47 protein-coding genes and 1 tRNA gene are annotated in these 45,738 nt (G+C 69.1%); 21 read left to right on the top strand and 27 right to left on the bottom strand.

What is annotated here, in order from left to right:
• On the bottom strand, positions 1-500 hold a 500-nt coding region (locus Q0D57_RS07505; RefSeq protein ID WP_291040628.1), incomplete at its 3' end, for a M20/M25/M40 family metallo-hydrolase.
• A 106-nt stretch (positions 501-606) separates the two neighbouring features.
• On the opposite strand from Q0D57_RS07505, the gene Q0D57_RS07510 reads away from it, so the two are divergent.
• The 4 genes from Q0D57_RS07510 to Q0D57_RS07525 all read left to right on the top strand — a co-directional run bounded on the left by Q0D57_RS07510 (position 607) and on the right by Q0D57_RS07525 (position 2,652).
• Positions 607-691 (top strand) — tRNA-Leu (locus Q0D57_RS07510).
• A gap of 101 nt (positions 692-792) precedes the next feature.
• Entirely contained in the window at positions 793-1,293 is a 501-nt protein-coding gene (locus tag Q0D57_RS07515) for a DUF1269 domain-containing protein (protein ID WP_291040638.1), read from the top strand.
• Positions 1,294-1,326: 33 nt separating this feature from the next.
• Positions 1,327-1,929: a sulfite oxidase-like oxidoreductase gene (locus tag Q0D57_RS07520; RefSeq protein ID WP_291040640.1), complete on the top strand. Its 603-nt coding sequence runs from the start codon at positions 1,327-1,329 to the stop codon at positions 1,927-1,929.
• The gene (locus tag Q0D57_RS07525) at positions 1,930-2,652 is read left to right on the top strand and encodes an FAD-binding oxidoreductase (protein WP_291040642.1); all 723 of its coding nucleotides are present in this window, start codon (positions 1,930-1,932) and stop codon (positions 2,650-2,652) included.
• 6 nt (positions 2,653-2,658) lie between these two features.
• Here Q0D57_RS07525 and Q0D57_RS07530 read toward each other — a convergent pair whose 3' ends face one another.
• Positions 2,659-4,113, bottom strand: coding sequence for an oligopeptide:H+ symporter (locus Q0D57_RS07530; RefSeq protein WP_291040644.1), 1,455 nt, complete (start codon positions 4,111-4,113; stop codon positions 2,659-2,661).
• 61 nt (positions 4,114-4,174) lie between these two features.
• A complete protein-coding gene (locus tag Q0D57_RS07535) occupies positions 4,175-5,992 on the bottom strand; it encodes a DEAD/DEAH box helicase (protein ID WP_291040648.1) in 1,818 nt (605 codons plus the stop codon).
• 71 nt (positions 5,993-6,063) lie between these two features.
• Between Q0D57_RS07535 and Q0D57_RS07540 the strand changes: the two genes are divergently transcribed.
• On the top strand, positions 6,064-6,852 hold the full coding sequence (locus tag Q0D57_RS07540; protein WP_291040651.1) for an SGNH/GDSL hydrolase family protein: 789 nt from the start codon (positions 6,064-6,066) through the stop codon (positions 6,850-6,852).
• Positions 6,853-6,912: 60 nt separating this feature from the next.
• On the opposite strand, the gene Q0D57_RS07545 is transcribed toward Q0D57_RS07540, so the two are convergent.
• From Q0D57_RS07545 to Q0D57_RS07555, 3 genes are all read right to left on the bottom strand, one after another.
• Positions 6,913-8,163, bottom strand: coding sequence for a D-alanyl-D-alanine carboxypeptidase (locus tag Q0D57_RS07545; RefSeq protein WP_291040655.1), 1,251 nt, complete (start codon positions 8,161-8,163; stop codon positions 6,913-6,915).
• 22 nt (positions 8,164-8,185) lie between these two features.
• A complete protein-coding gene (locus Q0D57_RS07550) occupies positions 8,186-9,745 on the bottom strand; it encodes an APC family permease (RefSeq protein ID WP_291040663.1) in 1,560 nt (519 codons plus the stop codon).
• 68 nt (positions 9,746-9,813) lie between these two features.
• A complete protein-coding gene (locus Q0D57_RS07555) occupies positions 9,814-10,626 on the bottom strand; it encodes an RNA methyltransferase (RefSeq protein WP_291040666.1) in 813 nt (270 codons plus the stop codon).
• Positions 10,627-10,754: 128 nt separating this feature from the next.
• Between Q0D57_RS07555 and Q0D57_RS07560 the strand changes: the two genes are divergently transcribed.
• Complete coding sequence (locus tag Q0D57_RS07560) at positions 10,755-11,633, top strand: NAD-dependent protein deacetylase (protein WP_291040669.1); 879 nt, start codon at positions 10,755-10,757, stop codon at positions 11,631-11,633.
• A gap of 41 nt (positions 11,634-11,674) precedes the next feature.
• Positions 11,675-12,316, top strand: a complete 642-nt coding sequence (locus Q0D57_RS07565; RefSeq protein ID WP_291040672.1) for a histidine phosphatase family protein — start codon at positions 11,675-11,677, stop codon at positions 12,314-12,316.
• Here the strand turns inward: Q0D57_RS07565 and Q0D57_RS07570 are convergent.
• Positions 12,243-13,370, bottom strand: coding sequence for a glycosyltransferase family 1 protein (locus Q0D57_RS07570; RefSeq protein WP_291040675.1), 1,128 nt, complete (start codon positions 13,368-13,370; stop codon positions 12,243-12,245). The two genes, Q0D57_RS07565 and Q0D57_RS07570, sit on opposite strands and share 74 nt — an antisense overlap.
• Entirely contained in the window at positions 13,367-14,308 is a 942-nt protein-coding gene (locus Q0D57_RS07575; protein WP_291040678.1) for an alpha/beta hydrolase, read from the bottom strand. Before Q0D57_RS07575 ends, Q0D57_RS07570 begins: the two co-directional genes overlap by 4 nt.
• Positions 14,309-14,405: 97 nt before the next feature.
• Between Q0D57_RS07575 and treS the strand changes: the two genes are divergently transcribed.
• The gene (gene treS, locus Q0D57_RS07580) at positions 14,406-16,130 is read left to right on the top strand and encodes a maltose alpha-D-glucosyltransferase (RefSeq protein WP_291040681.1); all 1,725 of its coding nucleotides are present in this window, start codon (positions 14,406-14,408) and stop codon (positions 16,128-16,130) included.
• A 231-nt stretch (positions 16,131-16,361) separates the two neighbouring features.
• On the top strand, positions 16,362-17,102 hold the full coding sequence (locus Q0D57_RS07585) for an exonuclease domain-containing protein (RefSeq protein WP_291040811.1): 741 nt from the start codon (positions 16,362-16,364) through the stop codon (positions 17,100-17,102).
• A 199-nt stretch (positions 17,103-17,301) separates the two neighbouring features.
• On the opposite strand, the gene Q0D57_RS07590 is transcribed toward Q0D57_RS07585, so the two are convergent.
• From Q0D57_RS07590 to glgA, 3 genes are all read right to left on the bottom strand, one after another.
• Complete coding sequence (locus Q0D57_RS07590) at positions 17,302-17,559, bottom strand: type B 50S ribosomal protein L31 (RefSeq protein WP_259530409.1); 258 nt, start codon at positions 17,557-17,559, stop codon at positions 17,302-17,304.
• Between the two features lie 76 nt (positions 17,560-17,635).
• Positions 17,636-18,418 carry an ABC transporter ATP-binding protein gene (locus Q0D57_RS07595; protein WP_291040716.1) on the bottom strand — a complete coding sequence of 261 codons (783 nt, stop codon included), beginning with the start codon at positions 18,416-18,418 and terminating at the stop codon, positions 17,636-17,638.
• A 32-nt stretch (positions 18,419-18,450) separates the two neighbouring features.
• On the bottom strand, positions 18,451-19,632 hold the full coding sequence (gene glgA, locus Q0D57_RS07600; RefSeq protein ID WP_291040719.1) for a glycogen synthase: 1,182 nt from the start codon (positions 19,630-19,632) through the stop codon (positions 18,451-18,453).
• Between the two features lie 48 nt (positions 19,633-19,680).
• Here glgA and Q0D57_RS07605 point away from each other — a divergent pair, with 48 nt between their 5' ends.
• Both Q0D57_RS07605 and serB read left to right on the top strand, forming a co-directional pair.
• Entirely contained in the window at positions 19,681-20,925 is a 1,245-nt protein-coding gene (locus Q0D57_RS07605; RefSeq protein ID WP_291040722.1) for a glucose-1-phosphate adenylyltransferase, read from the top strand.
• Entirely contained in the window at positions 20,922-21,557 is a 636-nt protein-coding gene (gene serB, locus Q0D57_RS07610) for a phosphoserine phosphatase SerB (RefSeq protein ID WP_291040726.1), read from the top strand. Before Q0D57_RS07605 ends, serB begins: the two co-directional genes overlap by 4 nt.
• Before the next feature lie 22 nt (positions 21,558-21,579).
• Here serB and Q0D57_RS07615 read toward each other — a convergent pair whose 3' ends face one another.
• On the bottom strand, positions 21,580-22,296 hold the full coding sequence (locus Q0D57_RS07615) for a beta-ketoacyl-ACP reductase (RefSeq protein WP_291040728.1): 717 nt from the start codon (positions 22,294-22,296) through the stop codon (positions 21,580-21,582).
• An 85-nt stretch (positions 22,297-22,381) separates the two neighbouring features.
• Here Q0D57_RS07615 and Q0D57_RS07620 point away from each other — a divergent pair, with 85 nt between their 5' ends.
• From Q0D57_RS07620 to Q0D57_RS07630, 3 genes are read left to right on the top strand one after another with little or no spacing between them, the layout of a single operon-like run.
• Complete coding sequence (locus Q0D57_RS07620; protein WP_259530415.1) at positions 22,382-22,669, top strand: DUF3099 domain-containing protein; 288 nt, start codon at positions 22,382-22,384, stop codon at positions 22,667-22,669.
• Positions 22,666-22,872 carry a hypothetical protein gene (locus tag Q0D57_RS07625; RefSeq protein ID WP_291040814.1) on the top strand — a complete coding sequence of 69 codons (207 nt, stop codon included), beginning with the start codon at positions 22,666-22,668 and terminating at the stop codon, positions 22,870-22,872. Before Q0D57_RS07620 ends, Q0D57_RS07625 begins: the two co-directional genes overlap by 4 nt.
• Positions 22,869-23,708, top strand: coding sequence for an SURF1 family protein (locus tag Q0D57_RS07630; protein WP_291040732.1), 840 nt, complete (start codon positions 22,869-22,871; stop codon positions 23,706-23,708). Before Q0D57_RS07625 ends, Q0D57_RS07630 begins: the two co-directional genes overlap by 4 nt.
• Before the next feature lie 51 nt (positions 23,709-23,759).
• On the opposite strand, the gene Q0D57_RS07635 is transcribed toward Q0D57_RS07630, so the two are convergent.
• Entirely contained in the window at positions 23,760-25,358 is a 1,599-nt protein-coding gene (locus Q0D57_RS07635; RefSeq protein ID WP_259530418.1) for an ABC-F family ATP-binding cassette domain-containing protein, read from the bottom strand.
• A 154-nt stretch (positions 25,359-25,512) separates the two neighbouring features.
• On the opposite strand from Q0D57_RS07635, the gene Q0D57_RS07640 reads away from it, so the two are divergent.
• A complete protein-coding gene (locus tag Q0D57_RS07640; protein ID WP_291040737.1) occupies positions 25,513-26,103 on the top strand; it encodes a biotin transporter BioY in 591 nt (196 codons plus the stop codon).
• Positions 26,104-26,189: 86 nt separating this feature from the next.
• On the opposite strand, the gene Q0D57_RS07645 is transcribed toward Q0D57_RS07640, so the two are convergent.
• The 8 genes from Q0D57_RS07645 to Q0D57_RS07680 form a co-directional block, all read right to left on the bottom strand.
• Positions 26,190-26,657: a DUF559 domain-containing protein gene (locus Q0D57_RS07645; protein ID WP_291040750.1), complete on the bottom strand. Its 468-nt coding sequence runs from the start codon at positions 26,655-26,657 to the stop codon at positions 26,190-26,192.
• A 602-nt stretch (positions 26,658-27,259) separates the two neighbouring features.
• On the bottom strand, positions 27,260-27,589 hold the full coding sequence (locus tag Q0D57_RS07650; protein WP_259530421.1) for a metal-sulfur cluster assembly factor: 330 nt from the start codon (positions 27,587-27,589) through the stop codon (positions 27,260-27,262).
• Between the two features lie 4 nt (positions 27,590-27,593).
• Positions 27,594-28,358, bottom strand: a complete 765-nt coding sequence (gene sufC, locus Q0D57_RS07655) for a Fe-S cluster assembly ATPase SufC (RefSeq protein ID WP_291040757.1) — start codon at positions 28,356-28,358, stop codon at positions 27,594-27,596.
• Position 28,359: 1 nt separating this feature from the next.
• The gene (locus tag Q0D57_RS07660; protein ID WP_291040760.1) at positions 28,360-28,686 is read right to left on the bottom strand and encodes a non-heme iron oxygenase ferredoxin subunit; all 327 of its coding nucleotides are present in this window, start codon (positions 28,684-28,686) and stop codon (positions 28,360-28,362) included.
• A 2-nt stretch (positions 28,687-28,688) separates the two neighbouring features.
• Positions 28,689-29,846: a Fe-S cluster assembly protein SufD gene (gene sufD, locus Q0D57_RS07665; protein ID WP_291040763.1), complete on the bottom strand. Its 1,158-nt coding sequence runs from the start codon at positions 29,844-29,846 to the stop codon at positions 28,689-28,691.
• Between the two features lie 2 nt (positions 29,847-29,848).
• Complete coding sequence (gene sufB / locus Q0D57_RS07670; RefSeq protein WP_291040766.1) at positions 29,849-31,267, bottom strand: Fe-S cluster assembly protein SufB; 1,419 nt, start codon at positions 31,265-31,267, stop codon at positions 29,849-29,851.
• 130 nt (positions 31,268-31,397) lie between these two features.
• Entirely contained in the window at positions 31,398-32,363 is a 966-nt protein-coding gene (locus Q0D57_RS07675) for a COX15/CtaA family protein (protein ID WP_291040769.1), read from the bottom strand.
• Between the two features lie 10 nt (positions 32,364-32,373).
• Complete coding sequence (locus Q0D57_RS07680) at positions 32,374-33,303, bottom strand: heme o synthase (RefSeq protein WP_291040772.1); 930 nt, start codon at positions 33,301-33,303, stop codon at positions 32,374-32,376.
• A gap of 138 nt (positions 33,304-33,441) precedes the next feature.
• Here Q0D57_RS07680 and tkt point away from each other — a divergent pair, with 138 nt between their 5' ends.
• The 6 genes from tkt to pgl are packed head-to-tail and all read left to right on the top strand — an operon-like array spanning position 33,442 to position 41,590.
• A complete protein-coding gene (tkt, locus tag Q0D57_RS07685) occupies positions 33,442-35,535 on the top strand; it encodes a transketolase (protein ID WP_291040775.1) in 2,094 nt (697 codons plus the stop codon).
• Positions 35,536-35,571: 36 nt separating this feature from the next.
• Positions 35,572-36,678, top strand: coding sequence for a transaldolase (gene tal / locus Q0D57_RS07690; protein ID WP_291040785.1), 1,107 nt, complete (start codon positions 35,572-35,574; stop codon positions 36,676-36,678).
• Positions 36,675-38,279, top strand: coding sequence for a glucose-6-phosphate isomerase (locus Q0D57_RS07695; protein WP_291040788.1), 1,605 nt, complete (start codon positions 36,675-36,677; stop codon positions 38,277-38,279). Before tal ends, Q0D57_RS07695 begins: the two co-directional genes overlap by 4 nt.
• 49 nt (positions 38,280-38,328) lie before the next feature.
• Positions 38,329-39,870 carry a glucose-6-phosphate dehydrogenase gene (zwf, locus tag Q0D57_RS07700; RefSeq protein WP_259530431.1) on the top strand — a complete coding sequence of 514 codons (1,542 nt, stop codon included), beginning with the start codon at positions 38,329-38,331 and terminating at the stop codon, positions 39,868-39,870.
• Complete coding sequence (locus Q0D57_RS07705; RefSeq protein ID WP_291040791.1) at positions 39,867-40,823, top strand: glucose-6-phosphate dehydrogenase assembly protein OpcA; 957 nt, start codon at positions 39,867-39,869, stop codon at positions 40,821-40,823. The genes zwf and Q0D57_RS07705 overlap by 4 nt, the downstream gene beginning before the upstream one ends.
• The gene (gene pgl, locus Q0D57_RS07710; RefSeq protein WP_291040793.1) at positions 40,820-41,590 is read left to right on the top strand and encodes a 6-phosphogluconolactonase; all 771 of its coding nucleotides are present in this window, start codon (positions 40,820-40,822) and stop codon (positions 41,588-41,590) included. Before Q0D57_RS07705 ends, pgl begins: the two co-directional genes overlap by 4 nt.
• 81 nt (positions 41,591-41,671) lie before the next feature.
• Here the strand turns inward: pgl and Q0D57_RS07715 are convergent, their stop codons facing one another.
• From Q0D57_RS07715 to Q0D57_RS07740, 6 genes are all read right to left on the bottom strand, one after another.
• Entirely contained in the window at positions 41,672-42,034 is a 363-nt protein-coding gene (locus tag Q0D57_RS07715; protein ID WP_291040795.1) for an RNA polymerase-binding protein RbpA, read from the bottom strand.
• A gap of 20 nt (positions 42,035-42,054) precedes the next feature.
• Positions 42,055-42,306 (bottom strand): preprotein translocase subunit SecG, encoded by a 252-nt coding sequence (secG, locus tag Q0D57_RS07720; RefSeq protein ID WP_259530435.1) that lies wholly within the window; start codon positions 42,304-42,306, stop codon positions 42,055-42,057.
• 58 nt (positions 42,307-42,364) lie between these two features.
• Positions 42,365-43,153 carry a triose-phosphate isomerase gene (gene tpiA / locus Q0D57_RS07725; RefSeq protein WP_291040798.1) on the bottom strand — a complete coding sequence of 263 codons (789 nt, stop codon included), beginning with the start codon at positions 43,151-43,153 and terminating at the stop codon, positions 42,365-42,367.
• The gene (locus tag Q0D57_RS07730) at positions 43,144-44,373 is read right to left on the bottom strand and encodes a phosphoglycerate kinase (RefSeq protein ID WP_291040801.1); all 1,230 of its coding nucleotides are present in this window, start codon (positions 44,371-44,373) and stop codon (positions 43,144-43,146) included. Before Q0D57_RS07730 ends, tpiA begins: the two co-directional genes overlap by 10 nt.
• Before the next feature lie 24 nt (positions 44,374-44,397).
• The gene (gene gap, locus Q0D57_RS07735; RefSeq protein ID WP_291040804.1) at positions 44,398-45,405 is read right to left on the bottom strand and encodes a type I glyceraldehyde-3-phosphate dehydrogenase; all 1,008 of its coding nucleotides are present in this window, start codon (positions 45,403-45,405) and stop codon (positions 44,398-44,400) included.
• A 103-nt stretch (positions 45,406-45,508) separates the two neighbouring features.
• Positions 45,509-45,738: Fe-Mn family superoxide dismutase (locus Q0D57_RS07740; RefSeq protein WP_291040807.1), on the bottom strand; the 230-nt coding region annotated here is incomplete at its 5' end.

A 45,738-nucleotide genomic window follows, 5' to 3' on the forward strand; every position in this document is an offset into this window, starting at 1 on the left:
GGGTGCTCCCGCACGAGGTAGCCGGAGCCGAGCACTCCCCCGGCCTCCTCGTCGGCGAAGAACGCCACCACGAGGTCGCGCGCCGGCTGACGGCCGCTGCCCAGGATGCGGTCGAGAGCCGAGATGATCATCGCGTCCATGTTCTTCATGTCGACCGCGCCGCGGCCCCAGAGCATGCCGTCCTTCACGACGCCCTCGAACGGATCGACCGACCAGTCGGCCGCGATGGCCGGCACCACGTCGGTGTGGCCGTGCACGACGAGGGCGGGCTTCGACGGATCGCGCCCCGGGATGCGGGTGACGATGCTGGTGCGCCGCGGCTCCGAGTCGAACGACTGCACCGTGAGGCCGAGCCGTTCCAGGTGCGCCGCGAGGTACTCGGCGGCCTCGGTCTCGCCGTTCGACCGGCCCTCGCCGAAGTTCGAGGTGTCGAAGCGGATGAGGTCGCGGGCGATGCGTGCGGTGAGGTCGAGCTCGTCGTTCCCAGGCGTTGGCGTCATGCCGACCACGCTACCCGGCCGCCCGGCGCCGAAGTGGATTTGCGGCCTCCGGATCCGTGCTATCGTCTTCTCTTGGCTGGTCGAGCGATCGAACGGCAAGACACTCGTCCGGGTGGCGGAAATGGCAGACGCGCTAGCTTGAGGTGCTAGTGCCCGTATAGGGCGTGGGGGTTCAAGTCCCCCCTCGGACACACTGGTTGAGACAGTACGAAGGCCCGGTCGGAAGACCGGGTCTTCTGTCGTTAACAGACTTCCCCTACGCTCAAGGAAAACAGCGAAAGGATTCACTCCCATGGCAGATCTCATCGTCATCGCCTTCGACTCCGAGAAGGATGCGGAGGGCGCCTACGAGAAGGTCCAGGAGCTCAACGGCGACCTCATCGTGCAGCTCTCCGGCCTCGCCCTCGTCAAGGTCGACGAAGACGGCAAGACCCACGTCGAGAACCCCGGCGGGGTCGGCAACATCGGTCTGGGAGCGGCGGGTGGAGCCATGTTCGGCACCCTCATCGGCATCCTCTTCTTCGTGCCCTTCGTCGGTCTCGTCTTCGGCGGCCTGATGGGCGCGCTGTTCGCCGGCATCGACAAGACCGGCCTGAACAGCGAGTTCCGGTCGCAGGTCAAGGACCAGGTGAAGGCCGGCAAGTCGGCCGTCGTCATCTACACGACCAAGATCACGGAGGACAAGTTCGCCGCGGCGCTCGCGCCCTTCAACGGCACCGTCATCAAGACCTCGCTCTCGGAAGAGGACGAGAAGGCACTCATCCACGACCTGTCCGACCAGGCCAAGGCCTGACCCGGACCGACCGAGCCACCTGAGGAGAGCACCATGGGAGTCATCACACCGGGATTCTTCGGCCGAGCACGCGAGGCCGACCCGAAGCTGCCGCCGGGGCAGTACGAGACGAAGGACTTCCCGGTGCTCTCCGCCGGGCCCACCCCGAACATCCACCCCGGCGAGTGGTCGTTCTCGATCACGAACGAGTCGGGCGACGTGAAGCGCTGGTCGTGGGCGGAGTTCCGCGCCCTTCCCGTGGAGACCGTCGACACCGACATCCACTGCGTCACCCGCTGGTCGAAGTTCGACACCACCTGGCGCGGCGTCTCGCTCGACACCCTCTTCGAAGACGTCGAGACGGATGCCGGCTACACCATGGCCCACTCCTACGGGGGCTACACCACCAACGTGCCGCTCGAGGACCTCCTCGACGGCAAGGCCTGGGTGGCGTTCGAGTTCGGCGGCGAGCCGCTCGACCCGGAGCACGGCGGCCCGGCACGCCTCCTCGTGCCGCACCTCTACTTCTGGAAGAGCGCGAAGTGGGTCACCGGACTCACCCTGCACGACACCGACGAGCTCGGCTTCTGGGAGGTCAACGGGTACCACGCCTACGGCGACCCGTGGAAAGAGGAGCGCTACTCGTACGATGGGTGAGTGAAGTGGAGCATCGCCGAGGTCGTCGGCATCCGTGAAGAGACCCCGACCGCGCGCACGCTGATGCTCCGCATCCCGGATTGGCCGGGTGCGCTCGCAGGCCAGCACATCGACATCCGCCTCACGGCGCCCGACGGCTACCAGGCCGCGCGCTCCTACTCGCTCTCGTCGGCTGCCGGCGATCCGGTCGTCTCCGTGAGCGTCGAGCTCATGCCCGACGGGGAGGTCTCCCCCTATCTCGTGCGCGGCGTCTCGGTCGGCGATCAGCTCGAGGTGATCGGTCCGCTCGGCGGCTGGTTCGTCTGGCGCCCCACCGCACAGCCCGAGCCGCTTCGCCTGATCGGCGGCGGCTCCGGCATCGCACCGCTCATGTCGATCCTGCGCACCCACGCCGAGGCGGCGAGCACGGCTCCCGTGCACCTGCTCTACTCGGTGCGCTCCCCCGAGTTCGTGTATTACCGCGACGAGCTCGCCGAGCTCGCGGCGGCCACGGCTGCCCGGGTCGACATCCAGTACACCCGTCGAGCTCCGGAGGGCTGGGCGGGCGCCCTCGGCCGGATCGATGCCGCGCGCGTCACGGCGTGGGCAGAGGGCACTGAGGGCTCGGTCGGTGCCTCCAATTACATCTGCGGCCCCACGCCGTTCGTGGAGCTCGCCTCGAACGCGCTCGTGGCGGCGGGCGCCGATCCCACGACGGTCCGCACCGAGCGCTTCGGCGGCTGATCCCCGCTACCGTACGCCGCTCATCATCTTGCGCACCCACGGGGTGAGGGCGATGAGCACGCCGCCCACCGCGATGGCCACGAAGCCCGAGATGCCGAAGTAGGGCGGCTCGTTCTTCTCGTCGTAGAAGCCGGCGAGGATGCCCGAGATGGCCGTTCCGAGCGCGATGGAGAGGAAGAACAGGGCCACTATCTGCGTCTGGAACACGCGCGGCGCGAGCTTGGTCGAGAGCGACAGGCCCACCGGGGAGAGCAGCAGCTCGGCGATCGTGAAGACGAACAGGATGCCCACGAGGGCGATCAGGGGCGTTCCGTGCTCGCCGGTGCCGGAGAACGGGATGAACAGCAGGAATGCGAGCCCCATCACGATCGCCGCGGCGGCGAACTTGTAGGGGGTCGCCGGCTGCTTGGCGCCCCACTTCGTCCAGATCGCGGCGAAGACGCCGGAGAGGATGATGATGAAGATCGGGTTGATCGACTGCACCCACGCCACCGGCATGGTCCAGCCGAACAGGTCGAGGTTCAGCCGGTCGTTGGCGTAGATGGTCACGACCGTGAACTGCTGCTGGTAGAGCGACCAGAACGCCACGCTCGTGATGAACATCGGGATGAACGAGATCACCCGGCGCCGCTCGACCGCGCTCAGCCGCGAGCTCGAGAGGATGACGGCGAAGAGCGCGATCGCCGCGAGCAGGGTCACGATGGCCACCGCGTCGGCCGAGTTGTCGGCGGTGAGGATGCCCGCGAGGATCAGGACGAGCACGACCACGACGCCGGCCACCGCGATGAGCGCCATCTGCAGCCGTCGGCGGCCGGGCAGCGGATTCGGCACCGTCTTCGAGGCGGCGGGCAGCGACCGCCGGCCGAACGAGTACTGCACGAGGCCGATGGCCATGCCGAGGGCCGCGAGGCCGAAGCCCCAGTGGAAGCCCGCCGAGGTCTGCAGCAGCCCGGTCAGGAGCGGTCCGAGGAAAGCGCCGAGGTTGATGCCGAGGTAGAAGAGGGAGAACCCGGCGTCGCGCCGGATGTCCTGCTCGCTGTAGAGGGTGCCGACCACGCTGGTGGCGTTGGCCTTCACTCCCCCGGAGCCGAGGGCGATCAGCACGAGCCCCGCCCCGAGTCCCGCGAAGCCCGGCAGGAGCGACAGCGCGATGTGCCCGGCCATCACGACGATGGCGCTGAAGAACAGGGTGCGCTCGGCGCCGGCGAGGCGGTCGGCGATCCACGCGCCGAGGATGGTCGCGAGGTAGACCGCTCCGCCGTAGGCGCCGATGATGCTCACGGCCGTGGGCTTCGGGATGCCGAGGCCGCCCTCGGTGGTGTTGTAGAACATGTAGAGCAGCAGGATGCCCTGCATGCCGTAGAACGAGAACCGCTCCCACATCTCCACGCCGAACACGTGCACCAGCGAGAAGGGCTGACCGAAGAAGGTGCGTTCCTTCGGGGTCTCAGTCGTCGTCATTCCGACATAGTGACACGTCGCCTTCGTCCTGGCGCGCAGGGCGGCACCCCACCTTCGGGGCTCAGCGCCCGGCGGCGCTCATCCACTTGCGCACCGTGACGATGCGCGACTGCAGCTGCGTGACGCTCGCCTGCGCCACCGCGGGCCCGCCGCAGATGCGCCGGAGCTCGGCGTGGATGAGCCCGTGCGGCTCGTTGGAGGTCTTCGACCAGATGCCCACGAGCGAGTTGAGCAGGCTCCGCTGCTCCTTGAGCGTGCGGTAGAGCGGTGCGGGCACGCCGCCCTCGTCGGGCGTGTCGGGCTTCGGCGCGGTCTTGGCGTGCTTCTGCTGCCTGGCCTGCCGGTGCTGCAGCAGATCCTTGACCTGCTCGGGCTCGAGGAGGCCCGGCAGCCCCAGGAAGTCGAGCTCCTCCTCGCTGCCCACCACGGCCTGGAAGCCGAACTCGCCGCCGTCGTAGACCACGCGGTCGAAGGTGGCCTCGGAGCCGATCGCCTGGAAGCTGAACTCCTCCAGCAGGCTCTCCGACGCCTTCTCCTCGCGGTTGGCGGCGGCCACCATGGCGTCTTCGGGGTTGTAGAAGTCGCCCTCGGGGTTCGAGCCGTCGTCGCGCTTGTCGAGCGCGTGGTCGCGCTCGAGCTCGAGCTTCTCGGCCAATGCCATGAGCGAGGGCACGTTGGGCAGGAAGACCGACGCCGTCTCGCCGCGGCGCCTGGCCCGCACGAAGCGGCCGATCGCCTGGGCGAAGAACAGGGGGGTCGAGGCGCTCGTGGCGTAGACGCCCACGGCGAGCCGAGGCACGTCGACGCCCTCTGACACCATGCGCACCGCCACCATCCAGCGCGTCGTGCCCTTCGAGTACTGCTCGATCCGGTCTGACGCCTCCTTCTCGTCCGAGAGCACCACGGTCACGCTCTCGCCCGTGATCGACTCCAGGATGGCGGCGTACGCGCGCGCGACGGTCTGGTCGGTCGCTATGACGAGGCCGCCCGCATCCGGAATCGCCTGCCGCACCTCGGAGAGCCGCTTGTCGGCGGCGCCGAGCACCTGCGGGATCCAGTCGCCCGCCGGGTCGAGCGCCGTGCGCCAGGCCTGCGACGTGATGTCTTTCGTGTTGCCCTCGCCGAGGCGGGCCTCCATCTCGTCGCCCACCTTGGTGCGCCAGCGCATGTGGCCGGCGTAGACCATGAAGAGCACGGGGCGCACCACGCCGTCCTTGAGCGCCCGCCCGTAGCCGTAGGCGTAGTCGCTGCGGGAGACCCGGATGCCGTGCTCGTCGGGCGCGTACTCCACGAACGGGATGGGCGAGGTGTCGGAGCGGAACGGCGTGCCGGTGAGCGAGAGCCGGCGGGTGGCCGGCTCGAAGGCCTCGCGCACCGCGTCGCCCCAGCTGAGCGCGTCGCCGCCGTGGTGCACCTCGTCGAGGATGACGAGGGTCTGGGCGCCCTCGGTGAGCTCGCGGTGCAGCGAGGGGCGCGCGGCCACCTGGGCGTAGGTGAGGGCCACGCCGTGGAAGTGCCGGCCGAAGCGCGACTCGCTGTTCTTGAAACCGGGGTTCAGGCGCACGCCCGCCCGGTCGGCGGCATCGGCCCACTGCCGCTTGAGGTGCTCGGTGGGCGCCACCACGATCACCCGGTCGACGGTGCGCCGGTGCAGGAGCTCCGAGGCGAGCCGCAGGGCGAAGGTGGTCTTGCCGGCGCCCGGGGTGGCGGCGGCCAGGAAGTCGCGGGGTTCCCGCTCGAAGTAGGCGGTGAGTGCCTCCTCCTGCCACGCCCGCAGCCGGCCCGCGGTGCCCCACGGGGCCCGGGCGGGGAACGACGGTGACAGGTGGCCCGCTGCACTCGTTCCGGGAGCCGGTTCGAAGAGGGGGAGATTGGTCACGATGTTCGAGGATACCCCGCACGGGTGACACGGGCTTACCCTGGAAGGCGTTCGGAAAGGAGCATCCGCTGATGACCCAGCCCCATCCCTGGCGTCGCTACGTCGCCCTCGGAGACTCGTTCACGGAGGGCATCGGAGACCCCGAGCCCGAGAGCCCGGGCGGCTACCGCGGCTGGGCCGACCGCGTGGCCGAGACCCTCGCCGTCACGGCCGACGGCGAGTTCTCGTACGCCAATCTCGCCATCCGAGGGCGTCTGCTGCAGCAGATCCTCGACGAGCAGGTCGAGCCCGCGCTCGAGCTGAAGCCCGACCTGATCACCATCTCGGCCGGCGGCAACGACGTCATCCGCCCCGGCACCGATCCGGATGACATCGCCGCGCGCTTCGAGGTCGGCATCCGTCGCCTGAGGCGGGACGACGCGACCGTCGTGATCTTCACGGGGGTCGACACGAACTTCACGCCGGTGTTCCGGAGCATCCGCGGCAAGGTGGCGATCTTCAACGAGCACCTCCGCGTGATCGCCGACCGCTACGACTGCGTGGTCGCCGATCAGTGGGGGCTCAAGGAGATCCAGGACACCCGGCTGTGGTCGGCCGACCGCCTGCACCTGAACGCGAAGGGGCACCACGAGGTCGCACGCCTCGTGCTGCGCTCGCTCAACGTCGACAACGACCTGCAGCCGGGCGAGCCGGAACCGCTCCCCCGCACGAGCTGGCGTCAGGCGCGGAGCGAAGACCTGATCTGGGCACGGGTGCACTTCGTGCCCTGGGTGCTCCGGCGCATCACGCACCGCTCGAGCGGTGACAACGTGGTCGCCAAGCGGCCGCTGGCCGAGCCGATCTTCGTGCCGAAGGACTGAACGGGCGGCTCGGGCGGCTCGGGCCGCTCGGGCCGGTCAGGCCGCTCGGGCGCGAGACTCTCAGCCGAACAGCCGGCCCGGGTTCGCGAGCCGCCAGCCGAGGTCGGGCCCCTCGAGCGTCTCGGCGAGGGTGAGCGGCACGGTCAGTTCGCCGCTGCCCAGGGTGACGCCCTCCACGGTGTAGCGGGCGGTGCCCACCTCGTCGCCCGCGGCCGCGCCGTCGACGCGTTCGAGCTCGACGTCGCCCGCCACGGTCACGTCCGACCACACTGTGGCCGTCACCCCCTCGGCGGCGACCACGTCCGACGACGAGCCCCACGCCGTGGAGTAGCTGCCGAGCACGTCGCCCGCGGCGACCACCTGCACGGTCTGGAAGCCGCTCTCGGCGCTCTGCAGCAGCGCGAGCACCGACGCCTGCAGCGAGTCCGTGTCGGCGGCACCGAGCACCACGCCCACGAGCTGCAGCGTCTGCCCCTCCACCACGTAGTCGGCCGAGAAGAGCAGACAGAAGCCGGCCTCGTCGGTCGTGCCCGTCTTCACGCCGTCGATGCCCGCGGTGCCGATGAGGGTGTTGGAGTTCTCGACCGCACCGAGCTGGGGAAGCTCGAGGGCCGCGGTGCCGACGATCTCGCTGAGCGCGGGGTCGGCCTGCACGAGCCCGGCGAGCGTCAGCAGGTCGGCGGTGGTGCTCCGCGATCCGGGGTTCAGGCCCGACGGGTCGACGACGGCCGTGCCCGTGAGGCCGTTCTCCGCGAGCCACGCCGTGGCCGCCGCCAGATAGGAGGCGGTGTCGCCGAAGGCCCAGTTGGTGAGCGTGAAGGCGTAGTTGTTGGCCGACTCGAGCATCATGATCTCGATCACCTCGCGCTCGGTGAGCACCTGACCGGGGTACACGGATGCCCAGGAGCCGTTCTCGGCGATCGTCGCCTGCAGAAGGGCCTCGTCGGCCGCCGTCATGGTGAGCTGCGGCCCCTCCTCGCCCTCGCCGAGCGGCATCTCGTCGAGCACCACGAGGGCGGTGATCGACTTCGTGATGCTCGCGATGGGAACCGACTCGGTGCTGCCGCTCTGGCCGAGCATCCGGGCCCGGCCGTCGGTCACGAGACCGATCGCGCTCGAGCCCTGACCGGGCGTGGCGAGGGCGACGGGCGGCGTGACGACCGGCTCCGCGGCGGCCACGGCGGCGGATGCCGCGGGCACGGGAGCGAGGATCGCGACCGGCAGGTAGGTCAGGAGGAGGGCCAGGATGAGCAGGCCCGAGCCCACCACGATCCGCCGGCGCCGATAGACGGCAGGGCTCGCGGGACTCACCCGCCCATCCTAGCCAGCGCTGCTACATGAGGCCGCCGTCGACCGAGCGCGGCACGGGGTGGTCGTCCTCAGGAACGAGCACGGCGGTCTCGCGGTTGAGGCTCTCGCCCCGGAAGAAGGGCTTGGCCCGCGGGAAGAACGACCACACGATCATGAGCACGACGCCGAGGGCGAGCGATCCGACGCCCACCACGAACACGCCGCCGATGCCGAAGATCACGGTGTAGCCGTAGTCGGGGTCGTACATGTCGATGGCCGACTGGATGAAGGCCGCCGTGAGCATGAGCCCGCCGATGAGCGGGAACAGGCCCTTGAACAGGAAGTTGCGGGCGGTCGTGAAGATCTCGCGGCGGAAGAACCAGACGCACGCGAAGCTCGTGAGCGCGTAGTAGAACGCGATCGCGAGACCGATGGAGAGGATCGTGTCGGCCAGGATGTTCTCGCTCACGAGGGTCATGCCCACGTAGAAGGCCACGGCCACCACGCTCATGAAGATCGTGGCGAAGCGCGGGGTGCGGAACTTCGGGTTGATGCGGCCGAACGCCTCGGGCAGCGCGCGGTAGGTCGACATCGCGAGCGTGCCCCGGGCCGTGGGGAGGATGGTCGTCTGCGTCGACGAGATCGCCGAGACGCACACGGCGATCACGAGCAGCCACGCCCACGGGCCGAAGATCGCGTCTTTCAAGGCGAAGAAGACGTCTTCGGCGTTGCCCTCGTTGCCGAGGCCGATGCCGGAGGTGCCGAGACCCGCGAACGACATGGCCGCGACCGTGACCGAGACGTAGGTGACGAGGAGGATGACCGTCGACAGCACGGCGGCACGGCCGGGTGTGCGCTTGGGGTCCTTCGTCTCCTCGTTGAGCGCGAGGCAGGTGTCCCAGCCCCAGTAGATGAAGAGGCAGAGCAGGATCGCCTCGGTGAAGCCCGAGAGCGAGGTGAAGGCGAACGGGTTGAACCAGTCGGCCTGGGGCGCCGTGGAGCCCTCGGGAGCGGTTCCCGTGAAGACGGCCCAGAGGGCGAGCACCACGAACAGGATGAGCGCCACGTACTGCACCGCGAGCAGGATGTTCTGCAGCCGCTCGCCGATCTCGAGGCCGCGCACGCTCACGAAGGTCATGAGGCCGATGAAGACCACGCCCGTGGCGGTCACGAGCGGCACGTTGTCGTAGAGGTCCGGGTTGTTCGTGAGCAGCCAGAGGTACTTGCTGCCGATCTGCGCGAGGTTCGCGAGCACGATGATGCCGGCCACCGCCACGCCCCAGCCCGCGAGCCACCCGGTGTGCGGGCCGAACGCCTTCGTGACCCAGGTGAAGGCCGTGCCGCAGTCGGGCACCGCCCGGTTGAGCTCGCGGTAGGCGTAGGCCGTGAGGAACATCGGGATGAACGCGAGGATCATGGCGATCGGCGCCTGCGCGCCGACCGCGAGCACCACGAAGCCCACGGTGGCCGCGAGCGAGTAGACCGGAGCCGTCGAGGCCAGGCCGATCACGGTCGAGCCGAAGAGGCCCAGCTTGCCGGCCGCGAGCCCCTTGCCCTCGGTGGGCGGGGGGACGACGGCGGGTGCGGCGCTCTTCTCGGTCATGCGGATCTCCCTCGGGTCAGGTAGACGAAGCATATTGTCTGAGCGACCCGACGGGCAGTAGGCAATCGCTACCTGTTCGCGACCCGCAGTGCGTAGAGGGCCACGGCGCTCGCCGCGGCCACGTTGAGCGAGTCGACGCCGTGCAGCATGGGGATCTCGATCCGCACGTCGGCGGCGGCGAGAGCTCGGCGGCTGAGACCGTCGCCCTCGGTGCCGAGCACGATCGCCACGCGCTCGGGGAGGGCGGCCGTGAACTCCGGCAGCGGCACGGAGTCGTCGCCGAGGGCGAGGGCCGCGATGGTGAACCCCGCCTCGTGCAGCAGCGGGCCGGCCTCCGGCCACTCCCCGATGCGGGTCCACGGCACCTGGAGCACGGTGCCCATGCTCACCCGCACGCTCCGGCGGTAGAGCGGATCGGCGCAACGCGGGGTGATGAGCAAAGCATCGGCGCCGAGACCGGCCGCCGAGCGGAAGGCCGCGCCCACGTTGGTGTGGTCGACGATGTCCTCGAGCACCACCACGGTCCTGGCGTCGCGGAGGAGCTCCCGCGGATCGGGCAGCTCCGGCCGATGCATCGAGGCGAGCGCGCCGCGATGCATCGCGAAGCCCGTGAGCTGCTCGAGCAGCGCGTCGTCGGCCACGAAGACGGGCACCTCGGGGAAGCGCTCCACGAGCCACTCGAGGTCGGGCAGCCACTTCTGCTGCAGCAGCACCGAGCGAGGCCGGTGGCCGGCGGCCACGGCGCGCTCGATCACCTTGCTCGACTCCGCGAGGTAGAGGCCGCCCTGCGGCTCGAGCAGGCGGCGGAGCGCGACGTCGGTCAGGTTCGCGTAGTCGGCGAGCTCCGGCCGGTCGAGGGAGTCGAGGGGGACGAGGGGCACGGGAGCCTTACTGGTGGGTGGCCTGACGGTGGATTCACCCCCAACTCTGCCAGCCCGGAAACAATCCGGAAAACTCCGTTGTTTAGACTCGGTGACAGGCCGGTGCGCTGCACCGGCGAGGAGGTTCCATGGTTCCGTCGGTCTCGTCCGTGCCGGAGGCGGCTGCATCCGCCGTTCCCGCTTCCGCGCCGGAGCTCGATCGGGCGGCCGAGGTGCTCGCGGGCAAGCGCGTCGTGGTGCTCACGGGGGCCGGTGTGTCGACCGACTCCGGCATCCCCGACTACCGCGGGGAGGGGGCTCCGACCCGCAATCCGATGACCTTCGACCAGTTCCTCGCGAGCGCCTCGTTCCGCAAGCGCTACTGGGCGGGCAGCCACCTCGGCTGGCGCATGTTCGACGCCGCCGAGCCCAACCGCACCCATCGCATCCTCGCGGAGCTCGAGGACGCCGGAGTCGTCACGGGCGTCGTCACGCAGAACGTCGACGGCCTGCACGCGCGGGCGGGCTCCCGCCACCTCGTCGACCTGCACGGCTCGATGGACCGCGTGAACTGCCTGCAGTGCGGTCAGAGCTTCGCGCGCTCGAGCGTCGCCGAGCGCATCTCGGCCGCCAATCCCGGGCTCACCGAACCGGATCTCGTGCGCATGGCGCCCGACGGCGACGCCGACGTGAGCGAGTGGGAGGCCTTCGAGGTGCCGGCCTGCACCGTCTGCGGCGGAGTGCTGAAGCCCGACGTCGTGTTCTTCGGCGAGTTCATCCCCACCGAGAAGTTCGCCGAGGCCTCGGCGATCGTGGCGGCCTCCGACGCCATGCTCATCGCGGGATCCTCGCTCGTGGTCAACTCCGGCATCCGTCTGCTCGAGCAGGCCAGGCGGCGGAAGCTGCCGATCGTGATCATCAACCGCGGCGTCACCAAGGGAGACGCCAGGGCGACCGTGAAGATCGACGCGGGCACGACCGAGACGCTCACCGAGCTCGCTCTGCGACTGCTGTCCCAGCCCGTCTGAAGCAGGGGGCGATCCGGCCCCTCCGACCTAGACTGGTGGCGATGACTACCTTCACCTTCGTGCGCCACGGCCAGACCGACTGGAACTTCCAGAAGCGCATCCAGGGCACCACCGACGTGCCGCTCAACGAGACCGGCCGCGAGCAGGCCCGCGAGGCGGGCCGCGCGCTCGCCGAACGGGCACAGGCGGGTCAGCAGTGGGACGGCATCGTGGCGAGCCCGCTCAGCCGGGCCCGTGAGACCGCCGAGATCATCGCGGAGATCGTCGGACTCCCGGCGCCCGAGCTCGTTCCCGCCCTCGTGGAGCGCAGCTACGGAGAGGTCGAGGGGCTCGATGCCGCGGGGATCGCCGAGCGGTTCCCCGATCCGCTCGCCGAGGTGCCCGGCCGGGAGCGCCGCTCCGAGGTGGTGCGCCGCGTGCTGCCCGCCCTCGAGCTGCTGGCCGAGGAGCACCCGGGCGAGTCGCTCATCGTGGTCTCGCACGGCGGCGTGATCGCGTCGCTCCTCCGCTACGTCACCGAGAAGAAGCTGCCCGAGCAGGGCCACGCCATCCCGAACGGCTCGGCGCACGACTTCGTGATCGAGGCCGGCGAGGTCTCGATCGCCGAGTTCAACGGCGCCGCGATCGACCCGGCGATCCGGATGCGAGCGCCGCTAGCGCTCGAGCTGACGCTTCCCAGCTGAACGTCTCGGCCTGCGCGCGCGAGGCCCTCGAGCGGCGGGCCCACTCGGCCGGCTCCTCGAGCGAGCGGATGCGTGCGGCGAAGGCCGCGGCGTCGCGGGCGGGCGCGTAGAGCGCCGCCTCTCCCCCGATCTCGTGGAACACGCCGATCTCGCTCACGACCACGGGCGTGCCGTGCCCCATTGACTCCACGAGCGGGATGCCGAAGCCCTCGTCGAGCGACGCGGTCACGAGGGCGGTGGCGTTCTGCAGCAGCTCCGAGTACTCCTCGTCGCTCGCGCCGTCGTGGAAGACGAGCAGCGCGTCGGGGTCGATCGCCCGGAGCCGCCCGCGATCGGCCTCCGACACCCGGCTCACGAGGTGCAGCGTGTAGCCCGGCAGGTCGCCGACGGCCCGCACGAGGGTCTCCACGTTCTTGTAGGGCATGAACGAGCCCATGTAGACCAGGGCCTTCGAGGCCGCCCGCTCGCCGGAGGCTTCGGCCGCCGCCTCCGCCACGGATGAGGGCGGGAGGTCGGCCGCGTTCCTCGCCACGAGCACGGGCTTCGTGGTGAGCCGGTGCCGGGCGATGAGGGCGCGGGTGGTCTCGGAGACCGTGACGATCGCATCCGCCCGGTTCAGCAGCATCCGCTGCGGCCACCAGGCCTTGTGGTAGAGCCGCCAGAGCACGCGCACGAAGCCCGGCAGGTCGCGCGGTGGCGTGGGGTTGGAGTAGTAGATGAGGTCGTGCACCGTGAGCGCGAGGCGGTAGCGGCGGCGGAAGGTGCCCATCGTCTGCATCGGGCTGATCACGAGATCCGGCGCCAGCCTGTTGACCTGGAGCGACACCACGGGCTCGAGCACGCTCGTGGGGCCCGACGCCTTCGACCACGGCAGGTCGGGCAGCATGGCCAGCTGGCGCTCGTCGCTGATGAGCATCGTGAGCTCGACGCCTGCGACGGCGGGGTCGCCCGCGTCGATCAGGGCCTTGAGGGCGCCGACCACTCCTGCGGTGTACCGGCTGATGCCGTCGTGGCGGCCGATCCGGGTGTAGCGGCAGTCGAAGACGAGCTTCACGAGCGGGCCAGGAACGAGCGGATGGCGTCGGCCGCCTCGACCGGGCGCTCGTAGTGGATGAGGTGGCCGACGCCCTCGATGACCACGAGCTCGGCCCCGGGGATCATCTTCTGCACCGAGTACTGGGCCGCGACGGGCGTGATGTCGTCGCGGTCGGCGGCGATCATGAGCACGGGGGCGTGGATGCGCTCGGCGTACTCGCTCACGTCGTGGCTCACCGAGGCCCGGAACGCGTCGAGCACGACGCTGCGGTTGGCGAAGGCCGAGAAGTAGCGGTGGTGCTGGTCGTGGATCCAGCGGCGGAGGCCCTTGTCCTTCGTCTTGGCCATGGTCGAGCTCATGATCTGCACCACGAGGCCGCTCCGCAGGATGGCGAAGCCGAGCTTCTCCGGCACGGCGGCCGAGAACCGGTAGTGGCCGATCGCCAGACGCGTCATGAAGCCGCGCGGGCCCGCGAGGGCAGGGGCGGCGATGGGGTTGATGAGCACGATGTCGTCGGCCTCGAGCGCGCCGCCGTCGCCCTCGCCGGCCAGAGCCGCCGAGACCACGATGGAGCCGAAGGAGTGGCCGATCACCACGATGCGGGCGGCGGGCGACTGCGCGCGCACGGAGGCCACGAGGGCCTTCGCCCAGGTGGCGTAGCCGTCGATGTCGTGCGTCACGGCGAGCGGCGTCGACTCGCCGAAGCCCGGGAGGTCGGGGGCCACGATGCGCATGCCCGGCTCGTCGAGCTGGGCGATGACGGGCTCGAGGCCGTGGTGGTCGCCGCGGAAGCCGTGCACCACGACGACGGCCGTGGTGGCGGCCGCCCTGGCCGCCTCGTCGAGCCCGGATGCGCCGTACTCCCACAGCTGGGTGCGGCTCCCGGTGAGCGTCTCGACCCTGGTCGTGACGGGCATCCGGGCGAGTTCACGGGCGTAGGGCGAGGCGACGGTCATCCCGACCAGCATAGGCGGCGCTGGCACTGTCGGAGGTTTGGACTAGCGTGGGGCGTGGAATGCACTGGCCGGTCTTCCGCACTCCGAAAGGACACCTGTGAGCTTCACCGCACCCATCCAGTCTCCCGGTCTCTCCCTCGATCCCGAGTGGTATCGACGATCGGTCTTCTACGAGGTGATGATCCGCTCGTTCGTCGACTCCAACGGAGACGGCTTCGGCGACATCGCGGGGCTGATCTCGAAGCTCGACTACCTGCAGTGGCTCGGCATCGACGCCCTCTGGCTGCCGCCGTTCTTCCAGTCGCCGCTGCGCGACGGAGGCTACGACGTCTCCGACTTCAAGGCCGTGCTGCCCGACTACGGCACCGTCGAGGAGTTCCGCGAGCTCGTCACGAAGGCCCATGAGCGCAACATGCGCATCATCATGGACTTCCCGCTCAACCACACGTCAGACCAGCACGAGTGGTTCCAGCAGTCGCGCGCCGACCCCGAGGGTCCCTACGGCGACTACTACGTCTGGGCCGACGACGACGAGAAGTACGAGAACATCCGCATCATCTTCGTCGACACGGAGGAGTCGAACTGGACGTTCGACCCCGTGCGCCGGCAGTTCTTCTGGCACCGCTTCTTCTCCCACCAGCCCGACCTCAACTTCGAGAACCCGGCCGTGCAGGAGGCCGTCTTCGACGTCTGCCGGTTCTGGCTCGACATGGGGGTCGACGGCCTGCGGCTCGACGCCATCCCCTACCTCTTCGAGTCGGAGGAGGGCAACGGCGAGGGCGAGCCCAAGACGCACGAGTACATCGTGCGGCTCCGCGCCATGATCGACAACGAGTACCCGGGCCGCATGCTCGTGGCCGAGGCCAACCAGTGGCCCCGCGAGGTCGCGGCGTTCTTCGGCACCGAGGAGGAGCCGGAGTGCCACATGGCCTTCGACTTCCCGGTCATGCCGCGCATCTTCTACTCGCTCCGCTCGCAGCGGGCCGACGAGCTCATCCGCGTGCTCTCCGAGACCACCGACATCCCGCCGGGAGCCGCCTGGGGCGTGTTCCTCCGCAACCACGACGAGCTGACGCTCGAGATGGTGTCGGAGGAGTACCGGCAGGCCATGTACGGCTGGTACGCCTACGATCCGCGCATGCGCTCGAACATCGGCATCCGGCGCCGGCTCGCGCCGCTGCTCGACAACTCGCGCGCCGAGCTCGAGCTCGCCCACGCGCTGCTGTTCTCGCTCCCCGGCTCGCCGTTCCTCTACTACGGCGACGAGATCGGCATGGGCGACAACATCTGGCTGCCGGACCGCGACTCCTCCCGCACGCCGATGCAGTGGACCCCGGACCGGAACGCGGGCTTCTCCACCGCCGACCCCGGCAAGCTCTACCTGCCGGTCGTGCAGTCGCTCGTCTACAACTACAACCTCGTCAACGTGGAGTCGCAGCTCGCGCAGTCGCGCTCGCTCCTGCACTGGGTGCGCAACGTCATCCACGTGCGGAAGGCCCACCCCACGTTCGGTCTCGGCACCATGAAGGTGCTCTCGAGCGACCACGACTCCGTGCTGTCGTTCGTGCGCTCCTACGAGGGCTCGGGCGACTACCTCGGAGATGCGCCGGAAGACGTGCTGTGCGTGTTCTCGTTCTCGCACAACCCCGTCACGGCCACCATCGAGGCGCCCGAGTTCGCGGGCCGCCGCCTGTTCGATCTGTTCGGTCACGGCGAGTTCCCGTCGTTCGACGAGGAGGGCCGGGTTACGCTCACCTTCGGAACCCAAGCCTTCTACTGGCTGCACGTCGGCCAGAGAACCGAGCAAGAACAGGGGCGGTAGCCCGTGCCGATGACCGAATCCTCCCGCACCGACGTCGTCTTCGTCGAGGTGCCCCTCTTCGACCTGGCCGACGCGGAGCTCGTGGTGGAGGAGGCGGCGGCGGCCCCGGTCGTGGCGGCGGCTCCGGCTGCTGCTGCTCCCGCCGCGCCGACGTTGGTGGCTCCGCCTGTGGTGGCGGCTCCGCCTGCGCGTGTCGCTCAGCCGTCGGTGGTCGAAGCGGATGCGGTGCCGATGGCTTTCGAGGGCGCCCCGGTGGCCGTCGAGACCCGTCCTCGCCCCGCGTGGGCCGACCGGCTGGCGGTGTTCGACCTCGAGACCACCGGGATCGACGTCGAGACGAGCCGGGTGGTCACCGCCAACATCTCGCTGCTCGACGCGGCGGGCGAGCCCGTGCGGCGCCGCGACTGGCTCGCTGATCCGGGAGTCGCCATCCCCGAGCAGGCCACCGCCGTGCACGGCATCACCACGGCGCACGCCCAGGCCGAGGGCCGTCCGGCCGCCGAGGTCGTCGCCGAGATCGTGGCCGAGCTCCGTCGTGCGCTCGACGACGGCTACGCCCTCGTCGTCTACAACGCGCCCTACGACCTCAGCCTGCTGCACCACGAGTCGCTTCGGCACGGGGTGCTCCCACTCGTGGCCCCCTCCCCCGTGATCGATCCGCTCGTCATCGACAAGCAGCTCGACCGCTACCGCAAGGGCAAGCGCACGCTCGAGGCCTCCTCGGCCCACTACGGCGTATCGCTCACCGACGCGCACGACGCGGGAGCCGACGCCATCGCGGCCGGCCGCGTGGCCCAGGCCATCGCCTCGGCGTTCCCGGCCGAGCTCGACCTCGATCCCGTGCAGCTGCACGCCGCTCAGCACGCCTGGCACGACGCCCAGTGCGACTCGTTCGAGGACTACATGCGCCGCGTCCGCGACCCGCAGTTCACCGCGCGCCGCGGCTGGCCCGAGGTCCCGCCCCGCCCCTGAGCCGCCTCTGAACCACTTTCGCGCGGACATCGCCAAGCGTCGCGACAACCTCCCCGATATGGGGCCCGGTTGCCGCGACGTTTGTCGTTCTCCGCAGAAACATCAGCACGAACGACGAAGAACCCCGCCGACCGGAGTCGACGGGGTTCTCGTGCGTGTGATTGCGGGGCGGTGCAGGTGCGCCGTCAGCCGGTGAGGGCTACTTGGCGCCGCCGAAGCCCTTGTAACGGGTGTTGAACTTCTCGACGCGGCCGGCCGAGTCGAGGATGCGCTGCTTGCCCGTGTAGAAGGGGTGCGACTCCGACGAGATCTCGACGTCGATGACGGGGTAGGTGTTGCCGTCCTCCCACTCGATCGTCTTGGCGGAGCCGACGGTCGAACGGGTGAGGAAAGTGGCGCCCGATGCGAGGTCGCGGAAGACAACAGCTTCGTACTTGGGGTGGGTGTCAGTCTTCATAGTGGTGTCCTTGTGTCACAGCGAGGGATGAAATCTAGGGCCAGACGGGCCAGCTAGACAGTTTAGCAGATAGATGTCAGGCGGCGCGAGCGCTGTAGCGCCCGTCGTCTTCGGAGACGGCGATCGGCAGGCCGAACGTGGCCTCGAGGTTCTGGGCGGTGAGCACGTCTCCGAGCTCGCCGGCCGCCACGATGCCGTCGGGGCCGAGCAGCAGGGCGTGGGTGAAGCCCTTCGGGATCTCCTCGACGTGGTGGGTCACCATCACGATCGCGGGAGCCTCGGGGGCCGAGGCGTAGCCGCCGAGCAGCTGCAGCAGCTCCTCGCGGGCGCCGAGGTCGAGGCTCGCGGCGGGCTCGTCGAGCAGCAGCAGCTCGGGGTCGGTCATCACCGATCGGGCGATCTGCACGCGCTTCTGCTCGCCGTCGCTCAGGGAGCCGAAGAGGCGCTCCGCGAGGTGGTCGAGCTTCCACTCCACGAGCACGCGCTGCGCCCGGCGGAGGTCGATGTCCTCGTAGGCCTCGTTCCAGCGGCCGGTGACCGAGTAGGCCGCCGTGAGCACGACGTTCAGCACGGTCTCGTTGGCGGGGAACCGACGGGCCATCGCGCTCGAGGCGAAGCCCACGCGGGGCCGCAGCTCGAACAGGTCGACCTGGCCGAGCTGCCCCTCGAGCACGTGCACGACGCCGCCGGAGGGGTGGCTCATCGCGGCCGCGATCTGCAGCAGGGTGGTCTTGCCCGCGCCGTTCGGGCCGAGCACGACCCAGCGCTGATCGCCGTCCACCTTCCAGTTCACGCCGCTGAGGATGGTGTTCCCATCGCGGACAACCGAAACGTCTTCGAGATCGAGCACAGTGGGCATGGATGAGAGTTTAGTCGCGCAGAAACCTCTGCTCAGATCAACGCGCGGTAGATGTCGGCGGTTTGGGAGGCGATCGCGCCCCAGGAGAACTCGGCCTCCGCACGGGCCCGCCCGGCGGCGCCCATCCGGGCCGCGCGCTCGGGGTCCGAGACGACCTCCGTGAGGGTTCGGGCGAGGTCGGCCACGAAGCGATCCGGGTCGGTGGGGGTGCCCGTGCCGTCCTGCAGCTGGTCGATGGGCACGAGGAGGCCCGTCACGCCGTCGTCGACGACCTCGGGGATGCCGCCGGTGGCGGTCCCGACCACGGGAAGGCCGCACGCCATGGCCTCGAGGTTCACGATGCCGAGGGGCTCGTACACCGAGGGGCAGACGAACACGGTCGCGGCGGTGAGCACGGCCGTGAGGTCGCTCTGCGGCAGGATCTCCTCGATCCAGATGATGCCGCCGCGCGTCTCCTGCAGCGTGCGCACGGCGCTCGACACCTCCTCGAGGATGGCGGGCGTGTCGGGGGCCCCGGCACAGAGCACCACCTGCACGTCCTCCGGCAGCAGCGCGAGGGCGCGGAGGAGGTACGGCAGCCCCTTCTGGCGCGTGATCCGCCCCACGAACACCACGGTCGGCCGGTCGCCGTCGATGCCGAGCCGCGCGAGCACGTCGGCGTCGTGGTTCGGCTTCCAGCGCTCGAGGTCGATGCCGTTGTAGACGGTCACGACCTTCGACTCGTCGAGGGCGGGGTAGGAGCGCAGGATGTCACGGGCCATGCCGTCGCTCACCGCGATGACCTTGTCGGCCGACTCGAACGCGGTCTTCTCGATGAGCGACGAGATCCGGTAGCCGCCCCCCAGCTGCTCGGCCTTCCAGGGCCGGAGAGGCTCGAGCGAGTGGGCGGTGACGACGTGCGGCACGTCGTGCAGCAGAGCGGCCAGCCGCCCGGCGGCGTTGGCGTACCAGGTGTGCGAGTGCACGAGCGAGGTGCCGGCCACGGCCTCGGCGATCTGCAGGTCGACGCCCAGGGTGGTGAGGCTCGGATTCGCGCCCGCGAGCTCGGCGGGCACACCGTAGGCGAACACGCCCTCCTCGTCGCGCGGCGCCCCGAAGCAGCGCACGGCCACGTCGAGGTGCGACCTCAGCTCCTTCACCAGCTCGGCGACGTGCACGCCGGCGCCTCCATAGACCTCGGGCGGATACTCTCGGGTGATCACGTCGACTCGCATAATCGAACCGTAGTACGAGCCGGCGGAAACCTCATTATGGTGGGGGGTATGGCAGCATCACAGAAGATCTTCGGCATCGTCCTGGCCGGTGGCGAGGGCAAGCGTCTCATGCCCCTCACGGCAGATCGAGCGAAGCCCGGAGTGCCGTTCGGCGGTGGCTATCGTCTGATCGACTTCGCGCTGTCGAACCTCGTCAACTCGGGTCTCCGCCAGATCGTCGTGCTCACGCAGTACAAGTCGCACTCGCTCGACCGGCACGTCTCGCAGACCTGGCACCTCGACGGCCTGCTGAACTCCTACATCGCCTCCGTGCCCGCCCAGCAGCGGCTCGGCAAGCGCTGGTTCAGCGGCTCGGCCGACGCCATCCTGCAGTCGCTCAACCTCATCCGCGACGAGAAGCCCGACATCGTCGTCGTGGTCGGCGCCGACCACGTCTACCGCATGGACTTCGGGCAGATGATCCAGGCGCACATCGACTCCGGCAAGGGCGCGACGGTCGCGGCCATCCGCCAGCCGATCGAGCTGAGCGACCAGTTCGGGGTCATCCAGACCAGCGACGACGACCCGACGGTCATCACCGAGTTCCTCGAGAAGCCGAAGGATGCGACGGGGCTCGTCGACTCCCCCGGCGAGGTCCTCGCCTCCATGGGCAACTACATCTTCGACGCCGACCAGCTCATCGACGCGGTCATCCGCGACGGCGAGCTGCCGGGCTCCAGCCACGACATGGGCGGCGACATCATCCCCGCATTCGTGGCGGCCGGCAACGCGGCCGTCTACGACCTCAACCGCAACGACGTGCCCGGCTCGACCGACCGCGACCGCTACTACTGGCGCGACGTGGGAACGATCGACTCGTTCTACGACGCGCACCAGGACCTCATCTCGGCCCTCCCGGTCTTCAACCTCTACAACGAGAAGTGGCCGATCTACACCCAGCAGCTCAATTCGCCGCCCGCCAAGTTCGTGCGCGACAGCAAGGGCAACCCCGGGGTCACGGTGGAGTCGATCGTCTCGCTCGGCTGCCTGATCTCCGGCGCCCGCGTCGAGGGCAGCGTCGTGGGGCCGTGGACGACGGTCGATTCGGGTGCCCTCGTGCAGCAGTCGGTGCTCTTCGACCGGGTGCACATCGAACCGGACGCCGTGGTGCGTCGGGCTATCCTGGACAAGAACGTGATCGTGACGGCCGGCGCCCAGGTGGGTGTCGATGCGGAGCGCGACCGTGAACGAGGGTTCACGGTCACAGACTCGGGCATCACCGTCGTAGGCAAGGGAGTTCGCGTAGATCCATGAGCATCCTCATCGTCCTCGATGTCGACTCCACCCTCATCGAGAACGAGGTGATCGAGATGCTCGGCGACCTGGCCGGCTGCCACGCCGAGGTCGCGGAGATCACCGAGAGGGCCATGCGCGGCGAGCTCGACTTCGCCCAGAGCCTCGCCGCCCGCGTGCGGCTGCTCGAGGGCCTGCCGTCGTCGTGCTTCGACGAGGTGCGCGGCGCGATCCGGGTCACCGACGGCGTGCCCGACATGATCGCCGCCGTGCACGCTGCCGGTGGTGCTGTGGCGGTGGTGTCCGGCGGGTTCCACGAGGTGCTCGACCCGCTCGCCGAGTCGCTCGGTCTTGACCACTGGCGCGCCAACCGACTCGGTGTGGCCGACGGTCGCCTCACAGGCACGGTGTCGGGCCCCATCATCGACCCGCAGAGCAAAGCGGATGCGCTCACCGAGTGGGCGGACGCCCGCAGCATCCCGCTCTCCCGCACCGTCGCGGTGGGCGACGGGGCCAACGACCTCCGGATGATGGAGATCGCCGGCCTGTCCGTCGCCTTCCACGCCCGGCCGCTCGTGCGGGAGAACGCCGATCTGGTGATGGACGTGCGCGACCTCAGCCAGCTCCTGCCCCTGGTGGGCCTCCGCGGCTGAGGGCCGCTTCAGCGGCTCGGGGTCAGTGCCCCATGCCGAGGCCGCCGTCGACGGGGATGACGGCGCCCGTGATGTAGGCGGCGTCGTCGCCGGCGAGCCACGCGACCGCCTTCGCGACCTCGCCCGCCGAGCCGTAGCGTCCGGCCGGGATGCTCTTCTTGTACTCGGCCTGCTGCGCCTCGGGCAGCTCGGCGGTCATGTCGGTCTCGATGAACCCGGGCGCCACGACGTTGGCCGTGATCCCGCGGGCGCCGAGCTCGCGCGAGACGGAGCGGGCGAGACCCACGAGGGCGCTCTTCGAGGCGCTGTAGTTGACCTGGCCGGCCGATCCGTAGAGCCCCACGACGCTCGAGATGAGCACGATGCGGCCGAAGCGGGCCTTGAGCATGCCCTTCGAGGCGCGCTTCACCACGCGGAACGCACCCGTGAGGTTCGTGTCGATCACGCTCGTGAAGTCGTCCTCCGACATCCGCATCATCAGGGTGTCACGCGTGATGCCGGCGTTGGCCACGACGACCTCGACCGGGCCGAGCTCCTTCTCCACCTCGGTGAAGGCGGCGTCGATGGACGCGCCGTCGGTGACGTCGGCGATCACGGTGAGGGTCCCCTCCGGGCCCGTGCCCGAACGGGCGGTCACGGCGACACGGTGGCCCTGGGCCGCGAACTCCTCGGCGATGGCATAGCCGATGCCGCGGTTGCCGCCGGTGATCAGAACGGTACGGGGGGTGGTGGTGCTCACGCTGGGGTGGTCCTCACTGCTGGGCGACGGATGATCGAATACCAGCTTAGGAGCAGGAAAGCGAGCGTAGGCTAAGGGGTACATCATGAAGAGCAGCCAATCGGTCACCAGCCTCCCGCCGTCACCCGATGACGAGCGCCGGAAGCGCATGAACAAGTACCTGCTCATGATGTCGATCCGCGTGGTCTGTCTCGTGCTCATGCTCTTCGTGCAGGGCTGGTGGCTCGCGGTCGTGGCCGCCGGCGCCATCCTCCTCCCCTACTTCGCGGTGGTGCTCGGCAACGTCGGCACCTCGAGCCTCAAGCGGCACGAGCAGCCGACCGCCATCGAGGTGTACCGGCCGGCGCCGGGTTCCGAGGAGCCCCGGCCGTGATCTCGCTCGGGCTCGAGCCCTCGGCCGCCGAGTGCTCGCGGGTGAGCTGCCGCGCGGAGGGCGTCTGGCGGATCGAGTGGCGGAACCCCAAGATCCACACCGAGGACCGCCGCAAGATCTGGCTCGCCTGCGACGAGCACGTCTCCTTCCTCCGTGAGTTCCTCGCCGCCCGCGACTTCCCGCTGGAGGTCGTGCCGGCATGATGGGTTGGCGTTTCCTGCTCAGCCGCCGTTGGGCCGGCTACCTCGCGCTCACGCTCGTGTTCGCGCTGGTCTGCGTGCTGCTCGCGCTCTGGCAGCTCGCGCGCCGCGACGAGGCGGTCGCCGAGATCAATCGTGTCGCCGCCAACTTCGATGCCGAGCCCACGCCGCTCGCCGATGTGCTGCCCGAGCTCGACTTCTACGACGAGTCCGACGAGTGGCTCACGGTCTCCATGACGGGCAGCTACCTCACCGACGACCAGCTGCTCGTGCGCAACCGTCCACTCGGCGGCGATGTCGGCTTCGACGTGCTCGTGCCCTTCCAGCTCGAGAACGGCAACGTGTTCGTCGTCGACCGCGGCTGGGTCCCCACAGGCCAAGAGCAGAATGCTCCGGATGCCGTGCCGGCCGCTCCCGAGGGTACGGTCACCGTGGTCGCTCGGCTCAAGGCGGGCGAGCCCGAGCTCGCGTCGATGGGCGGACTCGGCGACGGACAGATCGGCACGATAGAGCTGCCGGTGATCGCCGATCTGCTCGATCGTCCCACCTACACGGCCGCCTACGGTCTGCTCGCGAGCGAGGATCCGGCCCCGGCGGAGCGGCCGATGGCGATGCCGAAGCCGCAGCCCGACGAGGGTGCGCACCTGTCGTACACGTTCCAGTGGTTCTGCTTCGGCGTGCTCGGCTTCGTGGGACTCGGCTACATCGTGCGCCAGGAGTTCCGCCGGCTGAACGCCGACGATCCCGAGGAGCAGGAGCGCGCGGCGGAGCGCGAGCGCAAGCGCCTCGCCCGGAAGACCGACGCGGAGGTCGAGGACGAGATCCTCGACAACCGCTGAGGCCGCGTTCGACCTCTGGTCGCGTGAAGCCGGCTCCGGCTCCGCGAGCGGCTACGCGAGCGAGATCAGGTCGGCGTAGTCCTTGTTCCAGTGGTCCTCGACGCCGTCCGGAAGGATCAGCACGCGCTCGGGGTTGAGCGCCTCCACGGCTCCCTCGTCGTGGCTCACCAGCACGACCGCACCCTCGTAGTGCGCGAGCGCATCCAGGATCTCCTCGCGGCTCGCCGGGTCGAGGTTGTTCGTCGGCTCGTCGAGCAGCAGCACGTTCGCGCCCGACACCACGATCATGGCCAGCGCGAGTCTCGTCTTCTCGCCACCCGAGAGCACTCCCGCGGGCTTGTGCCCGTCGTCGCCCGTGAACAGGAACGAGCCCAGCACGCGCCGCGCCTCGGTCTCGGTGAGGTTCGGGGAGGCCGACACCATGTTCTCGAGCACCGTGCGCTTGACGTCGATGGTCTCGTGCTCCTGGGCGTAGTAGCCGATCCGCAGCCCGTGACCGGGTTCGATGCGCCCGGTGTCGGGCTCGTCGGCCCCGCCGAGGATGCGGAGAAGAGTCGTCTTGCCGGCACCGTTCAGGCCCAGGATGACGACCTTCGATCCGCGGTCGATCGCGAGGTCGACGGCGGTGAAGATCTCGAGGGACCCGTAGCTCTTCGAGAGGTTCGACGCCATGAGCGGCGTGCGGCCGCAGGCGGCGGGCGTCGGGAACCGCAGCTTCGCCACGCGGTCGACCTCGCGCACCTCCTCGAGCCCGGAGAGCATCTTCTCGGCGCGGGCCACCATCTGGTGCGCGGCGGCGGCCTTCGAGGCCTTGGCGCCGAAGCGGGCGGCCTGCATCTGCAGCTGGGTGGCCTTCTTCTCGACGTTGACGCGCTCCTTCTTGCGGCGCTCCTCGTCGGCCTCGCGCTGGCGGAGGTAGTTGCGCCAGTTCATGTTGTAGACGTCGATGACCTGGCGGTTGGCATCCAGGTAGAACACTCGGTTCACGGTCTCGCCCACGAGCTCGATGTCGTGGCTGATCACGATGAAGCCACCGTTGTAGCTCTTCAAGAACTCGCGCAGCCACACCACGGAGTCGGCGTCGAGGTGGTTCGTCGGCTCGTCGAGGATGAGCGTCTCGGCATCCGAGAACAGGATGCGGGCGAGCTCGATGCGCCGGCGCTGACCGCCCGAGAGCGTCTTCAGCGGTTGGTCGAGGATGCGGTCGGGAAGGCTCAGGTTCGAGGCGATCGAGGCGGCCTCCGCCTCGGCCGCATAGCCGCCGAGGGCGTCGAAGCGCTCCGTGAGGTTGCCGTACTTCTTCATGGCGGCCGCACTGACCTTCGGGTCGTCGCTCGCCATCGCCATCGACGACTCGCTCATGCCCTCGAGCAGCGAGCCGAGCCCACGGGCGTTCAGGATGCGCGTGCGCGCCAGCTCCTCCGGGTCTCCAGAGCGGGGATCCTGGGGCAGGTAGCCGAGTTCGCCACTGCGGTTCACGGAGCCCGCGGCAGGCTGGAGGTCGCCCGCGAGGACCTTGGTGAGCGTGGTCTTCCCCGCGCCGTTCCGGCCCACGAGGCCGACCTTGTCGCCCGGACCGACTCGGAAGGACACGTCCTCCATGAGGGTTCGTGCGCCGACCCGGATCGCCAGGTCTGTAACGCTGAGCACAGAGAAATCCAATTCTTTCGTTGCGTTGCCACAACGCGGAGGGGTGGGGGACGTCTTCTAGTATATTTCCAGAGAAGCCGGTGGCCGACCGCTGCCCGCATCCGTGCAATCGTCGTGCATTCGTGCAGCGATCCGGCACCGAGAAGGAGACTGCATGTCCACCCTGTCCCTGGCCGCTGGCCGTCCCACCCTGGCTGACCGGCTGATCAGCCGCAGCATCCTCACCGACGTCATGCTCGTCGCCGGCGGCGCGGCCTTCGTGGGTCTCCTGGCCCAGGTCGCCATCCCGCTGTGGCCGGTGCCGATCACGGGCCAGACCCTCGCCGTGCTGCTCGTGGGCTCCACGCTCGGGGCTCTCCGCGGGGTCATCGCCATGGCGGTCTACGCAGTCGTCGGCATCGCGGGCGTCCCGTGGTTCAGCGACGCGAGCGCCGGCTGGCAGGTCGTCGCCGGCCCCACGGGCGGCTACATCATCGGCTTCATCGTGGCCGCGGGCCTCACCGGCTGGCTCGCCCAGCGCAACTGGGACCGCAAGGTGCTCGGCGCCTTCGCCTCCTTCACCGCAGGCACCGTCATCACGTTCGCGGTGGGCCTCCCCTGGCTCGCCGCCTCCCTCGGCCTCACCCTCGAGCAGACTCTCCAGGCCGGCCTCTACCCCTTCATCCTCGGCGGCATCATCAAGGCCCTCCTCGCGGCCGGCATCATCCCCCTCGCCTGGAAGCTCACCTCCCGCCCCAAGAACTAGCCTCCGCCAGTTCAGACTCGCACACGTCGCGGCCACTGACTCCTCCGGGAGCTCAGCAGCCGCGACGTTTGCGTTTTCGAACAGCATCACGGGCGCACGACCAATCCGGCTCGATGGTGTCGCCCTGCCCACCGATGCTCTCCACGTGCCACGAGCCCCCGTACGACGTCGAGCACCAGCTCCGGCTCGAACATCACTTGCGCGTAGCTGAGCCGCAGCACGAGGTAGCCGCGTTCCACGAGCGCGAGATCCCGCCGCTTGTCGTCGGCGAACGACCGCGCGTCGGAGTGCCACTCACGCCCGTCCGTCTCGATGACGAGCCGCTCACCCACCACGAGGTCGACCCGCCCCACGCCGCTGATCCTCACCTGAAGCTGTACGCCGATCCCGACCGAGCGCAGCAGCAACCGCACGTGGGTCTCCAGCCCGGATTCGGCTCGAGGGTCCGCGCGGTCGAGGAGTGAGGCGTAGCGCACAGGAAGGCCTCGCAACACTTCTTCGAGCCGGCGCCGGGAGGAGAGCCCCAGATGGAGCACGGAGTCGAGAGTCGCCACCGCGTCTCGCGACGACTGGCAGACCGTCGCATGCGCCACAGCCCATTCGGTGGAGTCGACGCCCCCGACAGCGGGTGCGAGCTCGGAGAGCGGATGCGAGCGATGCAGCACGAGGCTCGGCGACGGGCCCGGCAGGTGCGCGTAGCGCCGAACCCGGACATGCCTCCGCGCATCCGGACTCGCCCAGACACCTCGGGCTTCAAGCGCAGACACGCAGCTGAGCGTGCCACCGGCACGAACCGCCTCCAGAGCACCCGGCGGCGCTCCGCTTGGCAGCGCGACCCACCCGTGGCGCACACGGATGAGCGAGCCCACCCGCACGCTGCGGGACACCTCAGCTGCGGGTACGCCCTGAAGTGCGAGCTCCCGGCACGACGCCACGCCGCCGAGGCCGGCGACGAGAGCGGCTGCGGATGACATGCCCCCCACGTTGCCCCACGGCTCGGCGACTCGGTCACCGTGCAGCAGATCAGTGGAACGCCCGCCTCCGATCGCTCGATGTGCAGGAGTGGATGGCACCGTTCAGAAACGCAAACGTCGCGGCATCCGTGCCCTCAAGGAGGGCGGATACCGCGACGTTTGCGCTTCTGAACGAGCGAGCGTCAGATGGAGAAGCCGAGGGCGCGCATCATGTCGCGGCCGTCGTCGGTGATCTTCTCGGGCCCCCACGGCGGCATCCACACCCAGTTGATGCGGAACTGGTCGACGACGCCGTCGAGCGCCTCCGCCGTCTGCTCCTCGAGCACGTCGGTGAGCGGGCAGCCGGCCGACGTCAGCGTCATGCTGATGACGAGCGCGTCCTGCTCCGCATCCCAGCCGAGGTCGTAGATGAGGCCCAGGTCGACGATGTTCACGCCGAGCTCCGGGTCCATGACGTCTTTGAGCGCTTCCTCGATCTGGTCGTAGCGCGTCGGTTCGAGTGTCGTGACCATTTCGTTATTCTACGTTCGCGCCGGTGAGAAAGCGATCGTAGCCTTCGTTCTCGAGCCGCACGGCGAGCTCGGGCCCGCCCTGCTCGGCCACGCGGCCGGCCACGAACACGTGCACGAAGTCGGGCTTCACGTAGCGCAGGATGCGGTTGTAGTGCGTGATGAGCAGCACACCGAGCCCGGTGGTCTCCTTGGCACGGTTGACGCCCTCGGACACGATCTTCAGCGCATCCACGTCGAGCCCGGAGTCGGTCTCGTCGAGCACCGCGAACTTGGGCTTCAGCAGCTCGAGCTGCAGGATCTCGTGGCGCTTCTTCTCGCCGCCCGAGAAGCCCTCGTTGACGTTGCGCTCCCGGAAGGTCCTGTCCATGCGGAGGGCCGTCATGGAGGAGTCGAGGTCCTTGATCCAGCTGCGGATGGGAGGGGCCTCGCCGTCGAGCGCGGTCTTCGCGGTGCGGAGGAAGTTCGACACCGAGACGCCGGGGATCTCGACCGGGTACTGCATCGCGAGGAAGAGGCCGGCGCGAGCGCGCTCGTCGACCGACTTGTCGAGCATCTCCTCGCCGTCGAGCTGCACGGAGCCGCCCGTGACCTGGTACTTGGGGTGCCCGGCGATCGCGTAGGCGAGCGTCGACTTGCCGGAGCCGTTCGGGCCCATGATGGCGTGGGTCTCGCCCTCGCCGATCGTGAGGTCGACGCCGCGCAGGATCTGCTTGGTCCCCTGCTCGGTCTCGACGCTCACGTGGAGGTCTTCGATCTTCAGAACAGACATGCTAGTCAATCACTTTCGTCACGGTCGGGTCGATGTAGATGTCCCCGTCGATGATCTCGATCGAGAACACGGGGACGGGCTCGTAGGCCGGCAGCGTGAGCGGCTTGCCGGTCTCGAGCGAGAACTTGGAGCCGTGGGCCCAGCACTCGAGGGTGTCATCCTCCACGAAGCCCTCGGCGAGCGAGATGTCGCCGTGTGTGCAGGTGTCGCCGATGGCGTGGCACTCCCCCGCGCTGTCCTTCACCAGGGCGATCGCGACGCCGCCCACCACGACGCGGAGCGCCTGGTTGACCGGCACGTCCTCGAACGCGCACACCTTCTCGGCCACGGCTACTGCACCAGCGCCGAGGCGCGCACGGCCTCGGCCTGCACGAGCTCGGCCTCGACGGCCGCGGAGAGCCGCTCCTCGAGGGCGGGCGAGCCGATCTCATTGATGATCTCGGCCAGGAAGCCGCGCACGACGAGACGACGCGCCTCCTCCTCGGAGATGCCGCGCGACTGCAGGTAGAAGAGCTGCTCGTCGTCGAACCGGCCGGTCGAGGAGGCGTGTCCGGCACCCTGGATGTTGCCGGTCTCGATCTCGAGGTTCGGGATGCTGTCGGCGCGCGTGCCCTCGGAGAGCACGAGGTTGCGGTTCTGCTCGTAGCTGTCGGTGCCGTCGGCGTGCGGGCCGATCAGCACGTCGCCCACCCAGACGGTGTGCGCGCCCTTGCCCTGCAGAGCGCCCTTGTAGTTCACCCGGCTGCGCGTGTTGGCGGCCTGGTGGTCGATGTACGGGCGCTGCTCGAAGTACTGACCCGCGTCGGCGAAGTACAGGCCGAACGAGTCGATCGAGGCGCCCTGCGACACGAGGTGCACCGAGGGGTTCACCCGCACGACCGAGCCGCCGAGCGACACGATCACGTGGCGGAGGTTCGCATCGCGGCCCACTCGCGCGAAGTGGGAGGAGAGGTGGAGTGCCTCGTCGTCCCATTCCTGCACGGTCACGACCGTGAGCTGGGCGTTGTCGCCCACCACGATCTCGACGTTCTCGGTGAGGTTCGCCGATCCGTGGTGCTCGAGGATGACGACGCCCTTGCTGTTCGGCGCCGCCTCGATCACCACGTGGGCTGCACGGGGCGTCGATCCGAAGCGGTCACGTCGCACCACGAGCTCGGCAGCGTCTTCACCGGTCACGGAGATGTGCAGCACCTTCTCCACGGCGGCCCAGGCGTTCGCCGCCGCCCTGTCCTCCGGCACGCCGGCGGTGCCGACGACCGGGGCGGAGGGTTCGATCCAGTCCACCGCGGTGCCTGCCGACTCCGAGTAGGTGAACGCCGTCGGCGATCCGTCGAGCGCACCCTCGGTGAGGTGTTTGACGCGAGCCAGCGGAATGAACTTCCACTCGAACTCGAGGCCGGTGACGGCCGGGAAGTCCGTGACGGAGGTGGAGGCGAGGCGCTCCGACCGGGTCTGGACGGGAACGAAAGCGGGTGAGGCGAGGGCCATGTTCAGCCTACGGATCCTTCCATGCCCATCTCGATGAGCTTGTTGAGTTCGAGTGCGTACTCCATCGGCAGCTCCCGGGCGATCGGCTCGATGAAGCCGCGCACGATCATGGCCATCGCCTCGTCTTCGGGAAGACCGCGCGACATCAGGTAGAACAGCTGCTCCTCGGAGACCTTCGAGACCGTGGCCTCGTGACCGAGCTGCACGTCGTCGACCCGGATGTCGATGGCCGGGTAGGTGTCCGAGCGCGAGATGGTGTCGACCAGCAGGGCGTCGCAGCGCACGGTGTTGGCCGAGTGGTGCGCGTTCTCGGCGACCCGGATCTCGCCGCGGTAGCCCGCGCGCCCACCGCCTCGGGCGATCGACTTGGAGACGATCGAGGACTGCGTGTACGGAGCCATGTGGATCATCTTCGCGCCGGCATCCTGGTGCTGGCCGGGGCCCGCGAAGGCCACCGAGAGCGTCTCGCCCTTGGCCCGCTCGCCCACGAGGTAGATCGAGGGGTACTTCATGGTGACCTTGGAGCCGATGTTGCCGTCGATCCACTCCATCGTCGCGCCCTCGTGGGCGATGGCCCGCTTGGTGACGAGGTTGTAGACGTTGTTCGACCAGTTCTGGATGGTCGTGTAGCGCACACGGGCGTTCTTCTTGACGATGATCTCGACCACGGCGGAGTGCAGCGAGTCGCTCTTGTAGATCGGTGCCGTGCAGCCCTCGATGTAGTGCACGTACGAGCCCTCGTCGGCGATGATCAGCGTGCGCTCGAACTGACCCATGTTCTCCGTGTTGATGCGGAAGTAGGCCTGCAGCGGGATCTCGACGTGCACGCCGGGCGGCACGTAGACGAACGATCCGCCCGACCAGACGGCCGTGTTGAGCGCGGCGAACTTGTTGTCGCCCGAGGGGATGACAGTGCCGAAGTACTCGGTGAAGAACTCGGGGTGCTCGCGGAGCGCGGTGTCCGTGTCCATGAAGATGACGCCCTGGGCCTCGAGGTCTTCGCGGATCTGGTGGTAGACCACCTCGGACTCGTACTGCGCGGCCACGCCGGAGACGAGGCGCTGGCGCTCCGCCTCGGGGATGCCGAGCTTCTCGTACGTGTTCTTGATGTCGTCGGGCAGGTCGTCCCAGGTCTGGGCCTGCTTCTCCGTGGAGCGCACGAAGTACTTGATGTTGTCGAAGTCGATGCCCGAGAGGTCGGCGCCCCAGGTGGGCATGGGCTTGCGGCCGAAGATCTGAAGGGCCTTGAGGCGCGTCTTCAGCATCCACTCCGGCTCGTTCTTGAGCTCCGAGATGTTCGACACCACGGCCTCGTTGATGCCGCGTTTGGCCGTGGCACCGGCGGTGTCGGAATCGGACCAGCCGAATTCGTAGACTCCGAGGTTCTCGAGTTCCGGACGGTCGATGAGTACGTCAGACATGACTGTCTCCCTTCCTTACTGTGCAACCTGGAGGAGGTCTCCGACATTCCATAGTCGCATCGAACTATCTGCCGATGCCGGGACTCTGTGCAGATGTCCGGACTAGGTGCGGATCGGGTGTCGGGCGGAACTAGGCGTGATGGGCGGGTTCCTGAGTCTTCATTGTATACGGCCCGGGAGCGCTGGGGGCCCAGAGATGCGGATGCACATCCAGCAGCACCCGGAGGACGCCCACCCAGACCAGCGCCGAGCCGAGCAGGTGCAGCACGACCATCCACTCCGGGAGCTCTGTCAGCGCCTGCACCACGCCCAGCACGGCCTGCAGCACGACGACCACCACGAAGGTGAGGGCGCGGCGGCGGGCGAGGGCTGCGCCGGGGATGCGGGCGACCGCTACGAGGAGCACGACCCCGAGCACGAGCACGAGCGTGCCGAGCACGCCGTGCGCGATGGCCACATGCTCCCAGACGAACGCCATCCGGGGCACGTCGGCGGAGTCGCCCGCGTGAGGGCCGGTGCCGGTCACGAGGGTGCCGACGACGATGAGCACGGCGGTGGCGGCCACGAGCACCCAGGCCAGGATGCCGACGGGGCGCGGGAAGACCGCCTCGGCGCCCTGCGCGCGGTGCGCCCGGTGCCAGGTGAGCGTGGTGGTCGTGAGCAGGGCGATCGCCATCAGGAAGTGCATGGCGACGACCCAGGGGTTGAGCTCGGTCAGCACGGTCACTCCCCCGGCGACAGCGTTCGCGACCACGAGCCAGAACTGCGACCAGGCGAGCCGCGTCATGCTCCGCACGCGGGGCTTCTGCAGGCGGGCCGCCACGATCGCCCAGCCGACGGCGGCGATCAGCACGCCGGTGAGGGCGCGGTTGGCGAACTCGATGAAGCCGTGGATGCCGAGCTCGGGGGTCGTGGTGAGCGATCCGTCGTCGCAGGCCGGCCAGGTGGGGCAGCCGAGGCCGGAACCGGTGACGCGCACGACGCCGCCGGTGATGATGATGAGGATGCTCACGACGAGCGCAGCCGTCGTGCCCCAGCGGAGGGCACGGGGCGAGAGGGTGACGCGGTCGGCGAGCCAGCTGAAGGGGGTCTGCATTCGGGACCCCTTACAGCGGGAGGATCGTGACCAGCGGGTCGATCGCGACCGCGAGGAAGATGAGCGTGAGGTAGGTGATCGAGCCGTGGAAGACGCGCATCGGCTTGATCGAGAGGTCGCGGATCGACCGGCTGTACAGGCGGTGCGACTCGTAGAGGAACCACGCTCCCGCGATCACGGCGGTGGCCGAGTAGATGAGGCCCATGTGGCCGACCGGGATCAGCAGCAGCGAGCACGCCACCATGGCCCAGGCGTAGAGCACGATCTGGAGGCCCACGACGACCCGGCCGCGCACCACGGCGAGCATCGGCACCCCGGCGGTCTTGTAGTCGGCGCGGTACTTCATCGACAGCGGCCAGTAGTGCGGCGGGGTCCAGAGGAAGATGATGCCGAAGAGGATCAGCGCCTCCCACGACAGCGAGTTCGTGACGGCCGCCCAGCCGATCAGCACGGGCATGCAGCCAGCCGTGCCGCCCCAGACGATGTTCTGCGGGGTGCGGCGCTTTAGCACGAGCGTGTAGAGGAGCACGTAGATGAGGATCGCGACGAGCGAGAGCGAGGCGGCCAGCAGGTTGGTGAAGACGGCGAGCCAGGCGATCGAGATGACGCCGAGGGCCCAGGCGAAGACGAGCGCCTCGCGATCCGTGAGCACACCGGTGACGAGTGGACGCTTCGAGGTGCGGTCCATCACGCGGTCGATGTCGCGGTCGAAGTAGCAGTTGAACGCGCCGGCGCTGCCCGCGGAGAGCGCGCCGCCGATGAGCGTAGCGAAGACCAGCCAGAGGTTCGGGATGCCCTGCTGGGCCAGGATCATCACCGGGACGGTGGTCACCAGGAGGAGCTCGATCACCCGCGGTTTGGTCAGCGCGACATACGCCTTGACCTTCTCCATCGGGCTGATCCGCCGATGCTCGACCCGGCCGTCAACCGCTACGTCCATTACTCCTCATTACCTGCACAGAAAGATCCCGTGCACAAGTCTATTCGATCGAAGCGGCGGCCCCTGTCGGCGTCGATATGATTGTCGCGGATCGGTTCCGCTTCTGAGGAGCCGCAATCGAGAAGGGTCCAACACCTCGTGGCTTCACTCCAATGGGAACCCATTGACGACCAGGCGGTCACCACCGCCAAGATCCTCGCGGCCGACGCCGTCGAGAAGGTGGGCAACGGCCACCCCGGCACCGCGATCAGCCTCGCGCCGGCGGCCTACCTCCTGTTCCAGAAGGTCATGCGCAAAGACCCCCGTGACCAGCACTGGCTCGGGCGCGACCGCTTCATCCTCTCGGTCGGTCACTCCTCGCTCACGCAGTACATCCAGCTCTACCTCGGCGGCTACGGCCTCGAGCTCGACGACCTCAAGGCGCTCCGTACCTGGGGATCGCTGACGCCCGGCCACCCCGAGTACGGCCACACCGACGGTGTCGAGATCACGACCGGCCCGCTCGGCCAGGGCCTCGCGTCCTCCGTGGGCTTCGCCTACGCGCAGCGCTTCGAGCGCGGTCTGTTCGATCCGGATGCCGCACCCGGCACGAGCCCGTTCGACCACCACACCTACGTGATCGCCGGGGACGGCGACATGCAGGAGGGCGTCACCAGCGAGGCCTCCTCGCTCGCCGGCCACCAGCAGCTCGGCAACCTGATCGCGATCTACGACTCCAACCAGATCTCGATCGAGGACGACACCAACATCGCCTTCACCGAAGACGTGAAGGCCCGCTACGAGGCCTACCACTGGCACGTGCAGATCGTCGACTGGAAGAAGACGGGCCAGTACGTCGAAGACGTGCACGCGCTCTACGAGGCGATCGAGGCCGCCAAGGCCGAGACGTCGAAGCCGTCGCTGATCATCCTCAAGACGATCATCGGCTGGCCGAGCCCGAAGAAGCAGAACACCGGCAAGATCCACGGCTCAGCGCTCGGCGCCGACGAGCTCAAGGGCCTCAAGGAGGTGCTCGGCGCAGATCCCGAGCAGTCCTTCGTGGTGGCCGAGGAGATCATCGAGCACACCCGCGGCGCGATCGCCAAGGGCGCCGAGGAGCGTGCCGAGTGGCAGAAGGGCTTCGACGCCTGGGCCGCCGCCAACCCCGAGAAGAAGGAGCTGCTCGACCGCCTCGAGGCCGGCGAGCTCCCCGCCGGCCTCGCCGACGCGCTCCCCGTGTTCGAGCCCGGCAAGGACGTCTCGACCCGTGCCTCTTCCGGCAAGGTCATCAACTCCCTCGCGCCGCTGCTCCCCGAGTTCTGGGGCGGCTCGGCCGACCTGGCGGAGTCGAACAACACCACGATCGAGTCGGCCGCGTCGTTCGTGCCCTCCGAGCACTCCACCCACGAGTGGACCGGCAACCCCTACGGCCGCGTGCTGCACTTCGGCATCCGCGAGCACGCCATGGGCTCGATCCTGAACGGCATCGTGCTGCACGGCAAGACCCGCCCGTTCGGCGGCACCTTCCTCATCTTCAGCGACTACATGCGCCCCGCGGTGCGTCTGGCCGCCCTCATGAAGGTGCCCTCGGTGTTCGTCTGGACCCACGACTCCGTCGCCCTCGGCGAAGACGGCCCCACGCACCAGCCGATCGAGCAGCTGTGGTCGCTCCGCGCGATCCCGGGGCTCGACGTCGTGCGTCCCGCCGACGCGAGCGAGGTGGGCCACGCGTGGCTCACCATCCTCGGCCGCCGTCACAACCCGGCCGGCATCGCGCTGACCCGCCAGAACATCCCGGTGTACGAGCGCGGCGACGGCGAGGCCTCCGGTGAGGTCTTCGCGTCGGCGAGCAACGTCTCGAAGGGCGCCTACGTGCTCGCCGAGGCGCCGAACGGCACGCCCGACGTGATCTTCATCGCGACCGGCTCCGAGGTGCACCTGGCCGTCGAGGCGCGGGAGATCCTGAAGGGCGAGGGCATCAACGCCCGCGTCGTCTCGGCTCCCTCGCTCGAGTGGTTCGAGGAGCAGTCCGACGAGTACAAGGAGCACGTGCTCCCCGCGGCCGTCAAGGCGCGCGTCTCGATCGAGGCCGGCATCGGCCTCGGCTGGCGCCACTACGTCGGCGACGCCGGACGCATCGTCTCGATCGAGCACTTCGGTGCCTCGGCCGACTACAAGACCCTGTTCCGCGAGTTCGGCATCACGACAGAGGCGGCCGTCGAAGCCGCAAAGACCTCGCTGGCCGCGCTCTAGCGCCGGCCGACAGACACACTTTCTAGGAGAAGAACAATGACCGAATCCACTCAGAAGCTCTCCGACGTCGGCGTCAGCATCTGGCTCGACGACCTGTCGCGCGAGCGCATCTCCTCGGGCGGGCTGCAGAAGCTCATCGCCGAGAAGAACGTCGTGGGCGTCACCACGAACCCCACGATCTTCGCCGCGGCTCTCGCCAAGGGCGAGTCGTACAGCGAGCAGGTCTCCACGCTGGCCAAGGCCGGCACGGATGTCACGAGCGCCGTCTTCGAGATCACGACCGACGACGTGGCCGCCGCGAGCGACATCTTCAAGCCGATCTACGACGAGACCAAGGGCTTCGACGGCCGTGTCTCGATCGAGGTCGAGCCCGGTCTCGCGCACGACGCCGCGGGAACGTTCGAGCAGGCCAAGGCGCTCCACGCCAAGGTCGACCGCGAGAACGTGCTCATCAAGATCCCCGCCACGGTGGAGGGCCTCGAGGCCATCACGAACACCATCGGCGAGGGCATCTCGGTGAACGTGACGCTCATCTTCTCGCTCGAGCGCTACCGCGACGTCATCAACGCCTACCTCGCCGGCCTCGAGAAGGCCAAGGAGGCGGGCCACGACCTGTCGAAGATCCACTCCGTCGCCTCCTTCTTCGTGTCGCGCGTCGACACCGAGATCGACAAGCGCCTCAACGAGATCGGCACCGACGAGGCGCTCGCGCTCAAGAGCAAGGCGGGCGTGGCCAACGCCCAGCTCGCCTACGAGGTGTGGACCCAGGCGTTCGCCACCGAGCGCGCCCTCGTGCTGCTCGAGGCCGGCGCCAACACCCAGCGTCCGCTCTGGGCCTCGACCGGTGTGAAGGACCCGAGCGTTCCCGACACCACCTACGTCGTCGAGCTCGCCGCCCCCAGCGTCGTCAACACGATGCCGGAGAAGACCCTCGACGCCCTCGCCGACCACGGCGTGGTCACCGGCGACACCATCGCCCACAGCTACGCCGAGGCCAACAAGGTGCTCGACGCCATCGGTGCCCTCGGAATCTCGTACGCCGAGGTCACCGAGCTGCTCGAGAAGGAGGGCGTGGAGAAGTTCATCGTCTCCTGGAACGAGCTGCTCGACACCGTGACGGCCGCCCTGAAGGCTGCCGAGTGACCGTATCGATCCACGTCTCCGGAGACGCCAGGACGGCCGTCCAGACGCACGTACCGCGTCTGGTGGCCGACCTGGTCGCCTCCGGGATCACGGCCGAGAACCCCTCCCTCTGGGGTCCGGCCGCCGAGGCCGAGGCGTCCAAGCGCCTCGGCTGGGTCGAGGCGGTGGCCGTCTCACGGCCGCTCGTCGCCGAGGTCGCCGCGCTCCGCGAGGAGTTCCTGGCGGCCGGCATCGACCACGTCGTGCTCGCGGGCATGGGCGGATCGTCGCTGGCCCCCGAGGTCATCACCAGGACCGCCGGTGTCGAGCTCACCATCCTCGACTCGACCGCCCCGGGGCAGCTCCGCGCCGCCCTCGCCGACCGCCTCGAGACCACCGTGCTCGTCGCGTCGTCGAAGTCCGGCGGCACCCTCGAGACCGACAGCCAGCGCCGGGCCTACGAGAGCGCCTTCCGCGCGGCGGACATCGACCCCGCGTCGCGGATCGTGATCGTGACCGATCCCGGTTCGCCGCTCGAGGAGCTCGCCACCGCGGCGGGCTACCGCACGTTCCTGGCCGACCCCGACGTGGGCGGCCGCTACTCGGCGCTCACCGCGTTCGGCCTCGTGCCGTCCGGCCTCGCCGGTGCCGACATCGGCGAGCTGCTCGACGAGGCGGAGGCCAGTTCCCTCAATCTCGCCGAGGACGGCTCCGACAACGTCGGTCTGATCCTCGGTGCCGCCCTGGCGGGCACGTCGCCCCTTCGCGACAAGGTCGCCATCGTGGCTGACGGAACCCACATCGTGGGCTTCGCCGACTGGGCCGAGCAGCTGATCGCCGAGTCGACCGGCAAAGACGGGAAGGGTCTCCTCCCCGTCGTGCTCGACACCGACTCCCCCGAGCTCACCGAGGGTCTCGCCGACGTGCAGATCGTCCGTCTCGTGGCGAACGCGGGTGAGCACCACCTGCGCGAGCGCCACCCCGGTGAGGTGCTCGTGAGCGGCACGCTCGGTGCGCTCCTCCTCACCTGGGAGTACGCGATCGCGGTGGCCGGGCGTCTGCTCGGCATCGACCCGTTCGACCAGCCCGACGTCGAGTCGGCGAAGGAGGCCGCCCGCGGACTCCTCGACGACCGGCCCGAGCCCGTCTCCCCCGCGTTCGTCGAGGGCGGCATCGAGGTGCGCGGCACCCCGAGTGGGCTCACCGCGGCAGGCACGCTGGCCGGAGCCGTCGAGGCGCTCCTCGCCTCGCTGCCGGCCACGGGCTACGTCGCCGTCATGGCGTACGTCGACCGCCTCGAGCTGCCGCAGCTCGCCGAGCTCCGCGACCTGCTCGCGAAGCGGTCCGGCCGGCCCGTCACGTTCGGCTGGGGCCCTCGCTTCCTGCACTCGACCGGTCAGTACCACAAGGGCGGACCGGCCGACGGGGTGTTCCTGCAGATCACGGCCGATGCGGCCGACGACCTCGAGATCCCCGACCGTCCGTTCACCTTCGGCCAGCTCATCCAGGCCCAGGCCGCCGGCGACGCCGGTGTCCTCGCCGAGCACGGCCGGCCCGTGCTGCGACTGAACCTGACCGAGGCCACCGCCCAGGTCCCCACGCTCCTCGACGCGCTGCGCTGATCGAGACGCGCCGTGCACGACTACGACACGAACGACAACTAGGAGTTCCATGCCTCCCGTTGAGATAACGCCGGAGTACAACCCGCTGAGGCTCCCGACGGACCGCCGACTGAACCGGATCGCGGGGCCCTCCGGCCTCGTCATCTTCGGTGTCACCGGCGACCTGTCGCGCAAGAAGCTCATGCCCGCCGTCTACGACCTCGCCAGCCGGGGTCTCCTGCCGCCCGGATTCTCGCTGATCGGGTTCGCCCGGCGCGACTGGGAGGACCAGGATTTCGAGCGTGTCGTGCACGACTCGGTCAAGGAGCACTCCCGCACCCCGTTCGACGAGGACGTGTGGCGCCAGCTCTCCGAGGGCATCCGCTTCGTCTCGGGCGAGTTCGACGACGACAACGCCTTCGAGCAGCTGAAGACGACGATCGCTGAGCTCGACCGCGATCGAGGGACGATGGGCAACTACGCCTTCTACCTCTCGATCCCGCCGAAGGCGTTCCCGCTCGTCACCGAGCAGCTCCGTCGCTCGGGTCTCGCCGACCAGCAGGAGGACCGCTGGCGCCGGGTCGTGATCGAGAAGCCGTTCGGCAGCGACCTGAAGACGGCGATCGAGCTGAACGACGTGGTCGAGTCGGTCTTCCCGCCGGACTCGGTGTTCCGGATCGACCACTACCTCGGCAAGGAGACGGTCCAGAACATCCTGGCGCTGCGCTTCGCCAACCAGCTCTACGAACCCATCTGGAACGCCAACTACGTCGACCACGTGCAGATCACGATGGCCGAGGACATCGGGGTGGGCGGCCGGGCCGGCTACTACGACGGCATCGGTGCGGCGCGAGACGTCATCCAGAACCACCTCCTGCAGCTCCTGGCGCTCACCGCCATGGAGGAGCCGATCTCGTTCGACGCCGCCGATCTGCGTGCCGAGAAGGAGAAGGTGCTCGCCGCCGTCACGCTGCCCGAGGATCTCGGCACGGTGACGGCCCGCGGGCAGTACTCCGGGGGATGGCAGGGCGGCGAGAAGGTGCTCGGCTTCCTCGAGGAGGACGGCATGAACCCCGAGTCGACCACCGAGACCTACGCGGCCGTGCGACTCGACATCGCGACCCGCCGCTGGTCGGGCGTGCCGTTCTACCTGCGGGCGGGCAAGCGCCTCGGGCGCCGCGTCACCGAGATCGCGGTCGTCTTCAAGCGCGCCCCCCAGTACCTCTTCGCCGAGAGCCAGACGTCGGAGCTCGGGCAGAACGCCCTGGTCATCCGCGTGCAGCCGGACGAGGGTGTGACGATCCGCTTCGGCTCCAAGGTGCCGGGTGCGGGAGTCCAGGTGCGCGATGTCACGATGGACTTCGGCTACGGTCACGCCTTCACCGAGGCGAGCCCGGAGGCCTACGAGCGACTCATCCTCGACGTGCTGCTCGGCGACCCGCCGCTGTTCCCCCGCCAGAAGGAGGTCGAGCTCTCCTGGAAGATCCTCGACCCGATCGAAGAGTACTGGGTGACGCAGGGTCAGCCCGAGCAGTACCGCCCCGGAACCTGGGGGCCCAGCTCGGCCGATGAACTGCTCGCCCGCGACGGAAGAACCTGGAGACGCCCGTGATCGTCGATCTGCCTGACACCACGACGAGCAAGATCTCGAAATCGCTCGTCAAGATCCGCGAGGAGGGCGGCGCCGTGGCTCTCGGCCGCGTGCTGACCCTCGTGATCGTGACCTCGCTCGGCGAGGAGGAGGACGCCATCGAGGCGGCCAACGACGCCTCCCGTGAGCACCCCATGCGCGTGATCGTGGTCTCCACCGACCAGGAGAACGACGGCCTGAGCACCGGCCGCGGCGCGCGGCTCGACGCCCAGATCCGGGTCGGCGGAGACGCCGGCGCGAGCGAGGTCATCGTGCTCCGCGCCTACGGTGCGGCCGCGAGCGACCAGGAGGGGCTCGTCACCGGGCTCCTGCTCTCCGACGCCCCCGTCGTGGTCTGGTGGCCCGGTGCCGCTCCGGAGGACGTGTCGACCTCCGACCTCGGGCGCATCGCCACCCGCCGCATCACCGACTCGTCGAACCAGCGCAACCCCTACGAGGCGCTCCTGAGTCGAGCACGCACGTACGCGCCGGGCGACACCGACTTCGCCTGGACGAGGCTGACCCTGTGGCGCGCCCAGCTCGCCGCGGTGCTCGACCAGCCGCCCTACGAGCCGGTCACGGCGATCGAGGTCTCCGGCGCATCCGACTCGCCCTCGACGTTGCTGCTCGCGGCGTGGCTGCGGCACCAGCTGCAGGTGCCCGTGAAGTACGGGCTGCTCGCGCGCGCCAACGGCTCGAGCGGCATCCACGGCGTCACGCTCACCCGAGAGCACGGCCCGATCGAGCTCGTGCGCGAGGTGCTCAACGTGGCCAAGCTCAGCCAGCCCAACCAGCCCACGCACGACCTCTCGCTCCCCCGCCGCAACCTCCGGGACTGCCTGGCAGAGGAGCTGCGACGGCTCGATCCGGACGACCTGTATGGTGAAGTCATCGTCCAAGGTCTCGCCGAACTCCTGGAATCGGATCCCGCATGACAACTGATCGCCGTGTGCTCGTCCATCCCGACAAGGAGTCCCTGGCCGGCTCCGTGGCGGCCCGTTTCATCACGAAGGTGATCGACATCCTCGACGAGTTCGACGAGGCGAACATCGTGCTGACGGGGGGCACGATGGGGAGCGCGGTGCTCGCGGCGATCCGCTCGTCGCCGGCCGCGCAGACCATCGACTGGTCGCGCATCAGCTTCTGGTGGGGCGACGAGCGGTTCGTGCCGAAGGGCGACGCCGACCGCAACGACCTGCAGGCCCGCGAGGCCCTGCTCGACCACGTGCCGGTCGACCCCGCCAAGGTGCACGCGTTCCCGGCCTCCGACGAGATCGCCGATCTCGACGAGGCGGCCCGGGTCTACGCACGTGAGCTCGCGGACGCCGCCCCGGAAGGGGCGGACTACCCACGCTTCGACATCATGTTCCTCGGTGTCGGACCGGACGGCCACATCGCGTCGCTGTTCCCCGGCCACGGTGAGATCCGGATCACGGATGCCACGGTGGTGCCGATGCGCGACTCCCCCAAGCCGCCGCCGCTCCGCCTCAGCCTGACGCTTCCCGTCATCCAGTCGGCCGACCGCATCTGGATGGTGCTGGCCGGTGCCGACAAGGCCTCCGCCATCGGTCTCGCCCTCGCGGGTGCGAGCACCGACGAGGTGCCGGTCGCCGGAGCTCAGGGCCGCAAGCGCACGGTCTTCTTCGTCGACCAGGAGGCTGCGGCCGAGGTTCCCGAGTCGCTCATCGCGCCCTCGTACTGATCGCGACGACCACCAACGCCGAAGGGGCCGTTCTCACATCACAGTGAGAACGGCCCCTTCGGGTTGTGCGGGAGGCTCGGCCTAGGAGGCGGTGGTGCCGCGACGCTCGCGGAGCTGCTGCAGAGCGTCTTCGAGAAGCTGCTCCGCCTCCTTCTCCGTGCGGCGCTCCTTCACGTAGGCGAGGTGCGTCTTGTAGGGCTCGAGCTTGGTGACCGACGGCGGGTTCGCCTTGTCACGACCGGCCGGCAGCCCCGAGGCGGGGCAGTCGATGGTCTCGGGGATCTCGTCGTCGGGCAGGTTCGCCGCGAAGTACCGCACGGTCTCGTTGCCGAGGGCATCCCAGTACGAGACCTGGATGCGATCGGCGTGGAAGCCGCGATCCTGCTCGCCCATGGGGCCGGCGCCTACGCGCGATCCGCGGATCGCACTTCCTCCTGATGCCATGACTGCTGTCCCTTCCGGGCCTAGAGGCCGGAGTCGAATTTCGTGATGAGACCGAGGATGACGATGCTCGACACCCAGATCAGTCCCAGGATGACGGTGATGCGGTTCAGGTTGCGCTCCGCGACGCCCGAGGCGCCGAGGTTCGACGTGACACCGCCACCGAACATGTCGGAGAGCCCACCGCCGCGACCCTTGTGCAGAAGGATGAGAAGGGTCAGGAGCAGGCTCGTGATGCCGAGAATCACCTGGAGGACGACCTGAAGGATTTGCACTGCTTGCCTTTCACATGCCGGAGAGAGCGGGTCGCTCCCCCGAAGACCAGAGGTAAGTCTACACTCCGACGTGCTTCTGGTAGCGCACGATCGCGGCGAACTCCGCGATGTCGAGGCTCGCACCGCCCACGAGCGCTCCGTCGACGTTGGGCTCGCGCATGAAGCCGGCGATGTTGCCCGACTTCACCGAGCCGCCGTAGAGGATGCGGGTGGCGGCCGCCGCGTCGGCGCTGAGGCTCTCGGCGACGACGGCGCGGAGGGCCGCACCGACCGTCTCGGCCTGCTCGGGGGTGGCGGCCTGGCCGGAGCCGATGGCCCAGACGGGCTCGTACGCCACGACGACGTCGGCATCCGCCTTGAGGCCCTCGAGGGCGACCTTGAGCTGGGCGACGGGCACGGCGCTCTGGCCGTGCTTCTCGAGGTCTTCGGCGGTCTCGCCCACGCAGATGACGGGGACGAGGCCGTGCGTGATGGCGGCCTTGACCTTCGCGGCGACGATCTCGTCGGTCTCGCCGTGCATCGTGCGCCGCTCGGAGTGTCCGATGATGACGTACTTCGCGTCGAGCTGGGCCAGGAACTGGCCCGAGATCTCACCCGTGTAGGCGCCGGAGTCGTGTGCCGAGACATCCTGCCCGCCGTAGGCGAGCGAGAGCTTGTCGGCGGCCACGAGGGTCTGCACAGAGCGGAGGTCGGTGAACGGCGGGAAGATGGCGACCTCGACCGAGTCGAAATCGTGCTTCGCGTCTTCGAGCGACCAGGCGAGCTTCTGCACGAAGGCGATCGACTGCAGGTGGTCGAGGTTCATCTTCCAGTTGCCGGCGATGAGGGGTGTGCGCTTCAGGACCATCCGAGGACCTCCAGGCCAGGGAGGCGCTTGCCCTCGAGGAACTCGAGACTGGCACCGCCTCCGGTTGAGATGTGACCGAACTGGTCGTCGGTGAAGCCGAGGGCACGGACCGCTGCGGCCGAGTCTCCCCCGCCCACCACGCCGAGACCCCCGTGCTCGGGAGAAGAGGCCTCGGTGAGTGCTTGTGCGACCGCCTTGGTGCCCGCGGCGAAGGGCTCGAGCTCGAAGACGCCCATGGGGCCGTTCCAGAACACGGTCTTCGAGGAGGCGATGATCTCGGCGAAGGCCTTCGCGGTCTCCGGTCCGATGTCGAGGCCGAGACCGGAGGCGCCGAACGCGGTCTTCTCGATCGAGTCGGCCGCGGTCACCTCGATCTCGGCGTCGGCGCCGAACTTCGAGGCCACGACGACATCGGTGGGCAGCACGATCGTGACGCCGAGCTCGTCGGCCTTCGCGAGATAGCCGCGCACGGTGTCGAGCTGGTCCTCCTCGAGGAGGCTCGATCCGACCTCGTGGCCCTGGGCCTTGAGGAACGTGAAGAGCATGCCGCCGCCGATCAGCAGCGTGTTGACGCGCGGCAGCAGGTGGCCGATGACTCCGAGCTTGTCGGAGACCTTCGATCCGCCGAGCACCACCGTGTAGGGGCGCTCGGGGTTCTCGGTGAGCCGGTCGAGCACGTCGAGCTCCGTCTGGATGAGGAGGCCGGCCGCGCTCGGCAGCAGTTCGGCGAGGTCGTAGACGCTCGCCTGCTTGCGGTGCACCACGCCGAATCCGTCGGAGACGAAGGCGTCTCCGAACGCGGCGAGCTGCTCGGCGAATCCGCGACGCTCCGACTCGTCCTTGCTGGTCTCCCCCGGGTTGAAGCGGAGGTTCTCGAGCAGGGCGATCTCCCCGTCGCCGAGGCCGGCGACCACGTCCTTCGCCTCCTGGCCCACCGTGTCGTGCGCGAACGCGACAGGTGCGCCGAGGAGCTCGGAGAGGCGCTCGGCGACCGGGGCCAAGGAGTACTTGGCCTCGGGCGCGCCGTCGGGCCGGCCGAGGTGGCTGACCACGACGACCTTGGCGCCCTGCTCGAGCAGGGCGGAGAGGGTGGGAAGGCTCGCGCGCACGCGCCCATCGTCGGTGATGACCCCGTCCTTGACAGGAACGTTGAGGTCACACCGGACGATGACGCGCTTGCCTGCGAGCGATCCGAGGGTGTCGAGAGTGCGGAGCGTCACGGATTCGCTTTCGAGAGGTTCGGGCTACAGCCGGTCGGCGACGTACTCGGTGACGTCGACAAGGCGGTTGGAGTAGCCCCACTCGTTGTCGTACCACGACGCGACCTTGACCTGGTTGCCGATGACCTTGGTGAGGCCGGCGTCGAAGATCGAGGAGTGCGGGTCGGAGACGATGTCGCTCGAGACGATCGGGTCCTCGGTGTAGCTGAGGATGCCCTTGAGGTCGCCCTCGGCGGCGTTCTTGTACGCCTCGTTGATCTGCTCGACCGTGGCCGGGTTCGTCAGCTCGACGGTGAGGTCGGTGATCGAACCGGTCGGGACCGGAACGCGCAGCGCGTAGCCGTCGAGCTTGCCGACGAGCTCCGGGATGACGAGGCCGAGGGCCTTCGCCGCACCGGTCGAGGTGGGGATGATGTTCGCGGCGGCCGCGCGGGCACGACGGAGGTCGCTGTGCGGGCCGTCCTGCAGGTTCTGGTCGGCGGTGTACGCGTGGACCGTGGTCATCAGGCCGCGCTCGATGCCGAAGTTGTCGAGCAGCACCTTGGCGAGCGGCGCGAGGCAGTTCGTGGTGCACGAGGCGTTGGAGATGATGTCGTGCTGGGCGGGGTCGTAGGTGCCCTCGTTCACGCCGAGCACCAGGGTGGCGACGTCGGATCCGGTGGCCGGGGCCGAGACGATGACCTTCTTGGCGCCGGCGGTGATGTGCGCACGGGCGTCGTCGGACTTGGTGAAGCGGCCGGTCGACTCGATGACGATGTCGACGCCCAGCTCGCCCCAGGGGAGGTCGGCGGGGTTGCGCTCGGCGAGCACGATGATCGGCTTGCCGTTGACGACGATCTTGTCGCCGTCGAGCTCGACCTTGGCGTCGAGGCGGCCGGTGATCGAGTCGTACTTCAGCAGGTGCGCGAGCGCCTTGTTGTCGGTGAGGTCGTTGACGGCGACGATCTCGAGGTCGCTGCCCTTGGCGAGGGCGGCGCGGAAGAAGTTCCGACCGATGCGGCCGAAGCCGTTGATTCCGATCTTTACGGACACAGATTGCTCCTGTTGCTGGGGCCCGGTGGGGCGGTGTGGTGGGGTAGCTGCGGAGGAGGATGCGGGGCTCGACGTCTGACGCGGGCCCCGTCATCCAGCGTCGCTATGACAGTACCAGCAGGCCTTCGGTCTTGGTGCGGGCGGCCGTGAGGCGCTCGGCGACGTTCTGCCAGTTAGCGATGTTCCAGACGGCCTTGATGTAGTCGGCGCGGACGTTGAGGTAGTCGAGGTAGTAGGCGTGCTCCCAGACGTCGAGCATGAAGAGGGGGATGACGCCGAAGGGCACGTTGGACTGCTGGTCGAAGAGCTGGAAGACGGTGAGGTTGCCGCCGA

It is taken from the genome of Herbiconiux sp. (genome assembly GCF_023264895.1).
GTDB lineage: Bacteria > Actinomycetota > Actinomycetes > Actinomycetales > Microbacteriaceae > Herbiconiux.

What these genes read in the sequence shown, in the direction of transcription:
- Q0D57_RS07515 (WP_291040638.1), top strand. Translation starts at nt 793, where the DNA reads ATGGCAGATCTCATCGTCATCGCCTTCGACTCCGAGAAGGATGCGGAG.
- Q0D57_RS07520 (WP_291040640.1), top strand. Translation starts at nt 1,327, where the DNA reads ATGGGAGTCATCACACCGGGATTCTTCGGCCGAGCACGCGAGGCCGAC.
- Q0D57_RS07530 (WP_291040644.1), bottom strand. Translation starts at nt 4,113, where the DNA reads ATGACGACGACTGAGACCCCGAAGGAACGCACCTTCTTCGGTCAGCCC.
- Q0D57_RS07540 (WP_291040651.1), top strand. Translation starts at nt 6,064, where the DNA reads ATGACCCAGCCCCATCCCTGGCGTCGCTACGTCGCCCTCGGAGACTCG.
- Q0D57_RS07550 (WP_291040663.1), bottom strand. Translation starts at nt 9,745, where the DNA reads ATGACCGAGAAGAGCGCCGCACCCGCCGTCGTCCCCCCGCCCACCGAG.
- Q0D57_RS07560 (WP_291040669.1), top strand. Translation starts at nt 10,755, where the DNA reads ATGGTTCCGTCGGTCTCGTCCGTGCCGGAGGCGGCTGCATCCGCCGTT.
- Q0D57_RS07565 (WP_291040672.1), top strand. Translation starts at nt 11,675, where the DNA reads ATGACTACCTTCACCTTCGTGCGCCACGGCCAGACCGACTGGAACTTC.
- Q0D57_RS07575 (WP_291040678.1), bottom strand. Translation starts at nt 14,308, where the DNA reads ATGACCGTCGCCTCGCCCTACGCCCGTGAACTCGCCCGGATGCCCGTC.
- Q0D57_RS07585 (WP_291040811.1), top strand. Translation starts at nt 16,362, where the DNA reads ATGGCTTTCGAGGGCGCCCCGGTGGCCGTCGAGACCCGTCCTCGCCCC.
- Q0D57_RS07590 (WP_259530409.1), bottom strand. Translation starts at nt 17,559, where the DNA reads ATGAAGACTGACACCCACCCCAAGTACGAAGCTGTTGTCTTCCGCGAC.
- Q0D57_RS07595 (WP_291040716.1), bottom strand. Translation starts at nt 18,418, where the DNA reads ATGCCCACTGTGCTCGATCTCGAAGACGTTTCGGTTGTCCGCGATGGG.
- glgA (WP_291040719.1), bottom strand. Translation starts at nt 19,632, where the DNA reads ATGCGAGTCGACGTGATCACCCGAGAGTATCCGCCCGAGGTCTATGGA.
- Q0D57_RS07605 (WP_291040722.1), top strand. Translation starts at nt 19,681, where the DNA reads ATGGCAGCATCACAGAAGATCTTCGGCATCGTCCTGGCCGGTGGCGAG.
- serB (WP_291040726.1), top strand. Translation starts at nt 20,922, where the DNA reads ATGAGCATCCTCATCGTCCTCGATGTCGACTCCACCCTCATCGAGAAC.
- Q0D57_RS07620 (WP_259530415.1), top strand. Translation starts at nt 22,382, where the DNA reads ATGAAGAGCAGCCAATCGGTCACCAGCCTCCCGCCGTCACCCGATGAC.
- Q0D57_RS07630 (WP_291040732.1), top strand. Translation starts at nt 22,869, where the DNA reads ATGATGGGTTGGCGTTTCCTGCTCAGCCGCCGTTGGGCCGGCTACCTC.
- Q0D57_RS07640 (WP_291040737.1), top strand. Translation starts at nt 25,513, where the DNA reads ATGTCCACCCTGTCCCTGGCCGCTGGCCGTCCCACCCTGGCTGACCGG.
- Q0D57_RS07650 (WP_259530421.1), bottom strand. Translation starts at nt 27,589, where the DNA reads ATGGTCACGACACTCGAACCGACGCGCTACGACCAGATCGAGGAAGCG.
- sufC (WP_291040757.1), bottom strand. Translation starts at nt 28,358, where the DNA reads ATGTCTGTTCTGAAGATCGAAGACCTCCACGTGAGCGTCGAGACCGAG.
- sufD (WP_291040763.1), bottom strand. Translation starts at nt 29,846, where the DNA reads ATGGCCCTCGCCTCACCCGCTTTCGTTCCCGTCCAGACCCGGTCGGAG.
- sufB (WP_291040766.1), bottom strand. Translation starts at nt 31,267, where the DNA reads ATGTCTGACGTACTCATCGACCGTCCGGAACTCGAGAACCTCGGAGTC.
- Q0D57_RS07675 (WP_291040769.1), bottom strand. Translation starts at nt 32,363, where the DNA reads ATGCAGACCCCCTTCAGCTGGCTCGCCGACCGCGTCACCCTCTCGCCC.
- Q0D57_RS07680 (WP_291040772.1), bottom strand. Translation starts at nt 33,303, where the DNA reads ATGGACGTAGCGGTTGACGGCCGGGTCGAGCATCGGCGGATCAGCCCG.
- tal (WP_291040785.1), top strand. Translation starts at nt 35,572, where the DNA reads ATGACCGAATCCACTCAGAAGCTCTCCGACGTCGGCGTCAGCATCTGG.
- zwf (WP_259530431.1), top strand. Translation starts at nt 38,329, where the DNA reads ATGCCTCCCGTTGAGATAACGCCGGAGTACAACCCGCTGAGGCTCCCG.
- pgl (WP_291040793.1), top strand. Translation starts at nt 40,820, where the DNA reads ATGACAACTGATCGCCGTGTGCTCGTCCATCCCGACAAGGAGTCCCTG.
- Q0D57_RS07715 (WP_291040795.1), bottom strand. Translation starts at nt 42,034, where the DNA reads ATGGCATCAGGAGGAAGTGCGATCCGCGGATCGCGCGTAGGCGCCGGC.
- tpiA (WP_291040798.1), bottom strand. Translation starts at nt 43,153, where the DNA reads ATGGTCCTGAAGCGCACACCCCTCATCGCCGGCAACTGGAAGATGAAC.